Origin of the sequence: Lentilactobacillus dabitei, from assembly GCF_019061365.1 — a bacterium.
Lineage (GTDB): Bacteria > Bacillota > Bacilli > Lactobacillales > Lactobacillaceae > Lentilactobacillus > Lentilactobacillus dabitei.
In genome coordinates this window covers 1-57671 of the sequence record NZ_JAHPPD010000001.1, presented here as the reverse complement: position 1 = coordinate 57671, position 57671 = coordinate 1, and the positions used below count along the sequence as shown (strand labels likewise).

Here is a 57671-nt window from a genome sequence, read left to right as displayed (position 1 = left end):
TTGCTTACTTCAAAGTCTATTTCCCAATGATTTACTATGCTGCCTACTTCTCAGTTCGGGCTGATGACTTCGACATTGTTTCGATGTGCCGTGGTAAAGAAGCTGTTAAGAATGCAATGCGGCAGATTAATGATAAAGGGATGGAAGCTTCGACCAAGGAAAAGAATTTGTTAACGGTTCTGGAACTTGCAAATGAGATGCTTGAACGTGGATACCAATTTCAGATGGTTGATCTAAGCAAATCGGATGCCAGCCAGTGGTTGATTGATGGAGATACGTTAATTGCCCCGTTTAACTCTGTGCCGGGTCTGGGTCTCAACGTAGCCAAGCAGATTGTGGCTGCTCGAGAAGATAAGCCATTCCTGTCTAAGGAAGACTTGTCTAAACGGGGGAAGGTATCCAAAACCTTGATTGACTTTATGACTGAAAATCATGTATTGGATGGTCTTCCTGATGAAAATCAGCTCAGCCTTTTTGATATGATGTAACGTGGTTAATAGTCGTGTTTGTAATATTTTCAGCGATATGTTATACTTAATTTATAAAATAACTTGCAAGGAGTGAGCAGAAATGCTCGCTCTTTTTAATGGATAATTTTTAGGAGGCCTTTTTTTGAGCAATGTTGTTGAAACGGTGAAGCAGGTCGTCAAACCAATTTTAGATGAACATTCATTTTACTTATTCGATGTTGAGTTTGTAAAAGAAAAAGGCGGTTGGTACCTTCGGGTTTATATTGATAAGCCCGGGGGCGTCACCATTGACGATTGTGTTGTCGTGAGTGATGAATTAAGTGAAAAATTAGATGCCCTGGATCCAGATCCGATACCCCAAGCTTATTTCTTGGAAGTATCATCGCCAGGTGCAGAACGGCCGCTTCGTAATGAAGAAGAGCTTAAACAGGCAATAGGCGAGTACATCAATGTGTCACTTTATAAGAATTTAAATGGCAGCAAGTCATTTGAAGGAACACTGACAGCTGTTGATGACGATCAATTGATCATGGAAAACGACAAGTGGGGCAAGAATCCAACTTTGAAAGTTCCCCGTGATTTAGTTGCTAAGGCGCGGTTGGCGATTAAATTTTAGCTAAAGGAGACAATAAAAATGAGTAAAGAACTTTTGGGTGCCCTTTCTGCACTAGAAGAAGAGAAGGGTATCAAGAAAGAGGTTGTGATCGACGCCTTGAAAGCAGCCCTAGTTTCTGCATACAAGCGAAACTACGGTCAGTCTCAGAACGTCGAGGTTGACTTCGATGAAACAAAGGGTGAAATGCACGTCTATTCTGTTAAAACCGTTGTGGAAGACGTTGTGAACGATCAACTTCAAGTGACCTTGGACGACGCCCTTCAAATCAATAAGGGGTACGAACTGGGCGATGAAATAAAGTTTGAGGTGACGCCAAAGAACTTTGGTCGAATTGCCGCTCAGACTGCAAAACAAGTGATCATGCAACGGGTTCGTGAAGCTGAGCGAGAGAACGTCTTTGATGAGTACTCCAAATACATGGACGAATTGGTCACTGGAACCGTTGAACGTCAGGATACGCGTTTTGTATACGTTAACCTGGGTAAAGTGGAAGCCGTTATGGGTGTCAAAGATCAGATGCCAAATGAAGTGTATCGGCCACAGGACCGGATTAAGGTCTATGTAACGAAGGTTGAGAATGCCACCAAAGGCCCACAAGTCTTTGTGAGCCGGACTGCCTCTGGAATGTTAAAACGTTTATTTGAACAAGAAGTCCCAGAGATTTATGATGGTACTGTAGAGGTTGTTTCAATTGCAAGAGAGGCTGGGGATCGGGCTAAAGTAGCTGTTCGCTCGAATAGTTCCGATATCGACCCAGTCGGAACGGCTGTTGGCCCCCGTGGACAACGGGTGCAAACAATTGTGAATGAACTGCACGGCGAAAATATGGATATCGTAGAATGGGATGAAGACGATGCGTCATATATTGCCAATGCTTTAAATCCTGCTGAAGTGGTTGATGTGATCTTCGATGAGGATAATGATCGGGCATGTACGGTCATTGTTCCGGATTATCAGTTATCACTAGCAATTGGTAAGAAGGGTCAAAATGCTCGGTTGGCCGCTAAATTAACTGGATTTAAGATTGATATTAAATCTGAAACAGAAGCCAAAGAATTGATGGACCAGCGCCAAGCTGCAGCTGATGATTCAGATGATCCGGTCGATGATTCAACCGATTCGACCGATGATTCAGTTGACCCATCAAGTGACGAGGATTCTGCAGAAGCATCAGTGACAAATCCAAATGATCCGGATTCTGATCAATCTGATGAAGACTAATTTTTAGGAGGCGATTGTATGAAAAAGCGAAAGATTCCAATGAGAAAAGACATCGTCACTGGAGAAATGGCTCCTAAAAAAGAATTAGTTCGGATTGTCCGAGATTCAGATGGTCAGGTTTCCATTGATGAAACTGGTAAGAAATCCGGTAGAGGTGCTTACATTTCCATCAATGTAGACATTGCGAAGAAGGCCAAGTCAGAGCATACTTTTGAAAAAGTATTTTCCACCAAACTGGATGAAAACTTCTACGATGAACTAATTGCCTACGTTGATCATAAACAGGCTCGAAAAGAGTTGTTTGAGAATGGACAATAAGCAAGCAATTTTAAATTTTATTGGAATTGCCAGAAGAGCCAGCAAAATTGTTTCTGGACAAGATAAATTGTTATCTGAAATTCGAAATGGCAAAGTTCATTTCCTGTTTATCGCTTCAGATACCGGCCAGGCAACTCAAAAAAAATTTACAGATAAGTCTAATTACTATCATGTCCCCGTCAATACCATGTACACTAAAGCAGTGTTGAGTGATGCAATTGGTATGAAACGTACAATCATCGGAATTTCCGATCGGGGTATGGCAAAAAAATTGGTTGAATTAACCGATAACAATAAGGGAGAGTGATGATATGGGGAAAAAGCGGATTTATGAATTAGCTAAAGAACTCAATGTCTCCAGTAAACAAATCGTCGATCGCGCTGACAAAGAAGGATTTACAATTAAAAACCATATGTCAACCGTTGATGATAACCAAGAAAAGCAAATCAGAAAGATGTTTAGCAAGGGTGCAAGTGCGACTAGTCACTCTGCTAGACCACAACAAAACAAGTCACAACATTCAACTTCTCATGTAGCCAAGAAGCCTAATGAAACTCATTCGACAACCAGCAGTTCAAGCCACACTGCAAGTCGGCCAAACAATCGGAATAGTGATTCTAGAAATGGTAATCACAATTCTCGTGACCAACATCAAAGTGCCCGGACAAATCACAGTAATTCAGCCCAGCACACTAGTAATGCGGCTCATAATGATACGCATCGCAATAATAACGTGAACCACTCAAGCTCTAACAACAATGGGAATCATAACGGCGGCAATCAAAACAGTCGCAATCAAAACCAGAACCATAGCAATTCACGTAATAATAATACAAACAATCGTAATAACAACAGTAACAACACTACGCGGACATCTCGGCCTGCAGCTTCCAACACGAGATCGTCTAACAATCGGACCAGCAACAACAGCGGCAATGCGCATTCAAATAATGCCCATCGAAATACTGGAAGCGGTCGATTTGGCGGCAGTTTGAACCGTAATAACAATAACAATCGCGGCGGTTCCAGAAAGTTCAATAAGAAGCGCAACAAAAAGCAACGGAAGCAAAAGAATCAACGGTTGCGTGAAGTTGAACATCATGGTGCTCCAGAACGTAAGGAACGACCATTACCAAAGGTGCTTGAATATCAAGATGGGATGAATGCTCAAGATCTTGGTAAGATTTTGCATCGGGAGCCGGCTGAAATTGTTAAAAAGTTATTCATGCTTGGTGTGATGGTTAACCAAAACCAATCACTCGATAAGGACACAATTGAAATTCTCGCAGCTGATTATGGAATTGAAGCTCAAGAAAAGGTTCATCAAGATCTATCCAACTTGGATAAAATCTTTGAAAAAGAAGAAGCCAACACGGATAATCAAGTATCACGCCCAGCCGTTGTGACAATTATGGGTCACGTTGATCATGGTAAGACCACTTTACTTGATCATTTGCGTCATTCGCATATCACTGCTGGCGAAGCTGGTGGAATTACTCAAGCAATTGGTGCTTACCAAGTTCGCCACGGCGATAACTTGATCACCTTCTTGGATACCCCTGGGCATGCCGCATTTACTGAAATGCGAGCCCGTGGTGCTAACATCACCGATATCACTGTTTTGGTGGTTGCGGCCGACGATGGGGTGATGCCTCAAACAATTGAAGCGATTAACCATGCAAAGGCAGCTAAGACACCAATTATCGTTGCCATTAACAAAATTGATAAGCCGGATGCTAATCCACAGCACGTGACTGATCAATTGATGCAGTATGGCCTTATCCCAGAAGATAATGGTGGTAATACTATTTTTGTTAATATTTCTGCCAAGTTTGGGAAGAATATTGATGAATTGCTTGATATGATCATTCTCGAAGCTGAAATGCTTGAATTGAAGGCCAACCCTGATCAACCAGGGGCAGGTTCTGTAATTGAAGCTCGACTGGATCAAGGCCAAGGACCAGTTGCAACCTTACTTGTTCAGCAAGGGACGTTGCGGGTTGGTGATCCAATTGTTGTTGGTAATACCTTCGGTCGAGTTCGGACAATGACGAACGAACGGGGACGGGATCTGAAAAAGGCCACCCCAGCTACACCAGTTTCCATTACCGGACTAAACGACGTGCCAGAAGCTGGTGATCGATTCGTCGTCTTTGCGGACGAAAAGACCGCTCGTTCAGTTGGTGAGGAACGGGCTAAAGAAGCTCAAGTTGAAGAGCGTCGAAAGACCACCCGAGTAACCTTAGATAGCTTGTTTGATTCCCTCAAGGAAGGGGAAATGAAGGAAGTTGACATTGTCATTAAAGCGGACGTTCAAGGTTCCGTTGAGGCACTTTCTAACAGTCTTCAAAAGATTGAGGTCAAAGGCGTGAAAGTTAACATTATTCATGCGGCTGTTGGCGCGATTAATGAAAGTGATGTCGCTTTGGCTGAAGCAAGTAATGCGATCATCATTGGTTTTAATGTTCGACCAACTCCTCAAGCTAAATCACAAGCTGAAAGTGACCACGTTGACATTCGTCTTCATCAAGTGATCTACAATGCAATTGATGAGGTGGAATCAGCTATGAAAGGGATGCTTGCTCCTACTTACAAGGAAGAAGTTACCGGTCAAGTTGAAGTTCGTGATATCTTTAAGGCTTCTAAAGTCGGAACAATTGCAGGTGGAATGGTTGTTGACGGTTTTGTTGAGAAGAACAGTAAGGTTCGTCTAATTCGGGACGGTGTCGTTGTTTACACTGGTGAATTGAACAGTCTGAAACGCTTTAAAGATGATGTGAATGAAGTTAAACAAGGATTTGAACTTGGTTTAACAATCAAGGACTATAACGATATCAAGGTCGGCGACGTGATCGAGGCCTATGTGATGAAGGAAGTTCCTGTTAAGTAATTCGGAGGTGTTTTCATGGCTCATTATCGCGTTGGTCGATTGGAACAAGAAATTCAAAAAGAAGTTAACGATATTTTGCTCAAACGAGTCCGGGATCCTCGAGTACAGGGAGTGACTTTAACTGGAGTCGAGGTAACCGGTGATCTTCAGCAAGCGACGATCTATTATAGTATTCTCTCCGATAAACCAGAGGATGAACAAACAACTCAGACGGGGCTTGAAAAGGCCGCTGGGCTGATTCGTGGCGAGTTAGGACATCGATTGAGTATTTATAAAACACCTGAAATTAAGTTTGAATTGGATAGTTCAGTTCAATATGGTGATAAGATTGACCAATTGATTAATAAATTGAAGCAACAAGGCGAATAAGAAGTGTCTGAAGAAAAACGTCTTTCGGTTACATAAGAGCTCCTGAATTAAACCCCTGATTTGGGGATTTAGTTCAGGAGCTCTTATGTAATTAATGGCAGTTTTCGCCGTATGATGCTGTTAATAAGATGGCAGTAAGGCCAAAACACGCTATTACCCATGCTGATTTTTATGATATAATTTTACTACATGATTTTATTAGGAGAGAAACAATGGATGGCGTAATTGCTTTATATAAAGAACGCGGAATGACGAGTTATGAATGTGTGAGCTCATTACGAAAAATTTTACACACAAAAAAAGTTGGGCACACTGGCACCTTAGATCCAAATGTTGATGGAGTTCTGCCTATTTGTATTGGCCAGGCAACGAAAATTAGTGAATTGATGATGCAATCAGGTAAAGTCTACCAAGGTGAAATTACGCTAGGAATGGCCTACGATACTGAGGATTTGGATGGAACGCTGATTGCGCAACAGCCGATTGAATCTCCGTTAACATCTGCCCAGATTGATGATGTCTTGGCGAAATTAACAGGCGATATCATGCAAGTGCCACCAATGTATTCCGCAGTTAAAGTGAATGGTCATAAGTTGTATGAATATGCCCGTAAAGGATTAACAATTGACCGTGACCCTCGGCCAATTCACATTGATTATTTTAAACAGCTTAAACCGGCCGCCTATGATCAGGAAAAGCAGACCCAGACGATTTATTTCGAAGTTGGTTGTTCAAAAGGGACCTACGTGAGGACCCTTGCGGTAGATTTCGGCAAACTGATCAACGTTCCCTCAGTAATGACGAATTTAACCCGGATAAAGAGCGGGGGTTTTGATATCTCCCAGTGTGTCACTTTAAAACAGATTCAAGCAGCAGTTGACAACGACAACTTGAAAACGATCTTTCGGCCCCTGGCAGAGGCTTTAGCCGATTATCCTCAATACAGACTTGATGAGAGCCGTTGGGAAATTGTTTCCCATGGTGGTTTTCTGGATCAATCCATCAATCCTGATCACAAGCCCGTTGTTTGTTTAACCTACATGGGAGCAGTCAAAGCCCTGTACAAATTTGATGCTGAGCTTATGAAATATCGTCCCTATAAAATGTTTATCGCGTAAATTAAGAAGGTGTAAATGATTATGAAAATATCTAAACTTCATTATCCACTGGCCGACTCCTTTCATGTCGAAGGAAAGACAGTCGTTGCAATGGGGTTGTTTGACGGCTTCCACAAGGGGCATCAAGAGGTGCTTCAACGAGCCAAAGTAGAGGCGGAAAAAGTGGGAGCTAAGTTCGCAGTCCTCACTTATGACCATCATCCTGCCCTAGTTTATAAAAAAATGGCCGCTCATGAAAAACGTTATTTGACACTACTCGACTACAAGATGGAGTTGTTTGAAAAATTTGGGGTTGATCAAGTCTTTTTGGTTAATTATTCTTATGCATTTCAAAGCCAGCCGCCAGCCCAATTTGTTACGAATTTTATTGATCGTTTTAATGCCGTCGCTGTAGTTGCTGGATTTGACCATACATACGGTGATAAACAAACTGCCACCATGAAAAATCTCCCAAAGTATGCCAACGGGAAATTCAAAGTCATTACCGTTCCTCCAGTTGATAGCGATGGGAAAAAGGTCAGCTCTACCAGAATTCGAATTGAGTTGGATTCCGGTAATATCGATGAAGTCAATGAGTTGCTTGGTCGGCCGTTTCAAACAAAAGGGGTGATCGTCCACGGTGAAGAACGCGGCCGTTTGTTGGGTTATCCCACCGCCAACGTTGAGCATTCAGAATACCAGTGGTTACCCCGAATTGGGATCTATGTTGTGACCGTTGCGATTGCTGGGAAAAAATACCTTGGAATGGCTTCAATCGGCAAGAATGTCACTTTCTCAGATGTCCATCCAATGACCGTCGAAATCAACTTATTGGACTTTGATCAAAATATTTACGGCGAAATTGTGACAGTTGATTGGCTGCATTATCTGCGAGATGAGATTAAATTCCAGACACCAGAGCAATTGATTAACCAACTCGATCAGGATGCCAACGAAACCCGTCAATATTTCAAAGACCATTCCAAGAGTTTGAATTAGCACAATTAGCACTCAAAACAAAATAATGCTAAAAATCGGCCATAATTCCTTGACTAATGTGGAGTGGTTTGTTAAATTATAAATGTGCCTTAGCACTCGAATATATTGAGTGCTAAAAAGAGGTGATTCTGGTGTTAACGGATAGGCAAAAAAATATTCTTCAAATAATCATTCGTGATTATACAAGAACGGGAATGCCAGTTGGTTCCAAGGCATTAGCTTCAGAGTTTCCAACCCATGTCAGTTCTGCGACGGTTAGAAACGATATGGCTGCACTTGAATCAAAGGGCTTGATTACCAAGACACATTTTTCATCAGGCCGGGTACCATCCATTGAAGGTTATCGGTATTATGTGGATAACTTGGTTGAACCGGATCCACTTGATGATAGTGCCGAAGATTTGATTAAGAGCTCTTTTAACAGTGAGTTTAATAGAATTGATGAGATCGTCCAAGAATCTGCGAAGGTTTTGTCTGATTTAACCAATTATATGGCGTTAACATTCAATCCAGAATCAGGCGATGATGTGACGTTGGGTGGCTTTCGACTTGTGAAGCTTGATGACCGACAGGTGATGGCAATTATCGTCACGAATAACGGTCATGTTGTGAATAAGATTTTCCGCCTGGCAAATGTATCGTCTGAGCAGCTGGAAACGATTGTTAACATTATTAATTCCGAATTGGTTGGCAAGCCGTTGCGACAGGTTTTAGAGAAACTCAAGTTCGATATTCCAATGCTAATGACCAAGTATATTCAAACTCCTGAAGGATTTTTGAAGATATTTGGTGAGATGCTTAACGAAGCCGGTAAGGACAAAGTTCACGTTGATGGTGAGTTGAACTTGCTGCGATTTGTCGAGCGTCAAGATGTTGATCGCTTGAAGCCCCTTTATAACTTACTTGGAACCGAGGACACGGTACAAAAAATCATTAATACCAAGTCCAACGACGTTCAGGTTCGGATCGGTGGTGAATTGCGAAACGATCTGTTGAAAGATTACAGTATAATCACTGGAACTTATGATTTAAAGGAGTATGGACACGGGGTCATTGCGGTCATTGGGCCGACAAGGATGCCGTATTCGAAGGTTATTGGCATAGTTGGTGCATTACGAGAGGAACTGACTAAGAAGCTTCTCGGCTACTATGATGATGACCAGGACTAATGCCAGCGATTTGGCAACCTAAGGAGGCGATTGTTTGGCAGAGAATAAGGAAGAATCACTGAATAAGAAGCAGGACCAGCCAAAGGAACAGTCGACTGCCCAACCCAAAGATCAGGCAAAAAATGATCATGAAAAAAAGGTTGCGGCTGACCATTCCAGTAAGAGTGCTGAAGATGTTACCAAGTTGAAGCAGACAGTTGTTCAACTTCAAAAAAAGCTTGATGATATGGAAAATCGATATCTTCGTGCTGAAGCTGATATGAAAAATATTCAGAATCACGCAAAAAAAGAACAAGCTGATTTAATTAAGTATGATGGCCAGCAGTTGGCTCATGACATCCTACCAATTGTTGATAATTTACAACGAGCACTTGCCGTTGAAGTCACTGACGACAATGGGAAACAGCTTAAAAAGGGTGTATCGATGGTTTATGAGCATCTTAACAAAGCACTCAAGGATAATGGTGTGGAGGTTGTTGACGCCCTGAATAAACCATTTGATCCAAAGTTTGAACAGGCTATCCAAACTGCAGATGCGGATGAGGATCATCCTGCTGAAACGGTTGTTCAAGTTCTTCAGGACGGTTACCGTTTGAAGGACCGTGTTTTACGACCAGCAATGGTTGTTGTAGCAAAATAAATCTTTAAAAGAAAAAGAGGATTATCTATGGCAAGTAATAAAATTATCGGTATTGATTTAGGTACCACTAACTCAGCCGTTGCCGTATTGGAAGGCAGCGAGCCTAAAATCATTGCAAACCCTGAAGGAGCCCGAACTACACCATCTGTTGTGGCATTTAAAGATGGCAAGCCTCAGGTTGGTGAAGTTGCTAAGCGTCAAGAGATTACAAACCCTAACACTGTTCGGTCAATTAAGAGTCATATGGGTGAACAAGGTTATACAGTTGATATCGAAGGCAAAAAATATACACCACAGCAAATTTCAGCAATGATTTTGCAGTATATTAAAGATTTCGCAGAAAATTATTTGGGTGACAAAGTGACAGATGCTGTTATCACTGTTCCTGCCTACTTTAATGATGCCCAACGTCAGGCAACCAAGGATGCTGGAAAGATTGCTGGTTTAAATGTTAAGCGAATCATCAACGAACCAACTGCTGCAGCTTTGGCTTACGGCCTTGATAAGCAAGATAAAGATGAAAAGATCTTAGTTTACGACTTAGGTGGTGGTACTTTTGATGTTTCCATCCTTGAATTAGGTGATGGTGTCTTCCAAGTACTTTCAACTAATGGTGATACTCACCTTGGTGGGGATGACTTTGATCAACGGATTATTGATTGGTTGGTTGATAACTTCAAAAAAGAAAATGGAGTTGATCTTTCTAAGGATAAGATGGCTCTTCAACGTTTGAAGGATGCTGCCGAAAAGGCTAAGAAAGACTTGTCAGGTGTGACTGAATCCGAAATTAGCCTGCCATTTATTTCAGCTGGCGATAACGGTCCATTACATTTGCAAACGACTTTGACTCGTGCAAAGTTCAACGAATTGACATCTGACTTGGTTGCAAAGACCAAGGTGCCATTTGACAACGCTCTGAAGGATGCCGGATTACAAACTTCAGACATCGATCAAGTGATCTTAAATGGTGGTTCAACTCGAATCCCAGCTGTTCAAGAAGCCGTTAAGTCATGGACTGGTAAGGAATCTAATCACTCAATTAACCCTGATGAAGCGGTTGCCTTAGGGGCTGCTGTTCAAGGTGGTGTGATTACTGGTGATGTTAAGGATGTTGTTTTGCTTGATGTTACCCCATTGTCACTTGGTATTGAAACCATGGGTGGGGTCTTCACTAAGTTAATTGATCGGAATACAACCATTCCAACTAGTAAGTCACAGGTCTTCTCAACTGCCGCAGATAATCAACCAGCCGTAGATATCCATGTTCTTCAAGGTGAACGACCGATGGCTGCCGATGACAAGACACTGGGTCAATTCCAGTTGACTGACATTCCTGCTGCCCCTAGAGGTGTTCCTCAAATTGAAGTTACCTTTGACATTGACAAGAACGGAATTGTGAACGTTTCTGCCAAGGATAAAGGAACTGGTAAGGAACAAAAGATTACCATCAAAGATTCGTCAGGTCTTTCCGATGATGAAATCAAGAAGATGATGAAGGAAGCCAAGGAAAACGAAGAGGCAGATAAGCAACGTAAGGAATCTGCTGATCTCAATAACGAAGTTGACCAGTTACTCTTCCAGACTGACAAGACCCTTAAGGAAGTTAAAGGTAAGGTTTCCGATGACGAAATTAAGAAGGCCGAAGATGCCCGTGATGCACTTAAGAAAGCTAAGGAAGACAATAACGTTGACGACATGAAGGCTAAGAAAGATGATTTGAACAAGATCGTCCAAGACCTTGCCGTTAAGTTATATCAACAACAAGCGCCAAAAGATGGCGGTGCTCAGGGTGCTCAAACCGGTTCGCAAAGTTCATCTGATGATAACAAAGATGATGGTAAAGGCGGCGACGGTACCGTTGACGGTGACTTCCATGAAGTTCACGATGATAAAAAATAATCTTTGAGATTGTTATTTAGACGAGAAGTCAAGGCCAATCTGGCTTTGGCTTTTTGTTAAAATATGGTATTCTATCAAGGATAAACAATTGATTGAAGATGGGAGTTTCTAATGGCAAGTAAAGATTATTATGATATCCTCGGGGTCTCAAAAGACGCCAGCGACGATGAAATCAAACACGCCTATCGTAAGTTGTCCAAGAAGTGGCACCCTGACATCAACAAGGCTCCTAATGCTGAGGAGAAGTTCAAGGAAATTAACGAAGCATATGAAACGTTAAGTGACCCACAGAAGCGGGCAAACTATGACCAATACGGATCAGCCGATGGTGCTGGTGCCGGATTTGGCGGTGGCGGCGCTGGTGGATTCGGTAATTTCGATGGTGGCGGCGGTTTTGGTTTTGATGATATTTTCAGCCAATTCTTTGGTGGCGGCCAACGGAATGCGGATCCTTCTGCACCAAGGCAGGGCCGCGATCTCCAGTATCAAATGACGCTGGAATTTGAAGAAGCCATTTTTGGTAAGAAGACGGTTATTAAATATAATCGTGAAGCTCAATGTAAGACTTGTGGTGGAACTGGTGCCAAGCCAGGGACCTCACCTGTAACCTGTTCTCGTTGTGGCGGCCGTGGATATGTCACGACTGAAACGAATACGCCGCTCGGCAGAATGCAGTCTCGGCAAACCTGCCCAGTTTGTCATGGAACTGGTAAAGAAATTAAAGAAAAGTGCCCAACCTGTGGTGGTCGTGGTCGAGTTGACGAACGTCATGAATTAGAAGTCAATGTTCCAGCCGGAATCGACGATGGTCAACAAATGCGCCTTCAAGGACAAGGTGAAGCTGGCGAAAATGGCGGCCCTTACGGTGATCTGTACATTGTCTTTAAAGTTAAACCAAGTAAAGACTTTACTCGAGACGGCTCAACTATTTTTGTTGACGAGAAAATCAGTTTTGCCCGTGCTGCTTTAGGTGGCAAGGTCAAAGTGAAAACGGTCCATGGAGATGTTGAATTGAAGATCCCTGCTGGAACGCAAACTGGAACGACGTTTAGATTGAAAGGTAAAGGCGCTCCTCGTCTTCGTGGTAATGGCACTGGTGATGAACGGGTTACGGTGACTGTTACAACCCCTAAGAATTTAAATAAGGACCAAAAAGTTGCTTTGGAAGCATTTGCCAAAGCGAGTGGTGAAAGCCTGGATGGCAAAGGCGGCGGTCATTTTTTTGACAAAATGAAGGATGCTTTCGATAACAAAAAATAGAGGCATTCTAAACTTAAATAAGTGACATTATTTTAAGAGGTTGGTTAAATCCAGCCTCTTAATTGTTATAATGGTTGGTATAAGAGATTTAATGAAGAATGAAAGTGAGATACAACATGGATTTAGAAAAAATGAAGGAACATCAAAAGTATATTCGCAATTTCTCCATCGTTGCTCACATCGACCATGGGAAATCGACACTGGCTGATCGAATTCTCGAAATGACTGATACAGTTGCTAAACGGGACATGAAGGATCAATTGTTGGATAACATGGATCTGGAACGAGAACGGGGTATTACGATCAAGTTGAATGCCGTTGAGTTGACTTATCATGCCAAAGACGGGCATGACTATGAGTTTCATCTAATTGATACCCCTGGACACGTTGACTTCTCATACGAAGTGTCACGAAGTTTGGCGGCCTGTGAAGGGGCTGTTTTGGTCGTCGATGCTGCTCAAGGGGTTGAAGCTCAAACGTTGGCTAACGTTTATTTAGCTATCGATGACAACCTTGAAATTGTTCCGGTGATTAACAAAATTGATTTGCCGTCAGCTGAACCTGAAAAAGTACGAACTGAAATTGAGAATGTCATCGGAATTGACGCATCTGATGCTGTTTTGGCAAGTGCTAAGAAGGGCATTGGAATTGAAGATTTGCTTGAACAAATTGTTCATAAAATACCGGCTCCCGATGGTGATGTGAACGGGCCATTAAAGGCGTTGGTTTTTGACTCAGTTTACGATGACTATCGTGGGGTTGTTTTGAGCGTCCGTCTGTTCGAAGGAACCGTTCAGCCTGGTGACAAGATTCGGATGATGAACAGTGGCAGTGAATATGAAGTAACCGAAGTTGGTGTAAACTCACCCAAGCCGGTTAAACGTGACTACTTGATGTCTGGCGATGTTGGCTACATCACTGCCAGTATTAAGGATATTACTCAAACTCGTGTCGGTGATACGGTTACCAACGCTGACGACCCCGCTGACGAAGCGCTGCCTGGTTATCGGATTATGAATCCAATGGTATACGCCGGACTTTATCCAACCGACAACGCGAAGTTCGACGATTTACGTGAGGCTCTTGAGAAATTAAAACTGAACGATGCTGCGTTGGAATTTGAACCAGAAATTTCTAAGGCGTTGGGGTTTGGCTTTCGCTGTGGCTTTTTGGGCTTGCTTCACATGGATGTTGTTCAGGAACGGTTAGAGCGGGAATTTAATCTTGAGTTAATTACCACCGCGCCGTCAGTTACCTATGAAGTCGATATGACAGATGGTGAAAAGAAAGAAGTTGAAAACCCATCTGAAATGCCCGACGTTTCAGCAATTAAACAGATTTCTGAACCCTATGTGAAAGCAACCATCATGGTGCCTAACGAGTATGTAGGACCTGTCATGGAACTTTGCCAACGCCGCCGGGGTGAATTTGACACAATGGAATACCTCGATGAATACCGGGTAAATGTGATTTATCACATGCCATTGTCAGAAATTATCTTTGATTTCTTTGATAAGTTAAAATCCAGCACTAAGGGATATGCTTCGCTTGATTACGATTTGGAAGACTACAAGCCAAGTGATCTGGTTAAAATTGATATTCTCTTAAACGGCGAACAGGTCGATGCCTTAAGTTTCATTTCACACAGACAGTTTGCGGCCACTCGTGCTCGTGACATCGTTGGCAAATTAAAGAACATCATTCCACGACAAAACTTTGAAATTCCGGTCCAAGCCGCAATTGGGGCAAAGATTATTGCCCGGACCAATATTAAGGCTTATCGAAAAGACGTGACCGCCAAGTTGTATGGTGGTGATCGAACTCGACGGATGAAGTTACTTGAGAAGCAGAAGGCCGGTAAGAAACGGATGAAAGCTGTGGGCAAGGTCGATATCCCACAGGCCGCTTTCATGGCGGTTTTGCAGACTGACGAGGAAGAAAAAGGCGACAAATAGGCGTAAAAAAACGGGATGCGATCATCATGATCTGCTTCCCATTTTTACTGTCTTATGTTTTTTGAATTACACTGTTGGCTTCTTAGTTAACTTCTGGTTGTAGATTTGTTTCATTTTTTCGATTTCTAACTGATCAGCCAAAATGTCATTAAAGAGTTGCTCGATGACTGCAGCCATTGCCTGTTCATCATCAGGGGCGTCCACTTGTTCAACCTTTTCCTGCTGGAACTCATACAATTCCTGTAAAACGTTGATGAGTCGGTGGCGAAAATGTGATAAATGGACATCCTTTGGTGCTGGATGTTTGGCTGATAAGTGATAATCATAGTACTGTTCAAGTTTCTCAACGGTTTTCAATGATAAATTATCAATCGAACGGTTATTATTTCTTAAGCGAATAATGACTGATGAGTTAACTCCAGTCAACTGTTGGATTTGATAAGCACTATCCCCGCTATCGATAATCACTTGAATTTTATCCCTGACGTTCATATTCCTTCACCCGGAATTGATCACTAATTTTGATAACAAATGTCATCAATTCCCCAAATCAATTTCCACATTAAATTGTTTAAATTAATAATTACACTTATATCATATGTCAGCTGACATATAGAGTCAAATTTTTTATTAATTATTTGGGCTTGGAGAATATACAAACAGAAAACAGGCTTTCAATTTCAGCCCCGTCTGCACAATATTCTGAGAATATGCTGACTTGGAAAGGGATCACCCAATTCGGAGTTCGGTAATCAATTTTGTGTCAATGATCGCATGGTGCTCATCGTCTGTTTTCTTGATGACGCGATCTATTTGATGATTATTGATAATATAGTCATCAAAAAACTGCTTGGTTGGAACTTGTAATAGATTACGATCATGGGATTGCTCGAAACTGACTTTATCCAAAACAAGATTTTTCGGGACTGCCGAAAAAATATTTGTGATGGCTCGTAACGCCACTTCACCGTTTTTTTAAATTGTATAATCTAAGTAATTTCGATTAAAACACTGATGCCCTTCAAAGATTGTATCGCTTGAATGAGCTTCTAAGACTGCCCAATATCTGATCTCAATGGTATCTGGCCGAATTTTGTTGATAAACCGAATACGAAATAGTTCCATGCCCTTTCAACTCCTTTCTTCAATAATATGATAGATAGATCAAGGAAAGCAAGCGGGATTGTCAACAAAATGTTTGCGTTTTCGATCACATTCAATTATTATATATATTAATTCGTTTTTTATTCGATTTGAGTTCCTTTAATAAAATAACAAGTAAGGAGGTGGCTATCGTTGTTAAGTAGAACAAAACAATATCTCAGAAAAAATGGTTATTTTTATAAAAAAGAATATATTCGCCCCTTACTTACGCCAGATAACATTTATATTTTCCGATTTGGTCGTGATCGTTTAGACAATCGGTTAATTATTCGTTACAGTCATAAGTGGACCGGCAGGCAACGAATCAATGAAATTGACCTACGCCTTCACAAGCAAAAGCATCCGCGGATTTTTGATAATGAATCTGAGTTGCTGCAATATTTGGAAGGACATCTTCTGAAGCATGAGGCCAAAGTTCGTGCTCGTGAGGAAAAGGCTCAGAAAGCTCATGAGAACAATGACGACAAAGAGCATCAAGTACCTGATGGGGCATCCAAGTAGGATGCTCTTTTTGTATTTATTAAATTAACAAAGGGGAACCAACATGGACTGGACAGAAGTTTCGATCATCACAAGCAGTGAGGCTGTCGAGGCAGTCTCAAATATTTTGATGGCCAATGGTGCAACAGGCGTATCAATAGAAGACGCCAAGGATTTTGATAAGCTCAAAGCTGGCCGGTATGGGAGCCACGGAGAAATTGTGGATCCGGCATCATTAACCCATGTTGCAACTGGAGCGATTGTTTCTGCTTATTTTCCAAATAACAAAAATATTCAAACAAAAGTGCCTGAAATAACCAAACGGGTTCAGCAATTATCATCATTCGGGTTAAATCCTGGTCCCGCTGAAGTGACCACTAACGCTGTCGAAGACGAAAACTGGCGGACTGCTTGGGAAAAATATTATCATCCCGTTTCAATTACAAGAATGTTGACGGTGGTTCCAAGTTGGGAAGACTATCAACCGAAAACTGAGTTTGAAAAAATCATTCGATTGGATCCAGGAATGGCTTTTGGGACCGGAACGCATCCGACAACTCAACTATCCCTGCAGGCGCTCGAAATTGTCATGCACGGTGGCGAATCGGTTTTGGACGTTGGCACTGGCTCAGGAGTCCTCAGCATTGCCGCTAAGTTAATGGGTGCCGGTAACGTGCAGGCGTTTGACGTCGATGATGTGGCGGTTAAATCTGCAAAGAAAAATATTGATTTAAATCCAGCAGCCAAGGATATTCAAATTTCTGCTAATGACTTGCTGAAGGGCATTCATGAACACGTTGATATCGTGGTTGCCAATATTTTGGCGGAGATTATTGTGCCACTGGTTCCTCAGGCATTTGCCAACCTCAAAGTGGGCGGGTACTTTCTAACTTCTGGCATCATTAATGACAAATATGATTTAGTCAAACAGGTGATGGTTGATGGTGGCTTTCAAGTCTTAGAATCAATGAAAATGAAAGATTGGTACGCGATTATTGCCCAAAAGCCAAAGGATGAGGAGTAAATGCAACATTATTTTTTAAGCCAAACAATTAAAGTTGGCGATCAAATCCAACTTCCTGATGACGTCAGCCATCACCTAAGCCGAGTGCTTCGAGCTGAAGTTGGCGACCAAATTGAGGTTGTTTCTTCAGAACAGCTTGTTTTTCAAGCTGAAGTAAGCCAATTAGTCAGGCAAAAAGTCACCGTGTCAGTTACTAAGCAATTACCTGTGAACGTTGAACTTCCCGTTAAGGCGACAATTGTCAGTGGTCTCTCAAAGGGGAATAAACCGGAACTGATCGTCCAAAAAGCGACTGAACTGGGGGTTTCTCAGATAGTCTTTTTACCAATGAAATGGTCGATTGTTAAGTGGGATCAAAAAAGTGTTAAAAAGATCAAGCGGCTCAATGAAGTCGCCTTGAGCGCGGCAGAACAGTCACATCGAAATGTGGTGCCGACAGTGAGCTATTTAAAGAGTTTGAAAGCTCTTGTGGCGATGAATTTTGACACCAAGCTGGTTGCCTACGAAGAATCTGCAAAAGTTGGCGAAAAGGCTGAACTGCTTAAGCAGGTAGAAGCCACGCCGGTTGGCCATTCAATTGTGGCGGTGTTTGGACCCGAAGGCGGGATTGCCCCTGAAGAAATCCAATTATTGAACCAAAATGGGTTTACTAACGTTGGCTTGGGGCCGCGGATTATGAGAACCGAAACGGCGCCGTTATATTTTCTAACGGCAGTTTCCGTCCTGACCGAATTACAAGGTAGCTGAATAAACGTGTAAATCATGCTAAAATATTCATAATAGCATTCACAAACCCGGTGAGGGGTAGAATTAGAGAAGAGTTGATAAGAATGGCGACTAAAATTTGGACAGCGGACGATGTCATTAAAAAAGTGTCTGAATATATGAATGATGAGCACGTTAAGCAAGTCAAGAAAGCCTATGAATTTGCCAAAATCGCTCATCAGGATCAGAGACGGCAATCGGGAGAGCCTTATATTACTCATCCCATTCAAGTGGCCGGGATTTTAGCTGACCTTCATATGGATCCTGAGACTGTTTCAGCCGGTTTTTTGCACGATGTGGTCGAAGATACCGGCGCAGTTCTTGGTGACATTAGAGAGCTGTTTGGGGACGATGTTGCCTTGATCGTTGATGGGGTCACGAAGCTTTCCAAGATTAAGTACAAGTCCAGTCAAGAACGGTTGGCGGAAAATCACCGAAAACTACTCTTGGCAATGTGTAAAGATATCCGTGTGATGATCGTTAAGTTGGCTGATCGACTACACAATATGCGGACACTAAAATCCTTACGGCCTGATAAACAACGGCGGATTGCAAAAGAAACGCTGGAGATTTATGCCCCAATCGCTGATCGTTTAGGTATTGGAACGATTAAGTGGGAACTTGAAGATATTTCATTACGTTATTTGAACCCCCAGCAATACTATCGAATTGTTCATTTGATGAATTCACGTCGGGATCAACGAGTGGATTATATCGAAAAAGCAATCGCGGAGGTTAAAAGCGCGATTGCTGATTTGGACATTAAGAGTGAAATTTATGGCCGCCCAAAGCACATTTATTCCGTTTATCGAAAAATGGTTGAAAAGCATAAACAATTTAGTCAGATATATGACCTGCTGGCAATTCGGGTGATTGTTGATTCAATCAAGGATTGTTATGCCGTTTTAGGGGCAATTCATTCCAAATGGAAGCCGATGCCTGGTCGATTTAAGGATTATATTGCAATGCCTAAGGCCAACATGTATCAATCCCTGCATACGACAGTCATTGGCCCCGAAGGCAAGCCCCTTGAGGTTCAAATTCGGACTGAGGAAATGCACCGGGTCGCTGAATTTGGTATTGCAGCTCACTGGGCATACAAGGAAGGCATTCGTAGTGAGGTTAAAGCTTCCCAAGACAACAATAAGCTGAACTGGTTCAAACAGATCATTGAGCTGCAAGAGGATACCGATGACGCCGCTGATTTTATGGACAGTGTTAAAGGTGAACTTTTTGGCGATCACGTTTATGTATTCACCCCAAAGGGAGACGTTTACGAATTACCAAAGGGTGCCGGTCCACTTGATATGGCCTATATGATTCACACAGAAGTTGGTAATCACACAACTGGTGCGAGGGTCAATGGCAAAATTGTGCCACTGGATCATCAAGTCAAAACGGGTGATATTGTCGATATCATTACCTCAACAGGTTCTGCTGGTCCGAGTCGTGACTGGCTGCCATTGGTTCATACGAGACGGGCCCGAAATAAAATTAAGCAGTACTTTAGACAGGAAGATCGGGCTAAAAACATTGAAGATGGTCGCTTGATCATTACTCGCAAGCTGCGTGAAGAAGGATTTGATCCACATACAGTGATGACGCCTGATAAATTAGAAACGACTGCTACCAACATGCATTATCAGCATGCAGAAGATTTGCTGGCAGCCATTGGGTTTGGAGATGTTCAACCCACCGGTGTTGTGAATCGACTTACTGAAGATGTCAGAGCACAACAGAAGCGGGAGCGTCAGGATCAAGCTGAAAAAGAAGTGCTCGAAGGCCATCAAACGATCACCGAGAATACCAGTGAAGCGGCCAAAAAGAAGGCTCGTAAATCCTCAAATGGAATTGTCATCGAGGGCGTCGATAATTTACTGGTTCGGTTGAGTCATTGTTGTACCCCAGTTCCTGGCGATGAAATTGTTGGTTATATTACCAAAGGTCGGGGTGTTTCAATTCACCGAGTCGACTGTCCGAATATCGTCAAGGCTGAAGAAAATGGTGAGCGGTTGATTGAGGTTGCATGGGCAAATGATCCGGGGGCCAGAACCACTTATGAAGCCAGCCTTTCGGTTCAGGGATACAATCGAGCTGGGCTGCTCACAAATGTTTTGACCGCAGTCAATAACGTGACCAAAACAGTTTCGTCAGTAAATGGTCAGGTGGACAATAATAAAATGGCAACAATCAGTTTATTGGTTGGCATTCGAAATCTTGAACAATTAGAACGGTTAATTAACGCAATTAAGAATGTTCATGACGTTTATTTGGTTGAACGAAAATTCAGGTAAGGAGTTAATCAATTGAGAGTTGTCTTACAAAAAGTGAAACAAGCGTCAGTATCGATTAATGGTAAGGTCCACGGGAAAATTGGTCAGGGCTTTGTCTTATTGGTTGGCGTTCAGGATTCTGATGGCCAAGAAGAAATTGACTATCTGGCCCACAAGATTCATAAGTTAAGAGTGTTCGAAGATGACAATGACAAACTGAATCTAGATATCGATACGGTTGGTGGTTCGATTTTGTCAATTTCACAATTTACTTTATTTGCTGATACCAGAAAAGGGAATCGACCCAGTTTTACTGGAGCAGGCGAACCCAGTCATGCTAATCAGATATATGAACAATTTAATGACAAATTACGGGATGCAGGACTAGATGTCCAAACCGGCGTCTTTGGTGCTGATATGTTGGTGGACATCCAAAATGATGGCCCAGTCACGATTTTATTTGACACCGAGAATAAGTGAGTGACAACCAAAGAGGATGATCGTTAATCAACGTAACATTAGGTTTCCTAAGATCATTCTTGCGCCGTAGCAAAACAACCAATGATGGATCAAGTTCGTTCATCGTTGGTTGTTTTGAGTTAATATTTGAAGAATTTTCGGCTTTTTCAACAGCTTGACTCAGCAATCTCTTACAGAAGGAGCAACATAACTAAATGATCAATCAATTGTTTTGGGATTTTGATGGTACTTTATTCAACACCTATCCAAAAATGGTGCAGGCGTTCAAACACGCCTTAATTGACCTCGATATTGATGAAGTTGAAATTGATGAGCACGATATTTATCTCACGATGCGTCAGCATGATGTCGGAACGGCGATTCGAAAGAGTGCGGCCTTTTATGGCATTGACGAAAAAACATTGCGAACATTGAATAAGCGGTATCAGACGGAACTGGTTTCTGCTGCCGAACCGTTTCCGGGGGCAAAAGCCGTTCTTGCCCTTGCAGAACAGCTTGGCGGTCATAATTATTTGCTGACTCATCGTGACAATCAAGCCAAGGCATTATTGGCTCATTTTGATCTGGAGCAGCATTTTACAGATTACGTGACTTCTAACCAAAAATTTCCTCGAAAGCCCAATCCAGAATCGATCAATTACCTGATTACCAAAAATAATGTCGACAGAAAAAAAGCAATAATGATTGGTGACCGTAAGCTAGATGTTGCTGCGGGGCACAATGCAAATATTGCTGCTTGTTTGTTTGATCCTGATGGGATTATTGGTGATTCTGGGAATCCGGATATTCGGATCACCGCGTTATCCGATCTAATCCCTTGGCTGTCTAAATCCTAGTAAGCTCTCAGAATTTGATCGACCATTGGCCCATAAGTTTCCCCGAATAGGTTCAAATGGGCTAATAGGTAGTTCAGTTGATACCAGCCGAGTCTTTTATCGACACCGATTTTGAGTGGATAGACGGAATTATAGCCTTGATAAAATTCTTGAGAAAAGCCCCCAAAAATAGTGGTCATGGCAATATCGAGTTCCCGGTCGCCATAAAAGACATCCGGATCGATCAGCATTGGGGTGCCATCTGAAGTGAACATATAGTTGCCAGACCAAAGATCTCCGTGTAAAAGGCTTGGGGTCACTTCATGAGTTGAATAGTACTTTTTAAATTGGTTGCTCATTGACTGGAATTGTTTTTTTCGCCAGTCATTCCAGCGGCCTTTTTTGATGGCCAAATCGACAAGCGGTTGAAGTCGCTGATTGAGATAAAAGGTTGTCCAGTCCGACTGCCAAGTGTTATTTTTGGGTAAGTTACCTGCCGTAAAATTATGATCTAAGCCAAACTGCTTAGCGTGTTGTTGGTGGACCCTGGCGACCATTTTGCCGAGTTCGACTTGACTACCGCTGCCAGTATCAATCCAATTTAAAATAAGGAAGCCATCAAGGCCAACTTCACCGGTCGCGACAATTTGGGGTGTATTGGCAACTTTTCCCAGTAATTCCAAGCCTTCAACTTCATGAGCAAAGAATTCTTTTCCCCGTTTTGGTTGAACCTTCATAAAATATTTGTTGGTTTGGGTTTCCAACATGTAAGAATCGTTGATATCACCGCCTGAAACTGATTTGATAGTTCTGACGTCATCGATTGGTAATTGTTGAAGCCAACTTTTGCTTAAAGACATAGGATGATCTCCTTAATGATTATGATTTTTAAAGTAGTTTGCCAATCCAGAAACAACGTCATCGGCATATGCTTCTTGATAAGACTTGCTTTCAATGAGCTTGAAATCTTTGTTGGTGTTAATATAACCGCCTTCAATCAGAATTGCCGGTACCGAATTGTCCCGAATCACGAGGTAATTGCCAAAATCAACGCCTCGACTCCTTAGCGGTAGCGCTTGCATTTGGGTATTAACAGCTTTGGCGAGATCCTTAGATTGCCCATTGTGGTAATAATAACACGTGTAACCCGAAGCGGTGTTATCGGCATCAGAGGAATCAAAGTGAAAGCTAATAAAGGCGTTGGCGGACGCATTGATTGCCGTTCGTGGCCGCGAATAAAGCGGAACAGTTCGATCACTATCTCGGGTCATAATGACTTTTATCCCCCGAGCCCGCAACTTTTGGGCCACTAATTTGGCGACATCTAAAGTATAGCGCTTCTCTGGTTGCCCAGTTGCGGACAAGGCACCTGTGTCGTCACCACCGTGGCCGGGATCAATGACGACCGTCGCTTCGGAAAGCTTGGTGACATTTTTAATGTCCGGATTGGTGACTAACCACGATGCCACCCAGCCGATAATTTTGTGATTATAAACTACTTTAAGCCAGTCATCTTTACGGCTGATGACCTGCAGGCGCTGGCCTTGTTTGACCTTTGCTTTGACTGAGTAGGTGACTGCCGGGCCGCTGCGAATATTTAACTGGTTTACTTTAACCGTGACTGAGTTGGAGTAGAGTGCCAGCAATAGGATGAGGAACGTGATCACGATTGCTGCAGTGGTGATTATCCAATTCTTATTTTCCTTAATCGTTTTCATTAAATGTCTTCCATTCACTCAAATAACATTATTATAGTTGAAAATTGCCAAGGAGGCTAGCTTTGTTGACGGTTCCCATCAATCGGTTCTTGACTTTTCAGTCGTTGTCAACTAATCTTAATTACAGTTAAATATTCAACCGAATGAAAAGAACAGTAAGAGGAATTGCCTGACAGAGAACATTCATTTGCTGAGAGAATGTGGTAATGATTCTGAAGTGACACTTTTTGAGTTAATGGTTAATAGTGATTGCTATTCGCGCGAGCGTTATTCTTGAGAGTTAATAAAGGTGGTACCGTGCGTTTGCACCCTTGTCTGAGGACAGGGGTCTTTTTTTTCGGAAAATATAAATGGGAGGCAACAATTAATGAAATATCAACGACCAAAAGGAACAGCTGATATTCTTCCAGATGATGCAAAAAAATGGAGCTATATTGAAGAAACTGCTCGGATGTTGTTTGAAGATTACAGGTATCATGAAATTCGCACACCGATGTTTGAAAGCTTTGATGTCTTTTCCAGAACATCTGGTGATACTTCAGACGTTGTCACCAAAGAGATGTATGACTTTGATGATAAGGGTGGACGGCACATGAGCCTGCGCCCAGAAGGAACGGCTGGTGTTGTTCGGGCGTTTGTTGAAAATAAATTGTATGGTCCGGAGCATCCACGGCCGGTTAAAGTGTTCTACATGGGGCCAATGTTTCGTTATGAACGGCCACAATCTGGCCGGCAACGAGAATTCCATCAGATTGGCGTTGAAGCATTTGGAAGTAACGAGCCCGAGTTAGACGTTGAAGTGATTGCAATGGGCATGGATTTGCTCAAACAATTCGGCCTTTCTGATATGAGACTAGAAATTAACACTCTTGGTGACCAAGAATCTCGAGATGCTTATCGTCAGGCTTTAATTGATTACTTGGATCCTCATTTCGATGAGTTAAGTGACGATTCCAAGGTTCGTCTCCACAAGAATCCGCTGCGGGTTCTAGATAGTAAAGACAAGCGGGATCAAGCCATTGTCAAGGATGCCCCATCAATTCTTGACTATCTTAATGAGGATTCGAAACGTCATTTTGATAAAGTTAAATCGTTGTTAGATGCCTTGAACATTCCCTATGTGATTGATCCTGATATGGTTCGAGGGTTGGATTATTATAATCACACGATCTTTGAGATCATGGTCAATTCAAAAGTCCTTGGCGATGGTTACACCACCATTTGTGCCGGTGGTCGCTATAATGGTCTGGTTGAACAGCTTGGCGGCCCAGAAATGCCCGGAATTGGGTTTGGAATGGGAATGGAGCGGTTAATGTTGCTGATGGAAGCTCAAAACGTTAAATTTCCAGTTCTTGATCAACTTGATGCTTATGTTGTGGGGATTGGTGAACAAACCAGCGTTGAAACCCTCCGGATTGTTCAAGCACTGCGGGCAGATGGATTTGCGGCTGACCGCGATTACCTTGACCGGAAACCAAAGGCTCAGTTCAGGACCGCTAATAAATTAAATGCCCAGTATACGATTACAGTTGGTGAAAGTGAACTTAAGGCCAAAACCGCAAATGTTAAACGAATGGCTACTGGAAAAGAAGTTTCAGTTTCGTTGAATGACATTATTCTTGATTTTGATGATGTGATCAATGAATATTTTAATGATGATGAGGAGATTGATTAGACATGAAGAGAACCACTTATGCTGGCTTGGTTGACGATAAGTTGATCGGCCAAGAAGTTGTTTTAAAAGGCTGGGTTCAAAAGCGCCGAGACCTTGGTGGCTTGATTTTTATTGAACTGCGTGACCGTGAAGGAATCGTTCAACTCGTGTTTAGTGAGGAGTTCGGCAAGGATGCGCTTGCAGTAGCCGATAAGCTTCGAAGCGAGTACGTTGTTGAAGCTAAGGGGAAGGTTGTTGCCCGAGACCCTAAAGAAATTAATTCGAAGATGAAGACCGGTAAAATTGAGGTCGACATCACCGATGCAAAGATTTTGGCCACTGCCAAGACACCACCATTTTATATTCAGGATAATATCAATGTTTCTGAAGACCTTAAACTCAAGTATCGATATTTGGATCTTCGTCGTCCTGAGATGCAAAAAAACATTTTGTTAAGAAATCGAATTATTCAATCAATTCACAGTTTCTTTGACAAAGAAGGGTTCATCGATATTGAAACGCCAACGTTGACAAAATCAACTCCAGAAGGTGCTCGGGATTACTTGGTTCCTTCACGAGTTTATCCAGGGTCATTTTATGCACTGCCACAATCTCCTCAACAATTTAAACAATTGTTGATGGGCGCTGGCTTCGATAAATATTATCAAATCGCGCGTTGTTACCGTGATGAAGATTTGCGTGGTGATCGTCAACCTGAATTTACCCAAATTGATATGGAAATGTCATTTGCCGACCAAGAGGAAATTGAAGACGTCACTGAAGGCTTCATTGCCAAGGTCATGAAGGATGCCATGGGAATCGATGTTCAATTGCCATTCAAGCGGATGGACTGGGATGAATCAATGGCCCGCTTTGGGACCGATCAGCCTGATGTACGTTTTGGAATGGAATTGAAAGATCTTTCAGACATTATGAAAGACGTCGATTTCAAGGTATTTTCAGGTGCCGTTAAAGATGGCGGCCAAGTTAAGGCGATTGCCGTTCCTGGCGGTGCTGATAAGTATTCTAGAAAAGATTTAGATCAATTTGCCGACTATGTTGAACGATTTGGTGCTAAGGGGCTCGCCTGGTTAAAAGTTACTGACGATAGCTTCAATGGCCCAATTGCAAAGTTCTTCAAGGATCCTGATCTCCGAGAAAAGATTTTAGCCAAGGCAGAAGCAAAACCTGGCGATTTACTTTTGTTCGCCGCTGACAATACCCGGGTTGTTGCCAATACACTTGGTTACTTACGAGTTGAAATTGCTAAGCAACAAAATATGATCGATGAATCCAAATTTGCTTTCCTGTGGATTGTTAACTGGCCATTATTTGAATGGGATGTTGATTTAAAACGGTACGTCGCTGCCCATCATCCATTTACAATGCCAAATGAAAACGATGTTCACTACTTAATGAACGAGGGTGAAGATCCTCATAAGGCTTATGCTCAAAGTTATGATATTATCTTGAACGGCCTTGAACTTGGTGGAGGTTCCATTCGTATTCATACTCGAGCCCTTCAGGAGAAAATGTTTGAAGCCCTTGGGTTTACTAAAGAAAGTGCCGAAGCTCAATTCGGTTACTTCCTAAATGCGCTCGACTACGGTTTTCCACCTCATGGTGGTTTGGCAATCGGCTTGGATCGTTTTGTCAGATTGCTTGCTGATCGAGAGAACATTCGAGACGTCATTGCGTTCCCTAAGAATTCTAAAGCTGTCGAACCATTGACCAGTGCTCCTCAACCCGTTGCTAACAAACAGCTTGAGGACTTGGGCTTGTTTGTTGCTGATCATGACGATCAAAAATAAACGACGTTCTTTATCACTATTTGAATCGTCTTAGGCAAATAATTGCCATTTTTAAGCAAGAGATTGGGAGAAAAGGCAATTTGATCCCAGAATTTAAGCCAAGAAAGCAATGCATTCTAGTTTTGGATGCATTGCTTTCTTGGCTTAAATGGCAGGGGTTAGTCATTAACTGCAGGCTTTAGAAAGCCAAGTTGCGTTTATCAACACTTTTCTGACTAATATTTCAGCCAATTTTGATGTATTATTGCGGCATCAAGGTTATCATAAAACCTGAAGATACTTTTGCGATTTATGAAAGGAAACTAATATGGATGACGTTTCAAAACTTATGCGTCGGCACACCTATGTTACTAAAACCTCAACTTCTCTGATTTATGCAATTCTCGTTTCGATTGCGGTGAACTTTTTTTGGACACCTGGTCATATCTATTCATCAGGGATCACCGGTTTTGCTCAGCTGCTGAATACAATTTCGATGCGGGCGTTGCCAATCACGATCTCGACTGGCCTTGGTTTGTTTCTTTTAAACGTGCCATTATTTTTCTTAGCCTGGCGGGCAATTGGTAAACAATTTACTGTTTTTACCATCATTACCGTTTTTCTATCTAGTTTTATGATTCAGTTATTGAAGCCGATCCCGTTAACCCATGACCCGATTATCTGCGCGATCTTTGGTGGGGCGGTTAATGGTTTCGGAACTGGTTTGGCTTTGAAGAATGGCATTTCAACCGGTGGCTTGGATATTCTTGGTATTGTCATCCGTCAGCGGACTGGCCGGAGTATTGGGACGATTAATATTGCCTTCAATACTTTGATCATCATTGCCGCAGCTTTCATGTATGGTTGGCCATATGCCTTTTACTCGGCCTTGAGTTTGGTTGTCAATGCAAAGGTCATGGATATGACCTATACCAAACAGCAACGAATGCAGGTAATGATCATCACCAATCGACCCAATACAGTGATCGACAGTGTCCAAAATCATCTTCGTCGGGGGATTACCATTGTTCACAATGCAGAAGGTGCCTATCGGCATGATGCGAAAACGATTTTATTCACGGTTATTTCGCGTTATGAGATGAATGAATTGGAAGAGGCCTTATTGGAGTCGGATCCAAATGCGTTCGCAAGTATCGCAGACTCAGTTAAGATATTGGGAAGATTTTATGAACCGAAACCGTGAGAAATTCGAAAGAGTCATTGGTCTAATCCTTTGTTTGAGTTCGAATTAGCAGATTGAAAACCAAGTTGTTCAAGTTAGCTTTCTTGACTGCCTGATTCATGCAAAAGGGGGATCTAGCTTGAAGCCGACGCTTCTTTCTAAAGATTCTTTAAGAAACCAGTTCTGAAAAATGTTTATGTTATAATATTTCAGTGTGTGATTACAAAATACTGAAAAACGGTGAAAATTTTGAAAGTTTTATATTTATGGCTGATTAAAATGATTTCTGGGTTGAACGTTTTTCGGCGCAGAAATAAAGTCGTTTACTTGATGAGTTTTGATGATAATGTTGACTTCATCAAAGAACTGGCCCAGAAGATGCCGCCGAAGATGAAGCTGGTCGTCCTGTATCGTCCCGATACTGAAGCAGCTGCAACCGATTTGGCCGCGTTTGGAATTGTCACTCGGCCATTTAATGATGGTCTCAAATTTGTTTTTGATTTTGTGCCATTGTTGATGGGGGCAAGGTTAATTATTTGTGATAATTATTATGCTTTCTTGGGAGGGCTGGTTCATCGGCCTTCAACCAAGATCGTTCAAATTTGGCATGCGGATGGGGCAATCAAAAAGTTTGGTTGGGAAGACCCAACGACCGCTAAACGAAGTCAATTTGATAAACGACGATTCCAATCTGTTTATGATCATTTTGATGAATACATTGTTGCTTCCAAAGCAATGGGAAATGTGTTTGTTTCAAGTTATCATGAAAGTTTTGATAAGATTCGGCTGTTAGGTTACCCCAGATCCGATCAATACCTCGATTTGAAGTGGCAACAAGTCGCTCGGGAACGAATCTACCGGGCAGCTCCTGAATTAAGAAGCAGGCGAGTCATTTTATATGCCCCGACTTATCGGCCCCACCAAAGTTTTAAGCTGCCAATTGGGCTGAGTGATGCCTTGGCCGCTGATCCAAATGCGATCGTCGTTGTCAAATTGCATCCGGTGTTTCGAGATAAGGAAATCGCCGTGCGGGAAGTCGGCAATCCAAGAATCAAGTTCTATCATGAACTGGCGACCAGTGACTTATTGGCCGTTGCAGATACATTAGTAACCGACTATTCATCGGTAGCCTTTGATTTTAGTTTACTGCCCAATGCCAAATCAATGATCTTTTTCATGTTTGACATCGATCAATATCGGCGCAATCCAGGCATTCAAGATGATTATTTAGACTGGTTGCCAACCCCGCCGATTACGACGGTTCATCAATTAAAACAAGCAATTATTGACGCTAAACCAACTAATTTTGATGATTTTAACAAAAGATGGAATACGTTTAACGACGGTCAAGCAACTCAGCGGGTCGTTGATCGGTATATCCAGTTGCTGAAGTCACGTTAAGGAGTGCCTGAAAGTGAAAGAAGTTTTAACGCTATTACGAGAACAGTTTGAAAATATTGGGATTATTTTTCGGATTTCCAAGTATGAAGATAAAGCTGAGTATCAAAGCCATTATTTAGGACTTGTTTGGGAATATCTCTATCCATTAATTCAAATCGGAATTTACTGGCTGGTATTTGGTATCGGCTTGAAACATGGGAATACCACTCACGGGGTCGATTACCTGCCATGGATGGTGATTGGAATTACACCATGGTTCTTCATGAACCGGGCAAGTTTGGATGCCTCAAAGAGTATCTACCAGCGGGTTGGGATGGTTTCTAAAATGAAGTTTCCAGTTAGTATTTTGCCAACCATCAAGATTGTCAGCAATTTAAGTGCCTTTTGGACAATGTTGGTCTTTTCAATTGTAGTTGGCGGGATGTATGGTGTTAGACCATCAATCTATTGGTTCCAATGGCTCTATTACTTCATTTGCATGATTGCCTGGTTAATTGCGTTTGGTATTTTCAATTCAACCATTTCTGTGCTCGTTCGGGATTACCGAATCCTATTGCAATCATTGATGAGAATGTTATTTTATATGTCTGGCGTGCTTTTTAACTTTGAAACCAACTCATTTCCGGCACCATTCGTCCACATTTTGCAGCTAAATCCATTCTTCTATGTTGTTTCTGGCTTCAGGGATTCGATGCTATCGACGAATTGGTTCTGGCAAAAGCCAACCTTAACAGTTGTCTTTTGGGGAATGATTCTCTTCTTCCTCCTAGTTGGGTCCCATCTCCACTACAAGTTCAGATCAAGATTTGTTGATTTAATATAGTGTGGAGGATGAGCTGTTGAAAAATCAAATGATTCAGTTAATTAAATTGATAGCTCGCTGGATACTCATCGTGATGAACGATGGGTTTCTTTGTATGCGAGTGAAAAAAGGCACGGTTATTTTTGAAAGCTTTAATGGGCGTGATATTAGCGACAATCCATTTGCTATCTACAAGCAATTGGTGAAAATGAATCCTGCTGACCGGGATCATTATTATTTCAGTGTGAAACCATCTGAATATCAGCGGTTATCCAAAGCATTTCCGGACATTCAACTCATTCGGCGGTTTACTCCGGGGTGGGTCAGTTACATAGCCCGCGCAGATTTCTGGGTGATGAATTCCCGGATGCCCAAATGGTGGCATAAAAACCACCAGACGACCTATATTCAGACTTGGCATGGGACGCCGTTAAAAAAATTGGGTGTGGACATTGAACATGTCGAGATTCCCGGAACGACCACGGCACAATATCATCAGGGATTCGTTGATGAAGCTGCTCGCTGGGATTATTTAATCGCTCCCAATCAATATTCAGAGGATATTTTTAAATCTGCCTTCAAGTTCAAACATGACTTTTTAGAAGTTGGCTATCCCCGTAACGACACCCTTTATCAGGATAATCGTCAAAGCCACATCGCGGAGATTAAGCAACGATTATTCGGTTATCAGCCAAAACGGATTATCATGTATGCGCCCACATGGCGGGATGATAATTTTAAACAACAAGGGCGCTACAACTTTACGTTGCCGTTTTCGCTTGCAAATTTTTTCAAAACAGTTTCTGATGACACGGTTCTGATTATTCGGCCCCATTATTTGGTCAAAGATCACATCGATATCACTGGTTTTGCCGATCGGGTGAAAATCTTTGCTGAAGAAGATATTAACGAGTTATATTTGATCACAGATCTGCTAATCACCGATTATTCTTCGGTGATGTTTGATTATGCCAATCTTGAAAGACCAATGTTGTTTTTCCCGTATGATCTCGCTCATTATCGAGATGAGTTGCGAGGATTTTATTTTGACTATGACCAAGCCAATTTACCGGGACCGATGGCGACTGACGAAGCGGCCTTTACAAAATACTTAAAAGAATACACTGAGACTGGTCAATTTTCGGCTTTTGATGATCAATTGCGCGCATTTAATCATCAATTCTGTACTTGGGAAAATGGTCATGCAGCTGAAAAGATTGGTCAGTTGATTTTACGAGGAGGAAAATAATGAGTGAAGAAAGGTTCTTAATTGGTTCCCACGTCAGTATGAATGGCAAGGACATGTTCCTGGGTTCGGCCAAGGAAGCCGATTCATACGGCGAAAACGTCTTTATGGTTTATACTGGGGCCCCTCAAAATACGGTTCGCAAACCAATTGATAAGTTAAATGGAGATGCCGGTAAAGCCTATATGAAGGAGCATGGGCTACAAGAGGTTGTTGTCCATGCCCCTTATATCATCAACTTGGGGAATACTTTGAAGCCTCAGAATTTTACCTTTGGCATCCAATTCTTGCAGCAAGAAATTAAACGGGCTGAAGCCATTGGGGCTAAGCAGATTGTTTTACATCCAGGTGCGCATGTCGGGGCAGGTCCGCAAAAGGCGATTGCTCAAATTGCCAAGGGCCTCAACGAAGTCATCACCAGCGATCAAAAAGTCCAAATCGCGCTAGAAACCATGGCTGGTAAAGGAACCGAAGTGGGCATCACGTTTGAACAACTGGCAGAGATTATTGACAAGGTTACAGATAATGATAAACTTTCAGTGACGTTTGATACCTGTCATACCAGTGATGCCGGCTATGATATCAAGAATAATTTCGACGGTGTTTTGAATGAATTTGATCATGTGATTGGCATTGATCGATTGAAAGTCATTCATCTCAATGACTCCAAGAACGAACAGGGCAGCCATAAAGACCGCCACCAAATTATTGGGTTGGGGACCATTGGCTTTGAGACGTTGAACTATATTGCGCATCATGAACAGTTGACCAACGTCCCAAAGATTATGGAAACACCGATTTTAAAAGACGAAACAGATAAGAAGATTAAATATAATCCCCATGGCTACGAAGTTGCGATGCTCAAACGGCAGCAATTCAACCCAAATATTATTGCTGATATGAAGGCTGGTCGGCCATTTAGTTAGGTTTTTGACAGTTGTAAAAAGAAGAGTTACAGAAGTGGCATACCAATCATGAAGTGCCCTACTTTTGTAACTCTTTTATAAGTGCTAAGCAGGCTCATCAAGCCCACATTGCGTTAAAATCGATCGTGCGTGTCTTTCCTGATAGTGTGATGAAGTCGTTAGGTCACCTCAATGCTTCCTGGCCATTAGTCTTCAAATGTTGTCGTGTCCAGGTTCAAACTTTCCAAAATAATTGTTGCGGTTTCCTCAATTGACTTATTGGCAACGTTAATCGTCAAGCAACCAAGCTTTCTGTAGAGGTCCTTTGCATATTTCAATTCTTTCTTAATATTTTCGGTGTCTGAGTAAGGTGTATCTGCATCTAGACCATATGACAACATCCGCTGTCTTCTGATCTTGTGGAGCTTCTCAGGGGTGTTCAAGAGGCCAAAGACTTTATTCTTGTCTACTTGGTCGAGTTCTTCAGGAATTTTTAAACTTGGTCCGATGGGTAAGTTTGCGACCTTTTGATTTTGGTTAGCCAAATAAAGGGAGAGTGGTGTCTTGGATGTTCTGGAAACTCCCAGTACGACAATATCCGCCTCCAATAGGCCTTTGGCATTCTTACCATCGTCATTTTCAACCGCAAATTCGATTGATGAAATTCTTTCGAAATAATTTTGATTAAGATCGTGGATCAACCCAGGAATATGGGCAGGTTGCTCGTCGGTTAGCTTGCTGAGCATCCGCATTGGCTCTTGAATACAATCAAAGTCATAAATATGATTTTGAGTGCAAAATTCATCAACCATTTCACTTAAATCGGTGTTAACCAATGTATGAAAAATCATGGCATGGTTGGTTTTGGCCAATTTAAGAATTCCCCGCAAGATTGAGTCGGTTTGAATGAACGGAAAGCGCCGCATTTCGGCCTTAAGATTAGGAAATTGTGAAACGGCTGTTTGGGCAATTGTTTGAGCGGTGGCACCACTTGAATCAGAAATAATGAACACATTTTGCGTTTTCATATAGGTTATTCTCCTCTAAAATAAAATTTCCTAATTAAATATTAACATGTGATAGCGTTTTTAACTTAAATCATTGACGACAAAGACATTAATATGTATAATTTATTTAGAACCGTTTTAGGATGCACTTGGAGTGCTTTTTAAACAGTTACATTCAAGCTCGGAGGGAGGGAATTTCACATGGCAAAGACAGTCGTTCGTAAAAACGAGTCTCTTGATGATGCTCTTCGACGCTTCAAACGTACAGTTTCAAAAAGCGGTACATTACAGGAATATCGTAAACGTGAGTTTTATGAAAAACCAAGTGTAAAGCGTAAATTAAAGTCAGAAGCAGCACGTAAGCGTAATAACAAGAAGAAGCGTCGTTTCTAAGACACTACTCGAGAGATCGGAGCCTAATTTTTATTAGTCTCTGATCTTTTTTAATGGTAAAATTTAATTATAAATTGAAAAGAGGTTACTTTGATGACTGTTTATGATCAATTGAATGCAGACTTAAAAGAAGCAATGAAGGCACATGATAAAATTCGCTTAGGTGTGATTCGGGGCATTAAAGCTCAAATAATGAACGCTGAAGTTGAAAGTGCTGATCATAAGTTAACTGAAGATCAAGTGAGTTCAATCGTCATGAAAGAAATTAAACAACAAAAAGAATCGATTGAAGAATTTAAGAAGGGTAATCGTGATGATTTGGTCAAGGATCAAGAAGCCAAATTAAAGATTGCCGAAGAATATGCACCCAAACAAATGTCAACCGATGAGGTTAAAGCCGTTGTCGAGGAAACCATTAAACAGGTTGGCGCAGAGTCAATGGCTGACTTTGGTAAAGTGATGGGAGCTGTGATGCCTAAAGTTAAAGGTAAAGCCGATGGAAGTATTATTAATCAACTTGTAAAAAAACACCTTCAAGGTTAATTAATGATTAATAATGCTTTGGAAATGGCTTTTTCTATGCTAGTATCACAATAATAGGATTAAAAAGGAGTTTGTGTATTTGGCTGATACTGAACAGATTACAAAAGAATTTATCGTATCCGATCCCAATGAGCTATTGCAAATTGTCGGTACTCAAGATGAGTTTGTGACGATTCTTGAGGAGGGCATGGACGTTTCCATTAACGTGTTCGGTAATTCGATGCGGATCTCTGGTACAGAAGATTTAGTCAAAACGACGATCCACATTTTGGAAAATATTCTTTCCCTGATTGGAAAGGGCATCAGTATTAATAGCAGTGATTTTATTAGTGCAATTAATATGGCCAAGAACGGCACATTAGAATATTTTCAGGATTTATATAACCAAGTCTTAATCAAAGATGCTAAGGGTAAGGCAGTCCGAGTCAAAACGTTTGGTCAGCGACAATACGTTCAAGCGATTCGTCATCATGATGTGGCTTTTGGCATTGGACCTGCTGGAACCGGTAAGACTTATTTGGCGGTTGTCATGGCGCTGGCGGCTTTAAAACAGGGAACCGTTGATAAAATTGTGCTGACACGACCCGCTGTTGAAGCCGGGGAAAGTCTTGGCTTTTTGCCGGGTGATTTGAAAGAAAAGGTTGACCCTTATCTCAGGCCAATTTATGATGCCCTGCACGCAATTTTAGGCGCGGAGCATACTGAACGGTTGATGGATCGTGGCGTGATTGAAATTGCGCCGTTGGCATATATGCGTGGCCGGACCCTGGATAATGCATTTGTGATCTTGGATGAAGCTCAAAATACCACCAATATGCAAATGAAGATGTTTTTAACCAGGTTAGGATTTGGTTCAAAGATGATTGTGAACGGTGATATTTCACAAATTGATTTGCCAAAGCGAACAACCAGTGGGTTGGTTGCTGCCCAAAAAATCTTGAAAAATATCGACCAAATTGAATTTGTAACCTTCACTGCGGAAGATGTTGTTCGACATCCAGTGGTTGCAAAAATCATCACCGCGTACGAGAATAGCGGTCATTAACTAATCGAGGAAGAATGAGAATGGATTTAGAGATATACGATAAAACAAAGGACGGCATTGATGAAAAAGACCGAAAATTAATTGCCAACGTGCTTGATTTTGCCGGTAAGTACATTAAGCTGGCAGATAACACGGAAATGTCTGTGACCTTGGTCAATAACGACGAGATTCACCGGATTAATAAAAAATATCGCGGCGTCGATCGGGCAACTGATGTGATTAGTTTTGCGATTGAAGATTCTGCCGATGATGATTTCCCGATTATTATGGATGAATCTCTCAAAGAAAGCATTCCAGAGAACATTGGCGACATCTTTGTGTCAGTTGATAAAGTTGCCGAACAAGCTGATTACTTGGGTCATTCTTTCCAGCGAGAACTTGGCTTTCTAGTGGTTCATGGCTTCTTGCATCTGAATGGCTATGATCACATGAAGAAAGCTGATGCTGACGTGATGTTTCCCTTGCAAAAAGAGATTTTAAATAAATATGGCCTTAAAAGATAAAGACAGCAGACAAATAGATAAGAACAAGACTTTTTTCCAATCAGTAGGACACGCCTTAGAAGGAATCAAACGTCTCATTTTAGAGGAACGTAATTTTCGGTTTGACCTTATCATTGCATTTTTAACGTTGTGTCTAGGCGTGATTCTTCAGATAAGAATTAACGAATGGCTATGGTTATTTGCTGCATTCTTTTCTGTGATTGGATCGGAAGTGTTGAACTCAATCATTGAGAATGTGGTCGATTTAATTGTTGGCCATCATTTTGACTTGTTAGCCAAACGAGCAAAGGATATCGCCGCTGGTGGTGTCCTGATGTCTGCGCTATTTGCAATCATTATCGGGTCGTTAATCTTTATTCCCCGGTTTATTGAGTTACTAAGTTAGGTGAGGTAAAAAATGGATAATCCAAATTATCATTCAGGATTTGTTGCAATTGTTGGCCGGCCCAATGTCGGGAAGTCAACTTTCTTAAATCGAGTGATCGGTCAGAAAATTGCGATCATGAGTGACAAAGCCCAAACAACTCGAAATAAGATCCAGGGAGTCTACACAACGAAGGAAGCTCAAATTGTGTTTATTGATACCCCTGGAATTCATAAGCCCAAGGATAAATTGGGCGATTTTATGATGGAATCAGCTTTGTCAGCTTTGAAAGAAGTTGACGCTGTGTTATTCATGGTCAATGCGACTGAACGGCGAGGCGCTGGGGATAATTATATTATTGACCAGTTGAAGAAGACTGACCAACCAGTTTACCTGTTAATTAATAAAATTGACCAAATTTCGCCTGATGACATTATGGCAATTATTGGTGAGTACCAAAATGCGTTAAAATTCAAGGATGTTTTCCCAATTTCTGCCTTACAAGGAAACAATGTCCCAGAATTGATTGATGCTTTGGTAAAGGAATTGCCAGAAGGACCTCAGTACTATCCAGAAGATCAAGTAACGGATCACCCGGAACGATTTGTGATTTCAGAGTTAATTCGAGAAAAAGTGATGCAATTAACTCGCCAAGAAATTCCGACCTCGACCGCCGTTTATATTGAAAAGATTAAGGATGACAATGGGTTGTTGAGAATTCAAGCAACAATCATCGTTGAACGGGACGGTCAAAAGGGAATTGTGATCGGTAAGGGTGGCTCAATGTTGAAGAAAATTGGGACCCTAGCAAGAAAAGACATCGAGAACATGATGGGCAACAAAGTGTTCTTGGAGTTATGGGTAAAGGTTCAACCAAGATGGCGTGACAAGCAAAGCTTATTGGATTCGTATGGGTACAAAAAATAGTGAACGAAGCAAAGCGTTTAGGAACTGGAACTTAAGTCACCCACGCATGGATTCTTTGCTCTGGGGATCGTCCGGCTGCTTTTGTGGCAGTTCCTACTTTGCACAGCTAATCTATTCTATGTAGACGCAACTTTACCTTTTTTCAATGTTGGTTGAAGCTGTCCTATTTTGCCTAACAAAAATGTGCACCAGGAGGCTGATCTCAACCATGTAAGCTAGAAATCAATCATTCCAAAATGGAAGTAATTAATTTTTCCTTACATTCCGGGATCAAAGCACTTATTATCGCGTTCTGAGGTGATTTCATGTCCAAAGGCCAAATCACAGATTTTAATGGAATTTTACTTTACACCAAGCCCTACCGTGAACATGACCTTTTGGTGAAATTTTTGACCCGTGAATTTGGGAAGAAAATGTTTTTGGTCCGTGGTGCCAAGCGACCTCGCTTCAAAATGCGGGCGGCGATTTTACCGTTTACATATGGCTTGTACGGTGGCGACATCAAAGATGATGGCTTGTCATACATCAATGACGGCAAACATGTTGAACACTTTAATCAGATCGCTGAAGATATCACTAAGAATGCTTATGCAACTTACACAATGTCATTAATCGATCTGGCATTTCACGACGGTGAGCCCATAGCTGTTTGGTACGACAAGTTGTTAATGGGGTTGAAACTGATTGATGAAGGCTTCGACGCAGAAATTATCACAAATATCTTTGAAGTTCAATTGCTTCAAGCCTTTGGGGTTGCCCCTAATTGGGTTGACTGTGTGATCTGTCATCGGCGAGATTTGCCGTTTGACTATTCCGAGGCGTATGGTGGCTTGCTATGCAAAAATCACTGGGACAAGGATCCTTACCGAATGCATCTGGACGCGAGAACCATTTATTACTTGAGGTTATTTTCGGTTGTGGATTTATCAAAATTAGCGCACATTGCAGTAGGTGACAAAACCAAAAAGTTATTACGACAAGTTTTAGACCAAATCTATCAGCGAAGCGTCGGGGTGGTTCCCAAAAGCAAACGATTCATTGATCAACTGGGTAAATTCAAAATTTGATGTAAGCTGCGTTGACAATCGTTTTAATGTCAACTATGATTATTTCTGAAATAAATAATTCGGCAATGAGAAAAGAAACTGATTGATGATTTTGTCCAACGAGACTGGGTAAGTGAGAGCCAGTTCAAACTGATCAATTAGATGGCGCTTTTTGAGCTGAACAATTAAGTGCTGGTAATAATTTACCAGAAGTAGGGTGGAACCGCGATTGACTCGTCCCTATGTTTAAGTGGCTAAGTATAGCTTTTAAACATAGGGATTTTTTTGTGATTAAACTAGGAGGAATATTGATGACTGAAAAACTATCAGTTCAAGAAATTATCCTGCGGCTGCAAAAGTATTGGGCAGCTCAAGGATGTATGTTAATGCAGGCATACGATACCGAAAAAGGGGCTGGAACAATGAGTCCTTACACGTTCTTGCGGGCAATTGGCCCAGAGCCATGGAATGCCGCTTATGTTGAACCTTCCAGACGACCAGCTGATGGCCGTTATGGTGAAAACCCGAACCGGCTGTATCAACATCATCAGTTTCAAGTTATTATGAAGCCTTCACCAGAAAATATTCAGGAACTTTATCTGAACAGTTTGAAGGAACTTGGTATTAATCCCTTGGAACATGACATCCGTTTTGTTGAAGATAACTGGGAAAACCCTTCGATGGGATGTGCCGGTGTTGGTTGGGAAGTTTGGCTAGACGGAATGGAAATTACCCAGTTTACATATTTCCAAATCGTTGGGGGCCTCGAAATGGATCCCGTTGCATCTGAAATTACTTATGGTTTGGAGCGGCTCTCGTCGTACATTCAAAACGTCAACTCTGTATTTGATTTGGAATGGTCAGACGATGTTCTTTACGGTGATATCTTCAAAGAACCTGAATATGAACATTCCAAGTACAGCTTTGAGGTTAGTGACCAAGAAATGCTGTTGAAGCATTTCAATGAGTATGAACATGAAGCCAAGCGCTTATTGGATCAAAGCCTTGTTCATCCTGCTTATGACTACATTTTGAAGTGCAGTCATACGTTTAATCTTTTGGATGCTCGCGGCGCTGTGTCAGTTACCGAACGAGCTGGTTATCTATCCCGAATTCGCAATTTAGCCCGGCGGGTCGCCAAGGAATTTGTTGCCGCTAGAAAACGTCGAGGATTCCCGTTGATTAAAGACGAGAAGAAACGTCAAGAACTACTCAAAGACGAAACGGAGGAAAAATAATGGCTAACAATTTCTTACTGGAAATCGGTTTGGAAGAAATCCCTGCCCATGTTGTGACGCCAAGCATTAATCAACTCAAAAAACGGGCAACCGATTTTCTTAAAGCACAACGAATTACATTTGCCAACATTAAGACTTTTAGCACCCCTCGGCGGTTGGCTCTTTATATAACGGAGTTAGCTGATAAGCAGCCAGATATTGATAAATCCGTCAAAGGACCCGCAAAAAAGATTGCTCAAGATGCTGACGGTAACTGGACGAAGGCTGCGATTGGTTTCTCAAGAGGGCAAGGCGCTACCACGGATGACATCACGTTTAAGGATGTTAAAGGGACACAATACGTTTTCGTTGAAAAACACATTGCTGGTAAACCTGTCGACGAGATTTTAACCGGGATGAAAGACGTTATTACTGCAATGACTTTCCCAACGATGATGAAGTGGGGGAACTATTCATTTGAATATGTCCGACCGATCAAATGGCTGGTCGCCTTACTTAACGATCAGGTTGTTCCCTTTAAGATCCTTGACGTGACAACTGATCGCATTACTTCTGGACATCGCTTCCTTGGTAAAGATGTTGAATTGGTAAACGCAGATGAATACGAAGAAAAGTTGACTGAACAATTTGTCGTTGCCGATGCTGATAAACGAAAAGAAATGATCACCAAGCAGATTCAGAAGATTGCCCAAGACAACAACTGGAAGATCAATCTGGATCCTGATTTATTGGAAGAGGTTAATAACCTGGTTGAATGGCCAACCGCATTTGCGGGTAAGTTTGATGACAAATACCTCAAAATCCCAGATGAAGTCCTGATTACCTCGATGAAAGATCATCAGCGTTTCTTCTATGTAACTAATCAAGAAGGCAAATTACTTCCTCATTTTGTTTCCGTCCGAAACGGGAATGATTATGACTTGCAGAACGTGGTTCAAGGAAATGAAAAAGTTTTAACTGCCCGTCTGGAAGATGCCATGTTCTTCTATCAAGAAGATCAAAAGAAGTCAATTGCTGATTATGTGGAACGTCTGAAAAAGGTCAGCTTCCATGACAAAATTTCGACAATGTATGACAAAATGCAGCGAGTGCAAGTTATTTCACATTACTTTGGCCAATTATTCAGCCTTTCTGACGACCAACTCAAAGATTTGAAGCGGGCAGCTGAAATTTACAAATTTGATTTAGTTACCGGCATGGTTGGCGAGTTTGCCGAACTCCAAGGTGTAATGGGTGAAAAATATGCGTTGCTAAATGGCGAATCCGAGGCGGTTGCCAAAGCAATTTCCGAACACTACATGCCAATCTCAGCAAACGGCGATTTACCTCAATCAGATATTGGTTCAATTTTGTCGATTGCCGATAAATTGGATAGCATTTTAACGTTCTTTGCCGCCGGGATGATCCCAAGTGGCTCAAACGATCCCTATGCCTTACGTCGTCAAGCAACTGGGATTGTTCGAATCGTTTCTAACAAGAACTGGAAATTTGATTTAACTTCAACGTTGAACAAAGTGATTGAGTTGCAGAAACAGCAAAACGTTGCCCCTGATTTGGATATGAGCGGACGGGTTTCAGCGATTGATGACTTTATTAAGGATCGAATCAAACAGTTCCTTGATGACTTAGGTATTCGTTATGATATTTCAGATGCCGTTACCTCTGGATCACATACCAACATTGTCTTTAACATTGCTAGTGGCAAGGCCTTGCAAAATCACAGTGATGATCGTGACTTCAAGGAGGTCATTGAGTCACTGACCCGGGTTCAACGGATCGCTAAAAAGGGTTCATTTGGCAGTGATGATTTGACGGTTGACCCAAGTTTGTTTGAGAATGATTCCGAAAAGTCACTTCATGATGCTGTGGCCAAGGCTGCAGATGGTTACACAGACTTGACTGCTGAAGCCGATTTTAAACGGCTAGCAGGGCTTAAAGATGAAATTAACACTTATTTTGACGCTACAATGATCATGGCTAAGGATGAAAAGCTGAGGAATAACCGGCTTCGTCAGTTGACAATGATTGCCAACATGATTATGTTCTTAGGTGATTTGGATAAATTGGTTGTCAAGGGATAATGAGTGCTTATGATTGTACTAATTGACATTGTATGATAGTATTTAATCACGTATCGCTAAGACAATGAGTCGCACTCTTGGGTGCGGCTTTTTGCCGGTATTTATACGGCTTTTAAAGATGGGAGGCGAAAGACTATCAAGATCCCAGAAGATGTGATTGAGCAAGTTAGATCACAGGTCAACATAGTTGATGTTGTTTCTCAGTACGTTCAATTGAAACAGTCTGGCAAGAATTTATTTGGCCTCTGTCCGTTCCATGAAGAGCGGACCCCGTCTTTTTCAGTTTCGGAGGATAAGCAGATTTTTCATTGTTTCAGTTGTGGCCGCGGCGGAAATGTATTCAAGTTCTTAATGGAGTTAAAGAATATTTCATTCCCAGAAGCCGTTAATGAAGTTGCCCAACTCGAAAATATTCCTTTAGATAAGAAGTATTTTGCGGATCATTCGAATGACCCATCTGCTAATGAGAATTCACAACAAAAGCAATTGATTGATCTCCATGAGCAGACAGTCAAGTTATATAATCATATTTTGACAAACACCAAGATGGGACAACCGGCGTTGGATTATCTCCACAAACGGGGAATTACTGATGAAACGATTGCCACCTACAAGCTTGGATATGCGCCTGTCCAACGATTGTTGAAGCCATTTTTCGATGAACGCAAGGTTGATTATCAGCTGCTACGCAAAACGGGGCTGTTTTCTGAGGATCAGGATGGTAACTTGCGCGATCGTTTTGTTGATCGGGTGATGTATCCGATTCGAAATGGTGGCGGGCAAACGGTTGGCTTTTCCGGCCGGATGCTGACGAAGAATCCAGATATGCCAAAGTACCTGAATAGTCCGGAAACCGAAACGTTTAATAAACGCAAAATCCTCTTTAACCTGGATTTAGCGCGGGCAAACATTCGAAGCCAGCAACCTGCCTTGTTGTTTGAAGGCTTTATGGATGTGATTACAGCGTATCAAGCTGGCATTAAGTCTGGGATTGCCTCGATGGGCACTAGTCTTACTGAACAGCAAATTTATGATATCAAACGGATTACGCGGGATGTTATTATTTGCTACGATGGTGATATTCCTGGACAAAAAGCCATTAAACGCGCCATTGATGAATTCGGTGAGCATGATAACAGTATGGGTATCAAGGTTGTCACGGTTCCCGATGGTATGGACCCCGACGAATTCATTCGCAGTAAAGGCGCCGATCCCTTTAAGGAGTTGCTCACTCACGCCCAGGCACCCATTGAATTTGAATTGAGCTACTTGAAAAAGCAATACAATTTGAATTCTGAAGTTGACCAGAGCAACTATATCGCTGAAGCAGTCAAATTAATTAGCAAAGTGGACTCCAGCATTTCGAGGGATCTTTATCTGAATCGGTTGGCGGATGAATTTTCGGTGGAGAAGAAGTTGTTGCAACAGCAGTTGATGCCGTTATTAAAGCGAACGCCATCGGTTTCGACTAATCAGTATCAACAGCCTAATCCCCCCATTCGGCCAAGGCAGACAAAGCATTTAACTAAAGTGCAGGTTGCAGAAATGCAACTGCTTAATCGAATGCTCCATTATCATGATGTTTGGTTGAAAGTCAGTAATATCGCCGGATTTGCGTTTGTTGATGAAAAATTTCAAATGTTGTATCTATTAGCAGAGGGCTATTTCACCAAATACAGCGATTATAATGTGGCTGCGTTTAGTAATCTCATCACGGAAAATTCACTGCAAAGCTTGTTAATTGATATTGAAATGCTTGAATTACCAGATCAACCCAGCGATCAAGAAATTGATAACTGTGTCAATGTGTTGATGCATCAGGCACCCGTAGACGCCAAGTTGAAGCAAAGGCGAACCGAATTGAAACAAGCAACGAAGATTGGCGATGTTGACAAACAAAAAGAATTAATGATTGAAATTATCAAACTTGAGCAACAAAAGAGAACGAAGCAACAAGTCTAACTTCAGGAGGCATTTTGATGGCTAACAAAAAAACAAGCAAGGTAAAGGTAACAAAGGCAACTACAAGCAAAAAGGCTGCATCAACTAAGACAAAGGCCGCAAAGAAAGCTGCTAAGCCGTATAAAAAGGAATTTGACGCAATTGTTAAAGCGAATAAGCAAATTGGTCATATTACCTATGATGAACTCCAGAAGAAAATCCAAGAACCATATTCTTTGAACGAAAAGGATATGGAAGGACTCCTTGAAGAAATCGAAGACTCAGGAATTAGTGTCGTTGATGAAAATGGCGAGCCAGATCCACGTGCGATTGGCGCTGCTAAGAAGGTTACTAAGAAGGAACTTTCTGATGTTTCTGCGCCCACTGGTGTTAAGATCAATGATCCGGTTAGAATGTACCTTAAAGAGATTGGCCGGGTATCACTTTTAAGTGCCGACGAAGAAATTTCACTTGCTAAACGAATTGAAGATGGCGATGAAGAAGCTAAGCAGGAACTAGCTGAAGCCAACTTGCGGTTGGTGGTTTCGATTGCCAAACGTTATGTGGGTCGGGGGATGCAGTTCCTTGATTTGATTCAAGAAGGTAACATGGGCTTAATGAAGGCCGTTGAGAAGTTTGATTATCGGAAGGGATTCAAATTCTCAACTTATGCCACTTGGTGGATTCGTCAAGCCATCACCCGGGCCATTGCTGACCAGGCTCGAACAATTCGGATTCCAGTTCACATGGTTGAAACCATCAACAAATTGATCCGAATCCAACGGCAATTACTTCAAGACTTGGGCCGTGAGCCATTGCCTGAAGAAATTGGTGCTGAGATGGACATGCCAACAGAGAAGGTTCGAGAAATTCTGAAGATTGCCCAAGAACCAGTTTCGCTTGAAACCCCAATTGGTGAAGAGGATGACTCTCACTTGGGTGACTTCATCGAAGATCAAGATGCAACTTCACCAGCCGACCATGCAGCTTATGAGTTGTTAAAGGAACAGCTGGAAAGTGTTCTTGATACGTTAACCGATCGTGAAGAAAATGTTTTACGGTTGCGTTTCGGCCTTGATGACGGTCGAACTCGGACCCTTGAAGAAGTTGGAAAAGTGTTTGGTGTAACCCGTGAGCGGATTCGTCAAATCGAAGCTAAAGCATTACGGAAGCTCCGTCATCCATCACGTAGCAAGCAATTAAAAGATTTTTTGGAATAATCTGATTCAACAGAACAGCAGGCGTTCATAACAAAGTGACAAATTTTGTTTATGGGCTCCTGTTTTTTTGTCAGGTTATAAATTATAATGAATCTATAAACTAATTTAGGAGTTATTTATGAATAGCACGCATTTATCGAAACGCTTACAAACGGTTAGTGACCACGTCGACCCCGGGAGCAGATTAGCTGATATTGGATCTGATCATGCGTATTTACCAATCCACCTCGCCAAAAACGATATTATTTCCTATGGGGTTGTTGGTGAAGTGGCGAAAGGACCGCTCTCAAACGCGATTTCAGAAATTAAAAAGGAAGGCTTATTATCCGTCTTGCAGCCGCGATTGGCTGATGGACTTGATGCCATCCAGCCTGCAGACAAAATTGATGCGATTACGATTGCCGGCATGGGTGGCAATCTGATTAGCCACATTTTAGAAAACGGGTACGATAAGTTGACTGGCCAAGAAAAATTGATTCTCCAACCGAATGTTGGCGAAGGGGTCGTTCGAACTTGGTTGATGACTCATCGGTACCAGATTAAGGCTGAACAAATTTTATCTGAGGATGATCATATTTACGAGATTATCACAGCAGTCAAGGCGCCAACCAAGTTAGCCTATACCGACAGAGAACTTAAGTTTGGACCATTCTTAATGAAGGAAAAATCGCCGATATTTGTGGCAAAATGGCAGAGTGAAATTAAACTACTGGAAAGAGTCCTTAACAATATGAAAAAAGCATCTCATGAAGATATCCCTAAAATGGCAGCTATCAGAGCTGAAGTTCAAATGATAAAGGAAGTGATTGCCTGATGAAGGCGAAACAATTAGTCGATCGATTCGAACAATTTGCACCCCAAAAATTGGCGATGGAACGTGATCCGATTGGGTTGCAAATTGGATCGTTAAATCATGATATTCACAAAGTGATGACCACTTTGGATGTTCGCCCAGAAGTCGTAGATGAAGCCATTGCCAATCACGTGGACTTCATTTTTGCCCATCATCCGGTGATGTTTCATCCGGCCCGAAATCTGGATTTGGATGTGCCCCAGAATGCGATGTATGCCAAGCTAATTTCTCATGGCATCACTGTTTATGCTGCCCATACCAATCTAGATTCTGCTGATGGCGGCATGAACGATTGGCTGGCCCAGGCATTGGGATTGGATCATCTTGAAGGATTGGTCCCCGGCTATGCTGAATCAGTTTTTCGACTAACAGTCCAGGTTCCCAAAGTCTATGCTACAGCCGTGCGAATGTCGTTGGTCGATGCAGGTGCTGAAGTTAGCAGCGATCAGTTTGCCGGTTATACTTACGAAATTGATGGCACGGTCTATTATGTTCCCAAAGCCGGGGCCGATCCAACAATCGGGGCTGCCGGCGAACCCCGTGAAGTGGAAGATTCCCGATTGGAGTTCGAAGTGCCAGAAAAGAATCTCAACCATGTGCTGAAAACGTTGGCTGACGTCCATCCCCTGAGTAAGCCACTTTATAATTTGATTCGCTTAGAGGATAAGAAGCACCATTTCACCATGGGACGAGTTGGAGATCTGCCAAAGTCAATCACTCTCAAAGAATTTGTTGAACAATGTAAACGCGTTTTCAATGTTACCGGATTACGGGTTGTTGCCAATGACTTAAATCGGCTGGTTAAAAAAGTGGCAATTCTCGGTGGCGATGGCGGTAAATTTTTCAACCTTGCTCAACAAAAAGGCGCCGATGTTTATGTGACGGGTGATGTTTATTATCACACCGGTCATGATATGTTAGCCGCCGATTTACCAGTGGTTGATCCCGGACATCATATCGAAAGTATTTGCATCCCTAAATTAGCTGAATTATTCGAAAAATGGACAGCTGAAAACAATTGGCCATTACAAGTGATTCAATCTAAATTAAATACAGATCCATTCACATTTATGTAACTCAAAAGGAGTGTTCAAAATGTCAAAGTATCCTAAATTAATTGCCTACTTTTTAGATTTCGTCAAGGTTAACAGTCGTTCTGACCCAAATTCAACCACCATTCCGTCTTCTGATCGCGAAACGAAATTTTTGAATACATTGAAAGAAATGCTCGAAAAGATGGGCTTAAGTAACGTTCACACCAATGACCAGAGTGCTTACGTTTTTGCAACATTACCTGCCAATACCGGTCAACAAGTGCCGGCCGTTGGATTCATTTCTCACATCGATACGGCGGACTTTAATTCTGAAAACATTAACCCACAAATTGTTGAAAACTATGACGGCAAATCTGTGATTCCGTTGGACAAGGCAGGTAAGTATACCTTGGATCCGAAAGTTTTCCCAAGCCTCAAAAAATACCAGGGGGATACATTGATTACAACGGATGGGTCGACCTTGTTGGGAGCTGATGATAAGGCCGGTGTTTCAGAAATCCTTGCAGCTCTTACTTACTTGATGGCCCATCCAGAAATCAAGCATGGCGACATTAAGATTGGCTTTGGCCCGGATGAAGAAATTGGAACTGGTGCCGATCATTTCGACGTGAGGGACTTTGGCGCTGACTATGCCTACACAGTTGATGGTGGCCCATTAGGCGATTTGAACTATGAAACCTTTAACGCTGCCGATGCGAAGGTTGAAATTCAAGGGACTGACGTTCATCCGGCTGAAGCAAAGGGTGTAATGGTTAATGCTATCCAATTGGGTGTTGACTTCCATCAAGCGTTACCTGAATTTGACCGCCCAGAACGGACCGAAGGCCGACAGGGATTCTTCCACATTTATGATTTTGAAGGAAGCGTTGACCATACTCAGTTAGCTTACATTATTCGTGATCATGACCGTGATCGATTTGAAGCTCGGAAACGGCTTTTCAAGGGAATTGCTGACCGTATGAATGCTGAATTTGGCTCTGAACGAATCAAAGTAACGTTAAAAGATCAATATTACAATATGGGCGAAATTATTGAAAAGGATCCAACGGTCGTTGAGATTGCTGAACAAGCAATGAAGAACATCGGCGTTAAACCTCACGTTTTCCCAGTTCGTGGGGGAACAGATGGCTCCAAGATTTCGTTCATGGGCTTGCCAACACCAAACTTATTTGCAGGTGGCGAAAACATGCATGGTCGCTTTGAATACGTTTCTGAGCAAACAATGGAAAAGGCTGTTGATGTGATCATCGAAATGGTTAAGCTATACGCAGAAAAATAATTGGTCAAAAAAGGTCAAATAATTGTTTTTGTTTCCTAAAATTTGATAATATAACAACAGACGGTTTGAGATGAAAATGAGTCATTTTTATTTCGAACCTTTTTGTTAGAGCTTAAAAGCAAAATAAAATTTCAAATAGATAAGGTGATTATTTAATGAATCCTGATAATTTAACTGAAGCAGTCACTCAAGCCATTTCTCAGGCTCAACAAATTGCCACAACCCGGAAACAACAGAATATCACGGTTGCCCATTTGTTTAAATTCTTGGTTCAGCCTGGTGAGTTAGCTCGGGAAATATATTCGCAATTAGGTCTGAACTTAACTGATCTCAATGCCGAGCTTGACAATGAAATTGATGCAATCGCCACGGTAGAGGGCAGCAATATCAATTACGGTCAATCCTTATCCTCAAACCTCTATGAACTCTTGCAGGATGCAGAACAGATTAAGAATGAGTTTGGGGACTCATTTATTGCCGTTGATACCTTGACGATTGCTGTCATGCAGCTGCACGGTGACAAGTTCTCCGATTATTTAGCCGCTCAGGGAATTACTGAGCAAAAAGTGCGGAACGTGGTTGAGAAAATTCGTGGTGGTCAAAAAGTGACGACTAAAAACCAGGAAGACAGTTATCAATCATTGGAAAAATATGGAACTGACCTAGTTCAAGCAGCCCGTGACAACAAATTAGGTCCCATCATCGGTCGAGATGAAGAGATTCTTGATGTCATTCGGATTCTATCCCGAAAAACTAAGAATAATCCAGTCTTGATTGGGGCACCCGGCGTCGGTAAAACGGCGGTTGTCGAAGGATTGGCTTTGCGAATCGCTTCTGGTGATGTTCCGGAGAATTTGAAGGATAAAACCATTTTCCAATTGGATATGGGCTCTTTGATTGCTGGTGCCAAGTACCGGGGTGAATTTGAGGAGCGCCTGCAAGCCGTTCTTAAAGAAGTGAAGAAGGCTGAGGGCCAGATTATCATGTTCATCGACGAAATTCATAATATTGTTGGTGCAGGTAAAGCGGAAGGAAGCATGGATGCCGGCAATATCTTGAAGCCCATGTTGGCTCGTGGCGAGCTTCACCTGATTGGGGCAACGACGATTGATGAGTATCGTAAATACATGGAAAAAGACAAGGCCCTTGAACGTCGTTTTCAACGGGTAATGGTCCATGAGCCTTCAGTTGAAGACACCATCACGATTTTGCGGGGGTTGTCTGAAGGGTTGGAAATTCATCACGGCGTCCGAATTCACGATAACGCCTTAGTAGCTGCCGCAAAGTTATCGGACCGCTACATTACTGATCGTAATTTACCAGATAAAGCGATCGATTTGGTTGATGAAGCTTCAGCCGAAATTCGAGTAGAAATGAACTCCAGTCCGACCGAATTAGACCAGGCAAGGCGACAACTGATGCGTCAAGAAGTCGAAGAAGCCGCTTTAAAAGAAGAAACCGACGAGGCTTCCAAGAAACGCCTGCAAGAGCTCCAAGGTGAATTGGCAAATACTAAAGAAAAAGTCAATGCTTTAAACGCCCGCTGGAAGCAGGAAAAAGACGCAATTAAAAAGATTAGTGACAAGAAGAAGCAACTTGATCAAGCTAAAAACGATTTAAAACAAGCCGAAAATACTTATGATTTAAATAAAGCGGCTGTTTTACAACACGGAACGATTCCACAATTGGAAACTGAACTGAAGCAGTTAGAACAGAATGACCAGCATGCGGATTGGCTGGTATCTGAATCAGTAACGGCTAATGAAATTGCCAGCGTGGTCAGTCGGGAAACTGGAATTCCAGTGACTAAACTCGTCGAGGGGGAACGCAAAAAGTTACTCCACTTGGCTGATAATCTCCATAAACGGGTGATTGGCCAAGACACGGCTGTCACCGCGGTCGCAGATGCCGTTATCCGCTCACGTGCCGGCTTGCAGGATCCGAGTCGGCCATTGGGCTCATTCTTGTTCCTTGGGCCCACAGGGGTTGGAAAAACCGAATTAGCTAAGGCTCTGGCTGAAGACTTGTTTGATTCGGAAAATCACATGGTTCGAATTGACATGTCTGAATACATGGAGAAAGAGTCAGTTTCCAGGTTGGTTGGTGCCGCTCCCGGTTATGTTGGTTATGAAGAGGGCGGTCAATTGACTGAAGCCGTTCGCCGGAATCCTTACACAATTGTGTTATTTGATGAAATCGAAAAAGCTCATCCAGATGTTTTCAATATTTTGTTGCAGGTGTTGGATGATGGCCGTCTTACAGATAGCCAGGGTCGGACAATTGATTTTAAGAACACGATTTTAATTATGACGTCGAACTTAGGGTCAGATATTTTGTTGGATGGCACTGACGAAAATGGCGTCATCTCCGACCAAGCAAAGCAACGGGTTGATCAATTGCTCAAGACGTCGTTCAAGCCCGAATTTTTGAATCGGATTGATGACGTGATTATGTTTAAGCCATTGTCACGGGATGACATTGAGAAGATTGTACAGAAACTAATTGATCAATTATCGCAGCGAACCAAAGCCCAAGACATCAAGCTGTCAATTTCAGCTGAAGCCAAGAGCTGGATTGCCGATAATGGCTACGAGCCTCAATACGGTGCGCGGCCACTACAACGTTACGTCACCAACGTGGTCGAAACACCCTTGGCTAAGATGATTGTCGCCGATGAGATTAAGCCGCACAGTATTGTGCATATTAATTTGGCTGATAATCAGCTGACTTTTGTACCGGAAAGAGTGCCGGAAACCCAAACAATCTAATTCTATAAGGAGGCGATCAGGGTGCCGGAATTGGTCCAGTTAGCAACAAATAATCAAGCAACTTTGTCTGTGGCATTGTTTTCTGCCACTAATCCGCGAGGGATCGTTCAAATCGTTCACGGGGCATTGGAGCACAAAGAGCGGTATTATGATTTTGCAAATTACCTATGTACTCACGGTTACCATGTCATCTTGTCGGATAATCGCGGCCATGGGCAGTCAATATCCAAGGATGATCCTAGAGGCGTAATGGCGAACTTGTCCCAATTATTGACGGACCAGGTGAAAATCACCCATTATGCAAAGCAACGGTGGCCTGGACTTTCAGTTGCCCTGTTTGGCCATTCGTTCGGGTCAATTTTAGCTCGGTTATATCTTCAGCGGCATGATCAGGAATTGACGGGACTGGCGATGACCGGAACGGCCAATTATATTCCGATTGTTCCGATTGGCTTGATGTTGGCCAATCTCTTTTTGAAATTTGATTTGGCTGATAAGCGTTGTCGGCTCCTTTCCAATATGTCGGGACTCAATCCAAAAAACCATCGTTGGTTGAGCTATAACCAGCAAAATATTCAAAGTGTGATTGATGATCCGAAAATGATTGCCGAATACCCTGTTAAAAGTCTCCAGACGTTATGGCGGGGCGATTATGAATTGAAACAGGTTGCTCATTTTAAGTGCCAATCACCACACTTGCCAATTCTGACCATTGTCGGTGATCATGATAAATTTAGTGGGGGCAAACACGGGCTCAACGATACAGTTGCAACTTTGCACCAAATTGGTTATCAGAATGTCACAAGCATCGTCATGCCACACATGAAGCATGAAGTGTTAAACGAAAGCTATCACCCGAAGGTTTATCGCTTAATTTTGAAATTTTTAAATCAACTTGGATAATAAAAAAGATTGGAACCAAAATCGTTTCAATCTTTTTTATGACTTCAATTATCTTGATAAGTTACGCATCTTTACTAATTAAGTAAATTCCGTTAACAGCAACGAATGCAACTATTGCAGCAGCAATTCCAACTTGCCACATATTATAAGGCATTACTTCAAGCTTAGAACCTATGTAACCGACAATTTCGCCGAAAATAAATGCCCAAAAAATTGCCACAAGGTTTGAACTAATCAGTTTCATGACAACAGCCACCTCTCTACATTAACAATCAAAAGTATTTTAGCACAAACCTTGGTAAAAATCACTAAGACTTTTCTGGAAGAATCACAACTTAACCGGTTAAGTTTGGTATAATTTCACATAGAAAGTGGGGTAATAAAGTGAGTTATGTGCCATTACAAGTCATCAGTTCATATAGTTTGCTTCAAAGTCCAATTCGGATTTCTGAACTGATTACCGAAGCCAAAGAACGCGGATATAAGGCCCTGGCTCTCACCGACATCAATGTGATGTACGGTTCGGTTGCTTTTTATGATGCCTGTTTGAAGGCAAATATTAAGCCAATTATCGGTCTGACACTACAACTTCCCGGCGTTATCCTGAACGAAAAAGATTATCCAATTGTTTTGATTGCCAAAGGCCAGGTTGGGTATGCCAATCTCATGCAACTTTCAACACTAAGAAGGACCAATCCAGATTTAACCATGGCGGATTTATCAGCCAACCTAAGTCATTTGTTTATCATCTTGCCACCACTTGCGGAAGTCGATGATTTACTGCTTCAGGGAAGACAATCGGAAATTCCGGCCTTGCTTCATTCAATCCGGCAACTGGGGTTAGATGATCATTCGCTTAAAATTGGGATTGATTATCATTCCCCTGACAGCATAATTGATATGCTCAGTAAATTAGCAGCCGATAACCAAGTTGCTTTGATTGCCGACAGTCCGGTGGATTATATCAATGCGACCGATTATTTCCCAATGCAGGTTTTAAAGGCTATTGGGGCTGGGACTAAGATCAGTAACGTCGCTCAACTCAGCCAACAAGTCGGATCATATTGGTTACGGCCTGCGGAGCAAATGGAGGCAGAATATCAGCAGATCCATTTGCAGGGGGCTGTCAAAGAAGCCGAAGTCCTCGTTGATAACTGTCAGGTTGAAATAAAAAAGCAACAACCAAAGTTGCCAGCGTTTGATACACCAAATAGCATTGACTCTGGCCAATACTTACGGCAATTGTGCGAAAAGGGATTAAAATTTCGGCTGAAGCGCAATCAAATTACCGACAGTCAGCCATACATCGACCGCTTAAATCGCGAACTTGGCGTTATTCACTCAATGGGGTTTGACAACTATTTTCTGATTGTTTGGGATGTAATCAATTTTGCCCACAAAACTCATATTATTACTGGTCCCGGCCGAGGCTCCGCTGCCGGGTCATTAGTGGCCTACGTGTTGTTTATTACGGACGTTGACCCAATCAAGTACAATCTACTGTTTGAGCGTTTCTTGAACCCCGAGCGAGTGCAGATGCCCGATATCGACCTGGATATTCCTGATAACAAGCGTGATGAAGTCATTCAGTATGTTCACAAGCGTTATGGACATGAGCGGGTTGCCCAAATTATTACATTTGGAACGTTGGCCGCCAAGCAATCTATTCGGGATGTTGGTCGGGTGTTCGGGTTGAATACTACCCAGCAAGACCAATGGAGTGAGGCAATTCCAGCTGCGTTTCACGTGTCACTGAAGGACGCGCTGAATAACTCACAGAAACTAAAAAATCTGATTGCTGACAGCCCATTGAATCAAGCTTTGTTTGACACTGCCGCCTTACTGGAAGGCCTGCCACGGCATTATTCAACTCACGCAGCCGGTTTGGTGTTAAGTGATAATCCCTTGGTCAACTTGGTGCCGCTTCAAGATGGTAATGACGGCCTACTGATGACCCAATATTCTAAAAACTATGTTGAATCGGTGGGGTTGTTGAAAATTGATTTTTTGGGATTGCGCAATTTATCAATTTTGGCTGACGCCCTTAACGAGGTCAAGCAGGTTACCGGAACGGACTTGGATATTTCAGCTATTCCACTTGATGATCCTAAAACAATCGATTTATTTGCTCGTGGTGATACGACCGGAATTTTTCAGTTTGAGTCTGCGGGTATTCGAAATGTGCTCCAACGCCTAAAGCCGGAACGTTTTGAAGATGTGGCACTGGTCAATGCTTTATATCGGCCGGGACCCATGCAAAACATTGATGAAGTTGTGAAACGTAAGAACGAACATGAGCGGCTGACTTATCCAGATGATTCATTGATTGATATTTTAAAACCGACCTATGGCGTGATTGTTTATCAGGAACAGGTCATGTTAGTTGCCTCCAAATTAGCTGGATTTTCACTTGGACAAGCTGATATTTTACGGCGGGCAATGAGCAAGAAAAAGCTGAACGTGATGGAACAAATGAAATCACTCTTTCTCTCTGGTGCCAAAAAACGGGGGCATCCCGAAGCCGTTGCCAACAAAGTTTTTGATTATATTGAGAAATTTGCCAACTATGGCTTTAACAAGTCACACGCCGTTGCCTATAGTAAAATGGCTTACGAACTGGCTTACCTAAAAGTTTATTATCCAGGGGAATTTCATGTTGCGCTGCTCAATTCTGTTCAGGGAAATCCCGTTAAGATTAAGGAATATTTGCTCGATGCAAAAGCCACGAAGGTCGGTGTTAGCGCTCCTAATATTAATCAAAGCTTGGCGGCATTTTCTTTCCAAGGTGGTCAAATTGTCTTTGGCCTGGAATCCATTAAGGGGGTTCGCCATGACATGGTTCAGGATATGTTGAGCGACCGCCAGCAAAATGGTGCCTTTAAAAATTTTCCGGATTTTTTAACTCGGCTACCAGGCAAATATCGTAAGCCGGAATTAATTAACGCACTCATCTATTCAGGCGCATTGGATACTTTTTCATTTAATAGGTCAGAACTGATTGCCGCTGCACCCGAATTTATTAGTTCGGTTGAGCTTAGCGGCAATTCCATGAGTCTTTTTAAGGCCCTTGAGCCGAAAATGCCAAAAAAGCCTGAATTGCCTTTAATGGAAAAATTGGCCAAGGAGAATCAATACTTGGGGGCCTATTTATCGGGACACCCAACCGAGCGTTTTACCGAGCTAGCCAATGAGTTGCAAGCAAAGCCGACCAATCAGCTTAGCGTTGGGATGAATCATATTTTCATAATCTTATACGTCACTAAGGTTAAGGTTATCCGGACAAAAACTGGCAAGCAAATGGCTTTCGTGGATGGTAATGATCAAGTCGGAGAAACTTCCGTGACGGTTTTTCCAAACATTTTCAGTCAGATCCAGTCTTGGCTTCACAAAGATATGGTGATTTTAGTTCAAGGCAAGGTTGAGAAAACAACTGATATTCAAGTTGTGGCTAATCGCATTGAACCAGCTGACAATGCAATGCATCGCCTGAGTCATTCCGCGGACCAGCCTAAGTGGTACCTTAGAATTGACCAGGATCATGATAAAAATACAATCTTTCACAATTTGACCCAATTAGCAACAACTGCCCACGGATCAATTTCAGTGGTCGTTTACGAGGCTGAAACCAAACGGACTTGGAAACTTGATAATCAGTTTGATCTCCAATCGGGGGATCAAGTAAAAAATAAGTTAATCACAATCTTTGGTCAAAAGAACGTTGTATATAAGTAATTTTCAAAATAACACATCAACTTGGTAAAGGCTTACATTTCTGCTATGCTAACTTTCCTGCGTGTAAAAGACTTTCAAAACAGGGTTAGAACGGCAAAATGTGGGCGACAATCCGGTTAAAAAGTGATAAAATACGAATGAAATCTAAAAGGATACCAATTGTTTGTTCGTAACGTTTTTTGACGTTGCGGTAAAGTGTTTGGTGCCCAAAAACCGAAGGAGAGATTTTACTTATGAAGAAAACTAAGATCGTAAGTACATTAGGACCAGCAAGTACTGATGTCGAAACCATTACCAAGCTTATTGAAGCTGGCGCTAATGTATTCCGATTTAACTTTTCACATGGTGACCACCCTGAACATCTTGATCGTATGAACAAGGTTCACGAAGCTGAAAAGAAGACTGGTAAAACTGTTGGAATTATCCTTGATACTAAAGGTGCTGAAATTCGGACCACTGTTCAAAAGGACGGTAAGATCGAATATCACACTGGCGATAAGTTCAGAATTTCAATGGATGACAGTCTTGAGGGTACAAAGGACAAGATCGCTGTTACTTACCCAGGACTTTTCGATGATGTTCATGTCGGCGGCCACGTTCTTTTTGATGATGGTTTGTTGGACACTGTAATTGACGAAAAAGATGACGCTAAAAAAGAATTGCTTGTAACAGTTCAAAATGATAGCGTTCTTGGCTCACGTAAGGGTGTTAATGCACCTGGTGTTTCAATCAACTTGCCTGGTATTACTGAAAAAGATTCAGATGATATCCGCTTTGGTTTGGAACATGAAATTGACTTCATTTCTGCTTCATTTGTTCGTAAAGCCCAAGATGTCTTGGATATCCGTGCTTTACTTGAAGAAAAGCATATGGAACACGTTCAAATCTTCCCAAAGATCGAATCACAAGAAGGTATCAACAACTTTGAAGATATCATCAAGGTATCTGATGGTTTGATGGTTGCCCGTGGTGATATGGGTGTTGAAATTCCAGCAGAAAATGTTCCGTTGGTACAAAAGACTTTGATCAAGCGTTGTAACCAATTAGGCAAGCCAGTTATTACGGCTACCCAAATGCTTGATTCAATGCAAGAAAATCCTCGTCCAACTCGTGCCGAAGCATCTGATGTTGCCAACGCTGTCTTTGATGGTACTGATGCAACCATGCTTTCAGGTGAAAGTGCAAACGGTGATTATCCTGTTCAATCAGTTCAAACAATGGCTCGGATTGACGTTAAGGCTGAAAATGCATTTAGCGAATTCGGTACCCCACGTCCTAAGTTTGACTCAAGCGATGTGACTGAATCAATTGGTGAATCAGTTGCTCGAGTTGCTAAAGAATTAGGTGTTCATACAATTGTTGCCGCTACCCGTTCAGGCTACACTGCTAAGATGATTTCCAAGTATCATCCAGACGCTGACATTCTTGCCATTACATTTGACGAACGAACTCGTCGTGGCTTGATGATCAACTGGGGTGTTCACCCAATCTTAGTTGACGAAGTTAAGAGCACTGACGAAATCTTTGAATTAGCTTCAAAGAAAGCTCTTGAAACCGGTTTGGCTAAGGAAGGCGACTTGATCATCGTCACTGCCGGAGTTCCAGTTGGTGAAAGTGGAACGACTAACTTGATGAGAGTTCAATTGATCGGCTCAAAGCTGGTTCAAGGCCAAGGTGTTGGTGACAAGACCGTTATTGGTAAGGCTGTGATCGCAAAGAACGCAGCAGACGCTAAGAGCAAAGTTACTGAAGGTAGCATTTTAGTTACGAAGTCAACTGACAAAGAATACTTACCAGCTATCGAAAAGGCAAGTGCCGTTGTTGTTGAAAACGGTGGTTTGACTTCACACGCGGCTGTTGTTGGTATTTCAATGGGAATTCCAGTTGTCGTTGGTGCCCAAAATGCAACCACTAAAATCTCTGATGGTGAATTAATTACCGTTGATTCACATCGTGGAGTTATCTACCATGGCGCATCAAGCTCAATCTAATGAGTTTCTGGATTAACTCAATTAGTTATTTAAATGAATAAAAATGGAGGATGGAACAAAACATATTGTTTTGCTACCATCCTCTTTTGACTTTATGAGGGTCAAAGTCAAATCGTATTGATGGCGACTTATGAGCATCACCGAAAGGTGATGCTTTTTTGTTATTAGGCATGAATTA

The 57671-nt window shown here is 42.1% G+C and carries 52 protein-coding genes (1 of these 52 running past the window's edge); 45 read left to right on the top strand and 7 right to left on the bottom strand.

The window, feature by feature from the left end; translation table 11 throughout:
• The 14 genes from KTE19_RS00255 to lepA form a co-directional block, all read left to right on the top strand.
• A protein-coding gene (locus KTE19_RS00255) for a PolC-type DNA polymerase III (protein WP_217341338.1) crosses the window boundary here: on the top strand, positions 1–488 show its 3' portion. Its footprint begins 3829 nt before the window's first position; the window shows 488 of its 4317 coding nt (coding positions 3830–4317); the start codon falls outside the window, past its left edge; its stop codon occupies positions 486–488.
• Between the two features lie 124 nt (positions 489–612).
• Positions 613–1086, top strand: a complete 474-nt coding sequence (rimP, locus tag KTE19_RS00250) for a ribosome maturation factor RimP (protein WP_054746590.1) — start codon at positions 613–615, stop codon at positions 1084–1086.
• An 18-nt stretch (positions 1087–1104) separates the two neighbouring features.
• Complete coding sequence (gene nusA / locus KTE19_RS00245; RefSeq protein ID WP_217161336.1) at positions 1105–2307, top strand: transcription termination factor NusA; 1203 nt, start codon at positions 1105–1107, stop codon at positions 2305–2307.
• Between the two features lie 18 nt (positions 2308–2325).
• Complete coding sequence (gene rnpM / locus KTE19_RS00240) at positions 2326–2625, top strand: RNase P modulator RnpM (RefSeq protein WP_217161335.1); 300 nt, start codon at positions 2326–2328, stop codon at positions 2623–2625.
• Positions 2615–2932: a L7Ae/L30e/S12e/Gadd45 family ribosomal protein gene (locus KTE19_RS00235; RefSeq protein ID WP_056982855.1), complete on the top strand. Its 318-nt coding sequence runs from the start codon at positions 2615–2617 to the stop codon at positions 2930–2932. The genes rnpM and KTE19_RS00235 overlap by 11 nt, the downstream gene beginning before the upstream one ends.
• A gap of 4 nt (positions 2933–2936) precedes the next feature.
• Positions 2937–5516, top strand: coding sequence for a translation initiation factor IF-2 (infB, locus tag KTE19_RS00230; RefSeq protein ID WP_217161334.1), 2580 nt, complete (start codon positions 2937–2939; stop codon positions 5514–5516).
• Between the two features lie 15 nt (positions 5517–5531).
• Positions 5532–5885 (top strand): 30S ribosome-binding factor RbfA, encoded by a 354-nt coding sequence (gene rbfA / locus KTE19_RS00225; protein ID WP_217161333.1) that lies wholly within the window; start codon positions 5532–5534, stop codon positions 5883–5885.
• Between the two features lie 212 nt (positions 5886–6097).
• Entirely contained in the window at positions 6098–7003 is a 906-nt protein-coding gene (truB, locus tag KTE19_RS00220; RefSeq protein WP_217341337.1) for a tRNA pseudouridine(55) synthase TruB, read from the top strand.
• A gap of 21 nt (positions 7004–7024) precedes the next feature.
• Positions 7025–7981 carry a riboflavin biosynthesis protein RibF gene (gene ribF / locus KTE19_RS00215; RefSeq protein ID WP_217341336.1) on the top strand — a complete coding sequence of 319 codons (957 nt, stop codon included), beginning with the start codon at positions 7025–7027 and terminating at the stop codon, positions 7979–7981.
• Positions 7982–8106: 125 nt separating this feature from the next.
• Positions 8107–9150 carry a heat-inducible transcriptional repressor HrcA gene (gene hrcA / locus KTE19_RS00210; protein WP_217161397.1) on the top strand — a complete coding sequence of 348 codons (1044 nt, stop codon included), beginning with the start codon at positions 8107–8109 and terminating at the stop codon, positions 9148–9150.
• 34 nt (positions 9151–9184) lie between these two features.
• Positions 9185–9790 (top strand): nucleotide exchange factor GrpE, encoded by a 606-nt coding sequence (gene grpE / locus KTE19_RS00205; protein WP_217161330.1) that lies wholly within the window; start codon positions 9185–9187, stop codon positions 9788–9790.
• Positions 9791–9817: 27 nt separating this feature from the next.
• Entirely contained in the window at positions 9818–11689 is a 1872-nt protein-coding gene (dnaK, locus tag KTE19_RS00200) for a molecular chaperone DnaK (RefSeq protein WP_217161329.1), read from the top strand.
• Positions 11690–11800: 111 nt separating this feature from the next.
• On the top strand, positions 11801–12949 hold the full coding sequence (gene dnaJ / locus KTE19_RS00195; RefSeq protein ID WP_056982845.1) for a molecular chaperone DnaJ: 1149 nt from the start codon (positions 11801–11803) through the stop codon (positions 12947–12949).
• Between the two features lie 116 nt (positions 12950–13065).
• On the top strand, positions 13066–14904 hold the full coding sequence (gene lepA / locus KTE19_RS00190; protein ID WP_217161328.1) for a translation elongation factor 4: 1839 nt from the start codon (positions 13066–13068) through the stop codon (positions 14902–14904).
• 66 nt (positions 14905–14970) lie between these two features.
• Here lepA and KTE19_RS00185 read toward each other — a convergent pair whose 3' ends face one another.
• The 3 genes from KTE19_RS00185 to KTE19_RS13865 form a co-directional block, all read right to left on the bottom strand.
• Entirely contained in the window at positions 14971–15396 is a 426-nt protein-coding gene (locus tag KTE19_RS00185; protein WP_217161327.1) for a hypothetical protein, read from the bottom strand.
• 237 nt (positions 15397–15633) lie between these two features.
• Positions 15634–15813: a hypothetical protein gene (locus KTE19_RS13870; RefSeq protein WP_243685839.1), complete on the bottom strand. Its 180-nt coding sequence runs from the start codon at positions 15811–15813 to the stop codon at positions 15634–15636.
• Positions 15814–15879: 66 nt separating this feature from the next.
• Entirely contained in the window at positions 15880–16029 is a 150-nt protein-coding gene (locus tag KTE19_RS13865) for a hypothetical protein (protein WP_249778389.1), read from the bottom strand.
• A 171-nt stretch (positions 16030–16200) separates the two neighbouring features.
• Here KTE19_RS13865 and KTE19_RS00175 point away from each other — a divergent pair, with 171 nt between their 5' ends.
• The 6 genes from KTE19_RS00175 (at position 16201) to KTE19_RS00150 (ending at position 21926) form a co-directional block, all read left to right on the top strand.
• Positions 16201–16569 (top strand): hypothetical protein, encoded by a 369-nt coding sequence (locus KTE19_RS00175; RefSeq protein WP_056982836.1) that lies wholly within the window; start codon positions 16201–16203, stop codon positions 16567–16569.
• Between the two features lie 43 nt (positions 16570–16612).
• Entirely contained in the window at positions 16613–17572 is a 960-nt protein-coding gene (gene prmA / locus KTE19_RS00170) for a 50S ribosomal protein L11 methyltransferase (RefSeq protein WP_217341335.1), read from the top strand.
• Entirely contained in the window at positions 17573–18319 is a 747-nt protein-coding gene (locus tag KTE19_RS00165) for a 16S rRNA (uracil(1498)-N(3))-methyltransferase (protein ID WP_217161325.1), read from the top strand.
• A gap of 83 nt (positions 18320–18402) precedes the next feature.
• Positions 18403–20631 (top strand): RelA/SpoT family protein, encoded by a 2229-nt coding sequence (locus KTE19_RS00160; protein ID WP_217161324.1) that lies wholly within the window; start codon positions 18403–18405, stop codon positions 20629–20631.
• 12 nt (positions 20632–20643) lie between these two features.
• Positions 20644–21090, top strand: coding sequence for a D-aminoacyl-tRNA deacylase (gene dtd / locus KTE19_RS00155; RefSeq protein ID WP_217161323.1), 447 nt, complete (start codon positions 20644–20646; stop codon positions 21088–21090).
• Between the two features lie 194 nt (positions 21091–21284).
• On the top strand, positions 21285–21926 hold the full coding sequence (locus KTE19_RS00150) for an HAD-IA family hydrolase (RefSeq protein ID WP_217161322.1): 642 nt from the start codon (positions 21285–21287) through the stop codon (positions 21924–21926).
• Here KTE19_RS00150 and KTE19_RS00145 read toward each other — a convergent pair.
• Positions 21923–22765, bottom strand: coding sequence for a fructosamine kinase family protein (locus tag KTE19_RS00145; protein ID WP_217161321.1), 843 nt, complete (start codon positions 22763–22765; stop codon positions 21923–21925). The two genes, KTE19_RS00150 and KTE19_RS00145, sit on opposite strands and share 4 nt — an antisense overlap.
• Positions 22766–22777: 12 nt before the next feature.
• Positions 22778–23623, bottom strand: coding sequence for an N-acetylmuramoyl-L-alanine amidase family protein (locus KTE19_RS00140; RefSeq protein ID WP_217161320.1), 846 nt, complete (start codon positions 23621–23623; stop codon positions 22778–22780).
• 367 nt (positions 23624–23990) lie between these two features.
• Here KTE19_RS00140 and hisS point away from each other — a divergent pair, with 367 nt between their 5' ends.
• The 7 genes from hisS (at position 23991) to KTE19_RS00105 (ending at position 32625) form a co-directional block, all read left to right on the top strand.
• Positions 23991–25298: a histidine--tRNA ligase gene (hisS, locus tag KTE19_RS00135; RefSeq protein ID WP_217161319.1), complete on the top strand. Its 1308-nt coding sequence runs from the start codon at positions 23991–23993 to the stop codon at positions 25296–25298.
• Positions 25299–25300: 2 nt separating this feature from the next.
• Positions 25301–27088: an aspartate--tRNA ligase gene (aspS, locus tag KTE19_RS00130; protein ID WP_217341334.1), complete on the top strand. Its 1788-nt coding sequence runs from the start codon at positions 25301–25303 to the stop codon at positions 27086–27088.
• Between the two features lie 307 nt (positions 27089–27395).
• Positions 27396–28271, top strand: coding sequence for a YitT family protein (locus KTE19_RS00125; RefSeq protein WP_054746606.1), 876 nt, complete (start codon positions 27396–27398; stop codon positions 28269–28271).
• A 219-nt stretch (positions 28272–28490) separates the two neighbouring features.
• Positions 28491–29651 (top strand): CDP-glycerol glycerophosphotransferase family protein, encoded by a 1161-nt coding sequence (locus tag KTE19_RS00120; RefSeq protein WP_347339383.1) that lies wholly within the window; start codon positions 28491–28493, stop codon positions 29649–29651.
• A gap of 13 nt (positions 29652–29664) precedes the next feature.
• Complete coding sequence (locus tag KTE19_RS00115) at positions 29665–30474, top strand: ABC transporter permease (RefSeq protein ID WP_054746608.1); 810 nt, start codon at positions 29665–29667, stop codon at positions 30472–30474.
• A 16-nt stretch (positions 30475–30490) separates the two neighbouring features.
• Positions 30491–31702 (top strand): CDP-glycerol glycerophosphotransferase family protein, encoded by a 1212-nt coding sequence (locus tag KTE19_RS00110; RefSeq protein ID WP_249778543.1) that lies wholly within the window; start codon positions 30491–30493, stop codon positions 31700–31702.
• Positions 31702–32625, top strand: a complete 924-nt coding sequence (locus tag KTE19_RS00105) for a deoxyribonuclease IV (protein ID WP_217161317.1) — start codon at positions 31702–31704, stop codon at positions 32623–32625. Before KTE19_RS00110 ends, KTE19_RS00105 begins: the two co-directional genes overlap by 1 nt.
• A gap of 185 nt (positions 32626–32810) precedes the next feature.
• Here KTE19_RS00105 and KTE19_RS00100 read toward each other — a convergent pair whose 3' ends face one another.
• Positions 32811–33632: a pyruvate, water dikinase regulatory protein gene (locus KTE19_RS00100; RefSeq protein WP_217161316.1), complete on the bottom strand. Its 822-nt coding sequence runs from the start codon at positions 33630–33632 to the stop codon at positions 32811–32813.
• Positions 33633–33812: 180 nt separating this feature from the next.
• Here KTE19_RS00100 and rpsU point away from each other — a divergent pair, with 180 nt between their 5' ends.
• The 16 genes from rpsU (at position 33813) to KTE19_RS00020 (ending at position 51770) form a co-directional block, all read left to right on the top strand.
• The gene (rpsU, locus tag KTE19_RS00095; RefSeq protein ID WP_003553874.1) at positions 33813–34004 is read left to right on the top strand and encodes a 30S ribosomal protein S21; all 192 of its coding nucleotides are present in this window, start codon (positions 33813–33815) and stop codon (positions 34002–34004) included.
• Between the two features lie 93 nt (positions 34005–34097).
• Positions 34098–34547 (top strand): GatB/YqeY domain-containing protein, encoded by a 450-nt coding sequence (locus KTE19_RS00090; protein ID WP_054746610.1) that lies wholly within the window; start codon positions 34098–34100, stop codon positions 34545–34547.
• Positions 34548–34626: 79 nt separating this feature from the next.
• Entirely contained in the window at positions 34627–35592 is a 966-nt protein-coding gene (locus KTE19_RS00085; protein ID WP_217161315.1) for a PhoH family protein, read from the top strand.
• Between the two features lie 20 nt (positions 35593–35612).
• Positions 35613–36095 (top strand): rRNA maturation RNase YbeY, encoded by a 483-nt coding sequence (gene ybeY, locus KTE19_RS00080; protein ID WP_217161314.1) that lies wholly within the window; start codon positions 35613–35615, stop codon positions 36093–36095.
• Positions 36079–36480, top strand: a complete 402-nt coding sequence (locus KTE19_RS00075) for a diacylglycerol kinase family protein (protein ID WP_056982817.1) — start codon at positions 36079–36081, stop codon at positions 36478–36480. Before ybeY ends, KTE19_RS00075 begins: the two co-directional genes overlap by 17 nt.
• A 12-nt stretch (positions 36481–36492) precedes the next feature.
• Positions 36493–37386 (top strand): GTPase Era, encoded by an 894-nt coding sequence (gene era / locus KTE19_RS00070; protein WP_056982816.1) that lies wholly within the window; start codon positions 36493–36495, stop codon positions 37384–37386.
• 305 nt (positions 37387–37691) lie between these two features.
• Entirely contained in the window at positions 37692–38453 is a 762-nt protein-coding gene (gene recO, locus KTE19_RS00065; protein ID WP_217161312.1) for a DNA repair protein RecO, read from the top strand.
• Between the two features lie 290 nt (positions 38454–38743).
• On the top strand, positions 38744–39670 hold the full coding sequence (gene glyQ, locus KTE19_RS00060) for a glycine--tRNA ligase subunit alpha (RefSeq protein ID WP_056982814.1): 927 nt from the start codon (positions 38744–38746) through the stop codon (positions 39668–39670).
• Positions 39670–41751 (top strand): glycine--tRNA ligase subunit beta, encoded by a 2082-nt coding sequence (gene glyS, locus KTE19_RS00055; RefSeq protein WP_217341333.1) that lies wholly within the window; start codon positions 39670–39672, stop codon positions 41749–41751. The genes glyQ and glyS overlap by 1 nt, the downstream gene beginning before the upstream one ends.
• 135 nt (positions 41752–41886) lie before the next feature.
• The gene (gene dnaG / locus KTE19_RS00050; protein ID WP_217161394.1) at positions 41887–43713 is read left to right on the top strand and encodes a DNA primase; all 1827 of its coding nucleotides are present in this window, start codon (positions 41887–41889) and stop codon (positions 43711–43713) included.
• A 17-nt stretch (positions 43714–43730) separates the two neighbouring features.
• The gene (rpoD, locus tag KTE19_RS00045) at positions 43731–44912 is read left to right on the top strand and encodes an RNA polymerase sigma factor RpoD (RefSeq protein WP_217161309.1); all 1182 of its coding nucleotides are present in this window, start codon (positions 43731–43733) and stop codon (positions 44910–44912) included.
• A 118-nt stretch (positions 44913–45030) separates the two neighbouring features.
• Positions 45031–45726: a tRNA (adenine(22)-N(1))-methyltransferase gene (locus KTE19_RS00040; RefSeq protein ID WP_217341332.1), complete on the top strand. Its 696-nt coding sequence runs from the start codon at positions 45031–45033 to the stop codon at positions 45724–45726.
• Positions 45726–46841 (top strand): Nif3-like dinuclear metal center hexameric protein, encoded by a 1116-nt coding sequence (locus KTE19_RS00035; protein ID WP_217161307.1) that lies wholly within the window; start codon positions 45726–45728, stop codon positions 46839–46841. The genes KTE19_RS00040 and KTE19_RS00035 overlap by 1 nt, the downstream gene beginning before the upstream one ends.
• A 19-nt stretch (positions 46842–46860) precedes the next feature.
• Complete coding sequence (pepT, locus tag KTE19_RS00030; RefSeq protein ID WP_217341331.1) at positions 46861–48099, top strand: peptidase T; 1239 nt, start codon at positions 46861–46863, stop codon at positions 48097–48099.
• Positions 48100–48254: 155 nt separating this feature from the next.
• A complete protein-coding gene (gene clpB / locus KTE19_RS00025) occupies positions 48255–50867 on the top strand; it encodes an ATP-dependent chaperone ClpB (protein WP_217341330.1) in 2613 nt (870 codons plus the stop codon).
• A 21-nt stretch (positions 50868–50888) separates the two neighbouring features.
• A complete protein-coding gene (locus KTE19_RS00020) occupies positions 50889–51770 on the top strand; it encodes an alpha/beta fold hydrolase (protein WP_217341329.1) in 882 nt (293 codons plus the stop codon).
• 61 nt (positions 51771–51831) lie between these two features.
• Here the strand turns inward: KTE19_RS00020 and KTE19_RS00015 are convergent, their stop codons facing one another.
• Entirely contained in the window at positions 51832–52014 is a 183-nt protein-coding gene (locus KTE19_RS00015) for a DUF2929 family protein (protein ID WP_056982803.1), read from the bottom strand.
• A 140-nt stretch (positions 52015–52154) separates the two neighbouring features.
• On the opposite strand from KTE19_RS00015, the gene dnaE reads away from it, so the two are divergent.
• Positions 52155–55502 (top strand): DNA polymerase III subunit alpha, encoded by a 3348-nt coding sequence (gene dnaE / locus KTE19_RS00010; RefSeq protein ID WP_217341328.1) that lies wholly within the window; start codon positions 52155–52157, stop codon positions 55500–55502.
• 233 nt (positions 55503–55735) lie between these two features.
• Positions 55736–57493 carry a pyruvate kinase gene (pyk, locus tag KTE19_RS00005; protein WP_217341327.1) on the top strand — a complete coding sequence of 586 codons (1758 nt, stop codon included), beginning with the start codon at positions 55736–55738 and terminating at the stop codon, positions 57491–57493.
• The last annotated feature ends 178 nt before the right edge of the window (positions 57494–57671 follow it).

Excerpts from the sequence above, each read along its gene's own strand:
- ybeY (WP_217161314.1), top strand. The coding sequence starts at position 35,613 with ATGGATTTAGAGATATACGATAAAACAAAGGACGGCATTGATGAAAAA.
- ribF (WP_217341336.1), top strand. The coding sequence starts at position 7,025 with ATGAAAATATCTAAACTTCATTATCCACTGGCCGACTCCTTTCATGTC.
- KTE19_RS00160 (WP_217161324.1), top strand. The coding sequence starts at position 18,403 with ATGGCGACTAAAATTTGGACAGCGGACGATGTCATTAAAAAAGTGTCT.
- KTE19_RS00125 (WP_054746606.1), top strand. The coding sequence starts at position 27,396 with ATGGATGACGTTTCAAAACTTATGCGTCGGCACACCTATGTTACTAAA.
- KTE19_RS00165 (WP_217161325.1), top strand. The coding sequence starts at position 17,573 with ATGCAACATTATTTTTTAAGCCAAACAATTAAAGTTGGCGATCAAATC.
- KTE19_RS00140 (WP_217161320.1), bottom strand. The coding sequence starts at position 23,623 with ATGAAAACGATTAAGGAAAATAAGAATTGGATAATCACCACTGCAGCA.
- pyk (WP_217341327.1), top strand. The coding sequence starts at position 55,736 with ATGAAGAAAACTAAGATCGTAAGTACATTAGGACCAGCAAGTACTGAT.
- KTE19_RS00100 (WP_217161316.1), bottom strand. The coding sequence starts at position 33,632 with ATGAAAACGCAAAATGTGTTCATTATTTCTGATTCAAGTGGTGCCACC.
- KTE19_RS00075 (WP_056982817.1), top strand. The coding sequence starts at position 36,079 with ATGGCCTTAAAAGATAAAGACAGCAGACAAATAGATAAGAACAAGACT.
- KTE19_RS00040 (WP_217341332.1), top strand. The coding sequence starts at position 45,031 with ATGAATAGCACGCATTTATCGAAACGCTTACAAACGGTTAGTGACCAC.
- KTE19_RS00090 (WP_054746610.1), top strand. The coding sequence starts at position 34,098 with ATGACTGTTTATGATCAATTGAATGCAGACTTAAAAGAAGCAATGAAG.
- KTE19_RS00105 (WP_217161317.1), top strand. The coding sequence starts at position 31,702 with ATGAGTGAAGAAAGGTTCTTAATTGGTTCCCACGTCAGTATGAATGGC.
- aspS (WP_217341334.1), top strand. The coding sequence starts at position 25,301 with ATGAAGAGAACCACTTATGCTGGCTTGGTTGACGATAAGTTGATCGGC.
- KTE19_RS13865 (WP_249778389.1), bottom strand. The coding sequence starts at position 16,029 with ATGGAACTATTTCGTATTCGGTTTATCAACAAAATTCGGCCAGATACC.
- lepA (WP_217161328.1), top strand. The coding sequence starts at position 13,066 with ATGGATTTAGAAAAAATGAAGGAACATCAAAAGTATATTCGCAATTTC.
- KTE19_RS00015 (WP_056982803.1), bottom strand. The coding sequence starts at position 52,014 with ATGAAACTGATTAGTTCAAACCTTGTGGCAATTTTTTGGGCATTTATT.
- pepT (WP_217341331.1), top strand. The coding sequence starts at position 46,861 with ATGTCAAAGTATCCTAAATTAATTGCCTACTTTTTAGATTTCGTCAAG.
- infB (WP_217161334.1), top strand. The coding sequence starts at position 2,937 with ATGGGGAAAAAGCGGATTTATGAATTAGCTAAAGAACTCAATGTCTCC.
- dnaJ (WP_056982845.1), top strand. The coding sequence starts at position 11,801 with ATGGCAAGTAAAGATTATTATGATATCCTCGGGGTCTCAAAAGACGCC.
- truB (WP_217341337.1), top strand. The coding sequence starts at position 6,098 with ATGGATGGCGTAATTGCTTTATATAAAGAACGCGGAATGACGAGTTAT.
- prmA (WP_217341335.1), top strand. The coding sequence starts at position 16,613 with ATGGACTGGACAGAAGTTTCGATCATCACAAGCAGTGAGGCTGTCGAG.
- era (WP_056982816.1), top strand. The coding sequence starts at position 36,493 with ATGGATAATCCAAATTATCATTCAGGATTTGTTGCAATTGTTGGCCGG.
- KTE19_RS00035 (WP_217161307.1), top strand. The coding sequence starts at position 45,726 with ATGAAGGCGAAACAATTAGTCGATCGATTCGAACAATTTGCACCCCAA.
- glyS (WP_217341333.1), top strand. The coding sequence starts at position 39,670 with ATGGCTAACAATTTCTTACTGGAAATCGGTTTGGAAGAAATCCCTGCC.
- KTE19_RS00185 (WP_217161327.1), bottom strand. The coding sequence starts at position 15,396 with ATGAACGTCAGGGATAAAATTCAAGTGATTATCGATAGCGGGGATAGT.
- dnaK (WP_217161329.1), top strand. The coding sequence starts at position 9,818 with ATGGCAAGTAATAAAATTATCGGTATTGATTTAGGTACCACTAACTCA.
- rpsU (WP_003553874.1), top strand. The coding sequence starts at position 33,813 with ATGGCAAAGACAGTCGTTCGTAAAAACGAGTCTCTTGATGATGCTCTT.
- rbfA (WP_217161333.1), top strand. The coding sequence starts at position 5,532 with ATGGCTCATTATCGCGTTGGTCGATTGGAACAAGAAATTCAAAAAGAA.
- KTE19_RS00150 (WP_217161322.1), top strand. The coding sequence starts at position 21,285 with ATGATCAATCAATTGTTTTGGGATTTTGATGGTACTTTATTCAACACC.
- KTE19_RS00145 (WP_217161321.1), bottom strand. The coding sequence starts at position 22,765 with ATGTCTTTAAGCAAAAGTTGGCTTCAACAATTACCAATCGATGACGTC.
- rpoD (WP_217161309.1), top strand. The coding sequence starts at position 43,731 with ATGGCTAACAAAAAAACAAGCAAGGTAAAGGTAACAAAGGCAACTACA.
- nusA (WP_217161336.1), top strand. The coding sequence starts at position 1,105 with ATGAGTAAAGAACTTTTGGGTGCCCTTTCTGCACTAGAAGAAGAGAAG.
- glyQ (WP_056982814.1), top strand. The coding sequence starts at position 38,744 with ATGACTGAAAAACTATCAGTTCAAGAAATTATCCTGCGGCTGCAAAAG.
- recO (WP_217161312.1), top strand. The coding sequence starts at position 37,692 with ATGTCCAAAGGCCAAATCACAGATTTTAATGGAATTTTACTTTACACC.
- hisS (WP_217161319.1), top strand. The coding sequence starts at position 23,991 with ATGAAATATCAACGACCAAAAGGAACAGCTGATATTCTTCCAGATGAT.
- KTE19_RS00235 (WP_056982855.1), top strand. The coding sequence starts at position 2,615 with ATGGACAATAAGCAAGCAATTTTAAATTTTATTGGAATTGCCAGAAGA.
- clpB (WP_217341330.1), top strand. The coding sequence starts at position 48,255 with ATGAATCCTGATAATTTAACTGAAGCAGTCACTCAAGCCATTTCTCAG.
- rnpM (WP_217161335.1), top strand. The coding sequence starts at position 2,326 with ATGAAAAAGCGAAAGATTCCAATGAGAAAAGACATCGTCACTGGAGAA.